Source organism: Vibrio ezurae NBRC 102218, assembly GCF_000467185.1.
GTDB classification, from domain to species: domain Bacteria; phylum Pseudomonadota; class Gammaproteobacteria; order Enterobacterales; family Vibrionaceae; genus Vibrio; species Vibrio ezurae.
The window spans coordinates 1-54,940 of the sequence record NZ_BATM01000023.1 but is presented as its reverse complement, the minus strand read 5'-3'; the positions used below and the strand labels follow the sequence as shown (position 1 = coordinate 54,940).

General features: G+C 43.5%; 48 protein-coding genes. 24 read left to right on the top strand and 24 right to left on the bottom strand.

Features of this window, described 5'->3' with window-relative positions; translation table 11 throughout:
• Positions 1-149 precede the first annotated feature (149 nt).
• The 3 genes from VEZ01S_RS09395 to yciH all read right to left on the bottom strand — a co-directional run bounded on the left by VEZ01S_RS09395 (position 150) and on the right by yciH (position 2,017).
• Positions 150-938, bottom strand: a complete 789-nt coding sequence (locus tag VEZ01S_RS09395) for an HAD-IIA family hydrolase (protein WP_021713803.1) — start codon at positions 936-938, stop codon at positions 150-152.
• Between the two features lie 108 nt (positions 939-1,046).
• A complete protein-coding gene (locus VEZ01S_RS09390) occupies positions 1,047-1,433 on the bottom strand; it encodes a tautomerase family protein (protein WP_021713802.1) in 387 nt (128 codons plus the stop codon).
• A gap of 272 nt (positions 1,434-1,705) precedes the next feature.
• A complete protein-coding gene (gene yciH, locus VEZ01S_RS09385; protein WP_021713801.1) occupies positions 1,706-2,017 on the bottom strand; it encodes a stress response translation initiation inhibitor YciH in 312 nt (103 codons plus the stop codon).
• A 165-nt stretch (positions 2,018-2,182) separates the two neighbouring features.
• Between yciH and VEZ01S_RS09380 the strand changes: the two genes are divergently transcribed.
• Positions 2,183-3,148 carry a tyrosine-type recombinase/integrase gene (locus VEZ01S_RS09380; RefSeq protein ID WP_021713800.1) on the top strand — a complete coding sequence of 322 codons (966 nt, stop codon included), beginning with the start codon at positions 2,183-2,185 and terminating at the stop codon, positions 3,146-3,148.
• Here VEZ01S_RS09380 and VEZ01S_RS09375 read toward each other — a convergent pair.
• A complete protein-coding gene (locus VEZ01S_RS09375) occupies positions 3,145-4,137 on the bottom strand; it encodes a D-alanine--D-alanine ligase (RefSeq protein ID WP_021713799.1) in 993 nt (330 codons plus the stop codon). The two genes, VEZ01S_RS09380 and VEZ01S_RS09375, sit on opposite strands and share 4 nt — an antisense overlap.
• A 30-nt stretch (positions 4,138-4,167) precedes the next feature.
• Positions 4,168-4,773 carry an SPOR domain-containing protein gene (locus tag VEZ01S_RS09370; protein ID WP_235868459.1) on the bottom strand — a complete coding sequence of 202 codons (606 nt, stop codon included), beginning with the start codon at positions 4,771-4,773 and terminating at the stop codon, positions 4,168-4,170.
• A 198-nt stretch (positions 4,774-4,971) separates the two neighbouring features.
• Here VEZ01S_RS09370 and VEZ01S_RS09365 point away from each other — a divergent pair, with 198 nt between their 5' ends.
• Positions 4,972-7,386, top strand: coding sequence for a bifunctional acetate--CoA ligase family protein/GNAT family N-acetyltransferase (locus tag VEZ01S_RS09365; protein ID WP_021713797.1), 2,415 nt, complete (start codon positions 4,972-4,974; stop codon positions 7,384-7,386).
• A 294-nt stretch (positions 7,387-7,680) separates the two neighbouring features.
• Here VEZ01S_RS09365 and galE read toward each other — a convergent pair whose 3' ends face one another.
• Entirely contained in the window at positions 7,681-8,694 is a 1,014-nt protein-coding gene (gene galE / locus VEZ01S_RS09360) for a UDP-glucose 4-epimerase GalE (RefSeq protein ID WP_021713796.1), read from the bottom strand.
• A 235-nt stretch (positions 8,695-8,929) separates the two neighbouring features.
• Here galE and VEZ01S_RS09355 point away from each other — a divergent pair, with 235 nt between their 5' ends.
• From VEZ01S_RS09355 to VEZ01S_RS09345, 3 genes are read left to right on the top strand one after another with little or no spacing between them, the layout of a single operon-like run.
• Positions 8,930-9,661: a 5-oxoprolinase subunit PxpA gene (locus VEZ01S_RS09355; protein ID WP_021713795.1), complete on the top strand. Its 732-nt coding sequence runs from the start codon at positions 8,930-8,932 to the stop codon at positions 9,659-9,661.
• Positions 9,658-10,362 (top strand): 5-oxoprolinase subunit PxpB, encoded by a 705-nt coding sequence (pxpB, locus tag VEZ01S_RS09350; protein ID WP_021713794.1) that lies wholly within the window; start codon positions 9,658-9,660, stop codon positions 10,360-10,362. The genes VEZ01S_RS09355 and pxpB overlap by 4 nt, the downstream gene beginning before the upstream one ends.
• Before the next feature lie 2 nt (positions 10,363-10,364).
• The gene (locus VEZ01S_RS09345; RefSeq protein ID WP_021713793.1) at positions 10,365-11,315 is read left to right on the top strand and encodes a 5-oxoprolinase subunit C family protein; all 951 of its coding nucleotides are present in this window, start codon (positions 10,365-10,367) and stop codon (positions 11,313-11,315) included.
• A gap of 340 nt (positions 11,316-11,655) precedes the next feature.
• Here VEZ01S_RS09345 and VEZ01S_RS09340 read toward each other — a convergent pair whose 3' ends face one another.
• Both VEZ01S_RS09340 and VEZ01S_RS09335 read right to left on the bottom strand, forming a co-directional pair.
• Positions 11,656-14,103 (bottom strand): ABC transporter permease, encoded by a 2,448-nt coding sequence (locus VEZ01S_RS09340; RefSeq protein ID WP_021713792.1) that lies wholly within the window; start codon positions 14,101-14,103, stop codon positions 11,656-11,658.
• Positions 14,104-14,112: 9 nt separating this feature from the next.
• Positions 14,113-14,817 (bottom strand): ABC transporter ATP-binding protein, encoded by a 705-nt coding sequence (locus tag VEZ01S_RS09335; protein ID WP_021713791.1) that lies wholly within the window; start codon positions 14,815-14,817, stop codon positions 14,113-14,115.
• Between VEZ01S_RS09335 and VEZ01S_RS09330 the strand changes: the two genes are divergently transcribed.
• The 4 genes from VEZ01S_RS09330 (at position 14,816) to VEZ01S_RS09315 (ending at position 20,613) form a co-directional block, all read left to right on the top strand.
• Positions 14,816-15,424 carry an arylesterase gene (locus tag VEZ01S_RS09330; RefSeq protein ID WP_021713790.1) on the top strand — a complete coding sequence of 203 codons (609 nt, stop codon included), beginning with the start codon at positions 14,816-14,818 and terminating at the stop codon, positions 15,422-15,424. The two genes, VEZ01S_RS09335 and VEZ01S_RS09330, sit on opposite strands and share 2 nt — an antisense overlap.
• A 98-nt stretch (positions 15,425-15,522) precedes the next feature.
• Positions 15,523-16,716, top strand: a complete 1,194-nt coding sequence (gene fabV, locus VEZ01S_RS09325) for an enoyl-ACP reductase FabV (RefSeq protein WP_021713789.1) — start codon at positions 15,523-15,525, stop codon at positions 16,714-16,716.
• Between the two features lie 260 nt (positions 16,717-16,976).
• A complete protein-coding gene (locus VEZ01S_RS09320) occupies positions 16,977-18,881 on the top strand; it encodes a sensor domain-containing phosphodiesterase (RefSeq protein WP_021713788.1) in 1,905 nt (634 codons plus the stop codon).
• A gap of 73 nt (positions 18,882-18,954) precedes the next feature.
• Entirely contained in the window at positions 18,955-20,613 is a 1,659-nt protein-coding gene (locus VEZ01S_RS09315; RefSeq protein ID WP_021713787.1) for an ABC-ATPase domain-containing protein, read from the top strand.
• Between the two features lie 63 nt (positions 20,614-20,676).
• Here the strand turns inward: VEZ01S_RS09315 and viaA are convergent, their stop codons facing one another.
• A complete protein-coding gene (viaA, locus tag VEZ01S_RS09310) occupies positions 20,677-22,122 on the bottom strand; it encodes an ATPase RavA stimulator ViaA (protein ID WP_021713786.1) in 1,446 nt (481 codons plus the stop codon).
• 8 nt (positions 22,123-22,130) lie between these two features.
• Positions 22,131-23,798, bottom strand: coding sequence for an ATPase RavA domain-containing protein (locus VEZ01S_RS09305; protein ID WP_021713785.1), 1,668 nt, complete (start codon positions 23,796-23,798; stop codon positions 22,131-22,133).
• 258 nt (positions 23,799-24,056) lie between these two features.
• Here VEZ01S_RS09305 and VEZ01S_RS09300 point away from each other — a divergent pair, with 258 nt between their 5' ends.
• The gene (locus VEZ01S_RS09300) at positions 24,057-24,575 is read left to right on the top strand and encodes an NUDIX hydrolase (protein ID WP_021713784.1); all 519 of its coding nucleotides are present in this window, start codon (positions 24,057-24,059) and stop codon (positions 24,573-24,575) included.
• A gap of 11 nt (positions 24,576-24,586) precedes the next feature.
• Positions 24,587-25,594 (top strand): low-specificity L-threonine aldolase, encoded by a 1,008-nt coding sequence (gene ltaE / locus VEZ01S_RS09295; protein ID WP_021713783.1) that lies wholly within the window; start codon positions 24,587-24,589, stop codon positions 25,592-25,594.
• Between the two features lie 152 nt (positions 25,595-25,746).
• On the opposite strand, the gene VEZ01S_RS09290 is transcribed toward ltaE, so the two are convergent.
• The 3 genes from VEZ01S_RS09290 to VEZ01S_RS09280 all read right to left on the bottom strand — a co-directional run bounded on the left by VEZ01S_RS09290 (position 25,747) and on the right by VEZ01S_RS09280 (position 28,301).
• Positions 25,747-27,018: a DEAD/DEAH box helicase gene (locus VEZ01S_RS09290; RefSeq protein ID WP_021713782.1), complete on the bottom strand. Its 1,272-nt coding sequence runs from the start codon at positions 27,016-27,018 to the stop codon at positions 25,747-25,749.
• 52 nt (positions 27,019-27,070) lie between these two features.
• Positions 27,071-27,655, bottom strand: coding sequence for an acyl carrier protein phosphodiesterase (locus tag VEZ01S_RS09285; RefSeq protein ID WP_021713781.1), 585 nt, complete (start codon positions 27,653-27,655; stop codon positions 27,071-27,073).
• A 70-nt stretch (positions 27,656-27,725) separates the two neighbouring features.
• Positions 27,726-28,301, bottom strand: coding sequence for a YceB family lipoprotein (locus VEZ01S_RS09280; RefSeq protein ID WP_021713780.1), 576 nt, complete (start codon positions 28,299-28,301; stop codon positions 27,726-27,728).
• 206 nt (positions 28,302-28,507) lie between these two features.
• Here VEZ01S_RS09280 and VEZ01S_RS09275 point away from each other — a divergent pair, with 206 nt between their 5' ends.
• Both VEZ01S_RS09275 and VEZ01S_RS09270 read left to right on the top strand, forming a co-directional pair.
• The gene (locus tag VEZ01S_RS09275; RefSeq protein ID WP_235868460.1) at positions 28,508-29,362 is read left to right on the top strand and encodes a phosphatase PAP2 family protein; all 855 of its coding nucleotides are present in this window, start codon (positions 28,508-28,510) and stop codon (positions 29,360-29,362) included.
• A gap of 236 nt (positions 29,363-29,598) precedes the next feature.
• The gene (locus VEZ01S_RS09270) at positions 29,599-31,053 is read left to right on the top strand and encodes a DEAD/DEAH box helicase (RefSeq protein WP_021713778.1); all 1,455 of its coding nucleotides are present in this window, start codon (positions 29,599-29,601) and stop codon (positions 31,051-31,053) included.
• A 58-nt stretch (positions 31,054-31,111) separates the two neighbouring features.
• Here VEZ01S_RS09270 and VEZ01S_RS09265 read toward each other — a convergent pair whose 3' ends face one another.
• Positions 31,112-31,504, bottom strand: a complete 393-nt coding sequence (locus VEZ01S_RS09265) for a nitrous oxide-stimulated promoter family protein (RefSeq protein WP_040890603.1) — start codon at positions 31,502-31,504, stop codon at positions 31,112-31,114.
• Positions 31,505-31,810: 306 nt separating this feature from the next.
• On the opposite strand from VEZ01S_RS09265, the gene VEZ01S_RS09260 reads away from it, so the two are divergent.
• From VEZ01S_RS09260 to VEZ01S_RS09250, 3 genes are all read left to right on the top strand, one after another.
• Positions 31,811-33,619 (top strand): extracellular solute-binding protein, encoded by a 1,809-nt coding sequence (locus tag VEZ01S_RS09260; RefSeq protein ID WP_021713777.1) that lies wholly within the window; start codon positions 31,811-31,813, stop codon positions 33,617-33,619.
• Positions 33,620-33,705: 86 nt separating this feature from the next.
• Positions 33,706-34,797 (top strand): microcin C ABC transporter permease YejB, encoded by a 1,092-nt coding sequence (locus VEZ01S_RS09255; RefSeq protein ID WP_021713776.1) that lies wholly within the window; start codon positions 33,706-33,708, stop codon positions 34,795-34,797.
• Positions 34,798-35,811: an ABC transporter permease gene (locus VEZ01S_RS09250; RefSeq protein WP_021713775.1), complete on the top strand. Its 1,014-nt coding sequence runs from the start codon at positions 34,798-34,800 to the stop codon at positions 35,809-35,811.
• A gap of 94 nt (positions 35,812-35,905) precedes the next feature.
• On the opposite strand, the gene VEZ01S_RS09245 is transcribed toward VEZ01S_RS09250, so the two are convergent.
• Entirely contained in the window at positions 35,906-36,148 is a 243-nt protein-coding gene (locus VEZ01S_RS09245) for a hypothetical protein (RefSeq protein WP_021713774.1), read from the bottom strand.
• A gap of 253 nt (positions 36,149-36,401) precedes the next feature.
• Between VEZ01S_RS09245 and VEZ01S_RS09240 the strand changes: the two genes are divergently transcribed.
• On the top strand, positions 36,402-37,994 hold the full coding sequence (locus VEZ01S_RS09240; RefSeq protein WP_021713773.1) for an ABC transporter ATP-binding protein: 1,593 nt from the start codon (positions 36,402-36,404) through the stop codon (positions 37,992-37,994).
• Positions 37,995-38,051: 57 nt separating this feature from the next.
• Positions 38,052-39,545: a protein adenylyltransferase SelO gene (locus VEZ01S_RS09235; protein ID WP_021713772.1), complete on the top strand. Its 1,494-nt coding sequence runs from the start codon at positions 38,052-38,054 to the stop codon at positions 39,543-39,545.
• Between the two features lie 10 nt (positions 39,546-39,555).
• On the opposite strand, the gene VEZ01S_RS09230 is transcribed toward VEZ01S_RS09235, so the two are convergent.
• The 3 genes from VEZ01S_RS09230 to VEZ01S_RS09220 form a co-directional block, all read right to left on the bottom strand.
• Positions 39,556-41,268, bottom strand: coding sequence for an SgrR family transcriptional regulator (locus VEZ01S_RS09230; RefSeq protein WP_021713771.1), 1,713 nt, complete (start codon positions 41,266-41,268; stop codon positions 39,556-39,558).
• A gap of 66 nt (positions 41,269-41,334) precedes the next feature.
• Positions 41,335-41,556, bottom strand: a complete 222-nt coding sequence (locus tag VEZ01S_RS09225; RefSeq protein WP_021713770.1) for a DUF3389 family protein — start codon at positions 41,554-41,556, stop codon at positions 41,335-41,337.
• Positions 41,553-42,029, bottom strand: coding sequence for a hotdog fold thioesterase (locus VEZ01S_RS09220; protein WP_021713769.1), 477 nt, complete (start codon positions 42,027-42,029; stop codon positions 41,553-41,555). The genes VEZ01S_RS09225 and VEZ01S_RS09220 overlap by 4 nt, the downstream gene beginning before the upstream one ends.
• Positions 42,030-42,198: 169 nt before the next feature.
• Between VEZ01S_RS09220 and VEZ01S_RS09215 the strand changes: the two genes are divergently transcribed.
• From VEZ01S_RS09215 to VEZ01S_RS09205, 3 genes are all read left to right on the top strand, one after another.
• Entirely contained in the window at positions 42,199-42,987 is a 789-nt protein-coding gene (locus VEZ01S_RS09215) for a M48 family metallopeptidase (protein ID WP_021713768.1), read from the top strand.
• A 163-nt stretch (positions 42,988-43,150) separates the two neighbouring features.
• The gene (locus VEZ01S_RS09210; RefSeq protein WP_021713767.1) at positions 43,151-43,720 is read left to right on the top strand and encodes a PhnA domain-containing protein; all 570 of its coding nucleotides are present in this window, start codon (positions 43,151-43,153) and stop codon (positions 43,718-43,720) included.
• A 251-nt stretch (positions 43,721-43,971) separates the two neighbouring features.
• On the top strand, positions 43,972-44,991 hold the full coding sequence (locus tag VEZ01S_RS09205) for a manganese-dependent inorganic pyrophosphatase (protein WP_021713766.1): 1,020 nt from the start codon (positions 43,972-43,974) through the stop codon (positions 44,989-44,991).
• A gap of 166 nt (positions 44,992-45,157) precedes the next feature.
• Here VEZ01S_RS09205 and VEZ01S_RS09200 read toward each other — a convergent pair whose 3' ends face one another.
• Together VEZ01S_RS09200 and VEZ01S_RS09195 are read right to left on the bottom strand one after the other, a co-directional pair.
• Positions 45,158-46,279, bottom strand: a complete 1,122-nt coding sequence (locus VEZ01S_RS09200; protein ID WP_040890600.1) for an NADH:flavin oxidoreductase — start codon at positions 46,277-46,279, stop codon at positions 45,158-45,160.
• 222 nt (positions 46,280-46,501) lie between these two features.
• On the bottom strand, positions 46,502-46,756 hold the full coding sequence (locus tag VEZ01S_RS09195) for a DUF3297 family protein (RefSeq protein ID WP_021713764.1): 255 nt from the start codon (positions 46,754-46,756) through the stop codon (positions 46,502-46,504).
• Positions 46,757-47,068: 312 nt separating this feature from the next.
• Between VEZ01S_RS09195 and VEZ01S_RS09190 the strand changes: the two genes are divergently transcribed.
• Both VEZ01S_RS09190 and VEZ01S_RS09185 read left to right on the top strand, forming a co-directional pair.
• On the top strand, positions 47,069-47,710 hold the full coding sequence (locus VEZ01S_RS09190) for a hypothetical protein (RefSeq protein WP_119005662.1): 642 nt from the start codon (positions 47,069-47,071) through the stop codon (positions 47,708-47,710).
• Between the two features lie 537 nt (positions 47,711-48,247).
• Positions 48,248-49,258 carry a porin gene (locus VEZ01S_RS09185; RefSeq protein WP_021713762.1) on the top strand — a complete coding sequence of 337 codons (1,011 nt, stop codon included), beginning with the start codon at positions 48,248-48,250 and terminating at the stop codon, positions 49,256-49,258.
• 368 nt (positions 49,259-49,626) lie between these two features.
• On the opposite strand, the gene VEZ01S_RS09180 is transcribed toward VEZ01S_RS09185, so the two are convergent.
• Positions 49,627-49,818, bottom strand: coding sequence for a hypothetical protein (locus tag VEZ01S_RS09180; RefSeq protein ID WP_021713761.1), 192 nt, complete (start codon positions 49,816-49,818; stop codon positions 49,627-49,629).
• 254 nt (positions 49,819-50,072) lie between these two features.
• Positions 50,073-51,800: a bifunctional metallophosphatase/5'-nucleotidase gene (locus VEZ01S_RS09175; protein ID WP_021713760.1), complete on the bottom strand. Its 1,728-nt coding sequence runs from the start codon at positions 51,798-51,800 to the stop codon at positions 50,073-50,075.
• 214 nt (positions 51,801-52,014) lie between these two features.
• On the opposite strand from VEZ01S_RS09175, the gene VEZ01S_RS09170 reads away from it, so the two are divergent.
• Positions 52,015-53,646: an ATP-dependent endonuclease gene (locus VEZ01S_RS09170; protein WP_021713759.1), complete on the top strand. Its 1,632-nt coding sequence runs from the start codon at positions 52,015-52,017 to the stop codon at positions 53,644-53,646.
• Positions 53,647-53,754: 108 nt separating this feature from the next.
• On the opposite strand, the gene VEZ01S_RS09165 is transcribed toward VEZ01S_RS09170, so the two are convergent.
• Both VEZ01S_RS09165 and VEZ01S_RS09160 read right to left on the bottom strand, forming a co-directional pair.
• Positions 53,755-54,327, bottom strand: a complete 573-nt coding sequence (locus VEZ01S_RS09165; protein WP_021713758.1) for a YceI family protein — start codon at positions 54,325-54,327, stop codon at positions 53,755-53,757.
• Complete coding sequence (locus VEZ01S_RS09160; RefSeq protein WP_021713757.1) at positions 54,324-54,851, bottom strand: cytochrome b; 528 nt, start codon at positions 54,849-54,851, stop codon at positions 54,324-54,326. Before VEZ01S_RS09160 ends, VEZ01S_RS09165 begins: the two co-directional genes overlap by 4 nt.
• Positions 54,852-54,940: the final 89 nt, after the last annotated feature.

The window sequence follows — 54,940 nt, the reverse complement described above, 5'->3', positions numbered from 1 at the left end:
CTGTAGTGCGCATAATCAATGTTATGTTAAATGAGGTTGTTAAGACAACTAATGCCTGACTATTGCTCTCTCTAACTAATCAATAAGATGAACCCCTCTTCTTTGTTCCTAAAAGATACTTGGTTGTATGAGCATTATTATGGCCATGTTTAATACTTAAATTTATTCTTATCTTCATAGGTACACATACTGATGACATCATATAAATTATTAAGCAAACGTTCCTTTTCCAGATCATGTTCGTTTAGTTGCTCAGGTTTAAATTTGCCCGTTGTCACAAGGTAGCTTTGAAGACCAGCTTGTTCAGCGCCCAAAATATCACTAAGTACATCGTCTCCAATCACAATGACTTCGTGTTTTGGTAGCCCCATAGACTGTACTGCATGTTGAAACATTTGCGCTGCCGGCTTACCAGTGACAATAGCTTTTTGATCACCAGCATGTTCTAGCGCAAGCGTAAAAGCTCCGCTATCAAGCCAGGTTTTGCCTTCTTTAAAGAAAAATGGGTTTCGGTGAAATGTGATGAGTTGAGCACCATTTCTCATATAATTGAAAATACGATTTAATACTGTATAGTCAAATTTCTTATCGAGATCTCCCATGACAACAAAAGATGGATTCTTTGTCGTCTGTTTGATCTTTGTAAATTGTTCCTTAATTCTGTCCGGAATCGCAAGATAGCCAGCTTTGCCATAGTTGTTTTCGTTCAGAAAATAGATGCAAGCTGCCACTGAAGTTAAGATTTCACTAGCGTCCACCTGAAAACCCAATTCCCTCAGTATCGTCATTAATTGTTTCGGCGTCCTCCCCGTCGTATTGGTAACAAAGCGTAGTTGTACGCCTAGTTTACGAAGATCATTTATTGTCTCCCGTGCATTAGGAAGTGGCTGATTATTGAGAATAAGAGTGCCATCAATGTCAAAAATAATGCCTTTCATTTGCATCATTCTCCGAGAGTATAGATAAAAGAGTATGTAAACTTACATACTCAAAAATTTTATTTATGATGAAGCTAAAATTATGCTGAATTGAAACATAAAGCTTAACTACATCTTCACCTTATACTGCAAATCCCTAGCTTCATCACCCGTCATGCCACGAAATCCCCAACAATGTGCTGGTTGTTCTTTGATCGTAATTTCGATATCAATTGGAGATATGCCTAATTCGGCTTCGATATCTTTAAATAAGGTTTTGATGAGATTCTTTTTGGTATCAATTTGACGGCCTTCCATCATATTGATTTCTATGACTGTGTAAGCTGCTGTTCTTCCGCCTGGAAAGAAAAAATCATCGTGGTTCATTGGGATAAAACGATGAGCCCGTTTATCGTCTGGCAAACTAAGGGATTTACTCATCGCACATTGAATGACGTCTGAGAGTCGTGCTTTGATTGGGTTTAAATACTCTTTGATGCCGTAAATTACTATCATTGCGTGACCTATTTTTGATGATGTTTATGGAAAGTAAAAACGTGATTTTGTGGCTTAAGCACGCTTATAGGTCTTATCATCATACGCCTTATCTCTTTGTTGAATAGTAAAACATTGTATTTTAAAGAGTTATGATATTTTAATATAACGTAAAGGATGGGTATTCTATTATTGTTTATTGATAGCTAGATTTAGTTATAGTGCGTCAGTTGTTTCTTTAAAAGCCCAACTATGACATTAGGCTCAATTGATATAAGTAATTACAGTTAATATTAACCGCCAGCAAGCTTAACCGTATGTCCTTTCTTCTCAAGGTGTGCTTTGATCTTATCTCTACTATCACCTTGTATTTCGATAACGCCATCTTTAACTGAGCCGCCACAACCGCATACTTTCTTAAGTTCTGCGGCCATCAGTTTCAGACCCACATCATCAAGGTCGAGGCCGGTAACTAAACAGACACCCTTCCCTTTACGACCTTTAGTTTGTCGCTGAATACGAACAATGCCATCACCTTTAGGACGTTCTATTTTTTGTTCTTCAGGCTTAATGCGCCCTACGTCGGTTGAATATACAAGAGACATACGTCTGCCTTATCTTAGAGTTTATACGAGTAATTTTAACACTTAACTCGGTCAAAATTCACTATTGGTTTTGCATAACCTAAAGAATATTTTTCACTAACTCTTTTCAATCAAACGGTTAGCGTCTATTATTCGTTTAATTACATTTAGTTATAGTGCGCTAAAATGAGAAAGAAATGTATCCCAATCACAGATCCAGTGCTAAAAAAGCAAAGCTGTGCTCGTTTCAATAACAAAGTGAGCATCGAAGACTTCGATACGCTGACCCAGCGCCAGTATAGTCGTAATTCATTGTTATCTATGTATAACGACTGGAATCACTTTGTTGAGTTCTGCGGGAGTAAAAAAGTCTCTGCTATTGTGGCATCGACCTTAGCTGTTCGTCTATTTTTAGAAAAACAAACGCAAACTAGAAAGTACGCCACTATCAAGAGAATGGCTATCACTATTGGGTTGGTGCACAAGTTTCATGAGTTCCCCGACCCTTGCAACCATCGTCAAATCAAAATGTTACTCGCTCAACTACGCCTTGATAAAAAAGGCGATGCAAAGCAGGCTGAAGCGTTTAACGCTGAACACCTACATCTCATTCAGCAACAGTTAGACGCCGAAAGTAGCCTCAAGCAATTGCGTGACGCGGCGATATTATCGGTGATGTTCGAGTGTGCGATGAAGCGCAGTGAACTACGAACCTTGCATTTTCATCAACTGACGTTCGATATTATCGACGATAAACCCATTCAGTTGAGCATCAATGACCACCACTATCAACTCTCCGACCAAAGCAGTGAAATCGTCAAACGTTGGCTGCTGATGTTGCCCGAACATTTAGGGCCGGTGTTTCGACGTATAGACAGGCATGGTAATATTGGTGATGAACCTTTAGATTCATCGTCTATTTACCGTGTATTTCGAAGCGCTGAGACGCAATTGGACATTCCACTGAAGCTATCTGGTCAATCGGCTCGAGTGGGCGCAACCAAAGAGTTGGCAAAACAAGGTTATAACGTGCGAGATATTACAGACTTTGGGCGTTGGTTAAGCCCAGCAATGCCCGCGCAATATCTTGGTAAACAAGTATTGGCAGACAGTGAAAGGCTTAAATTTAAATCGATAAAACCTTGGGATTAAAGTGCCGATTTTACCGCTTGAGCAAGGTAGTCAGAGAAAGAGTGACCATTATTGCTGAGCATTTTAGGGAACATTGAAATAGGCGTCATACCAGGGAAGGTATTCACCTCGTTCAAATAGATATCCCCATCTTCCGTTAAGAAGAAGTCGATTCTAGACAGATCTTTCAACCCCATTTGCACAAACACTTTATGTGAGTATTCTGCTATCTTCTGACGTTGAACATCCGTCAGACCTTTCGCTTCGATTTCGGTGGTTGAATGACTATCAGAACTGTACTTTTCTTCATAGGAATAGAACGTCCCCGAAGGTGCAATCACTTCACCTGGAGCGGTAATATACAGCTTGCCTTGATATTGATATGCGGCAACTTCGAGCTCTCTCGGTGTTACTGCTTTCTCAACCAACACTTGTTCTGAGTAGTTAAATGCATCAGTCACTGCACGTTGCAGCTCTGATGATTCTGTTACCTTGTAACAACCAACAGAAGAACCTTGACGTGCCGCTTTGACAAACACTGCTCCCCAAGTATCAAACGCCTGCTGAGTCTGTTCGATACTTTGTGAATTGTTTTCCGTTAGGAACAAATACGGTGTGTTTTCTACGCCAATAGCGTCATACCAAAGTTTAGAGGTGATTTTATTAAAACTATTACTGCTTGCTTCAGGCCCACAACCGAAATAAGGAATGCCAGCAAGTTCAAATAGAGATTGAATATCACCCGTTTCACCTGGATAGCCATGAATACAAGGTACAATATAGTCAATATTGGAGCGGCTATTCCCGACCACAAGCTCTTTAGAATGAATATCTAAATAGCATTCTTGTTTGTCATTATTAAGCCATGAATCATTCACGATTTCGACACGAATAACGTTAAAGTCACTGCTCAGTTCTAATTGTTGCTGAACATAATCAGCGGAAACTAAAGACACCTCATGCTCTGAAGAACCACCACCACACAGCAAAAGAATATTAATGTTCGACATTTTGATAAACCCAATCGATCTTATACGTAGTTATTTTAACAGCAGAAAGTGATCTTTTGCTGCCAATTCTTTGTCAGTAAAGTTTTTAACAAACGGTTTTAGCTTTTGTAAGCGCTCAGGTAGCGCTGCGACGGCTCCTTTGGCTTGATCGTAATCGCCAAAATCACCCATTACGACAGAGTAAACCACTTTGTCATTGATACTTTTAGTTTGTAGCCAAAGTGTGGTGTCTGTTTGCAGCTCTTTGGCAAATGCTTGCGCTTTTTGTTTATCAGACAGCGTCGCCAGTTGGATTGAAAAACCTTTACTTGGCGCATTTAGAGATGCGTTTTTTTCCGCCGGCGTTGTTGTAGAAACACTAGACTCCACACTGTCGCTCTTCGCTTCGTTCATCACATCCGTATTACTAGTCGCGTTATCTGTTGTAACGTCACTTATGTTTGTATCTTGTGCAATTGGCGTCGCCACAGGCGTCAAATCTTGCTCTTCAATTTGAGGGTTTTTCGCATCTACCTCAGCTTGAGTTGTTTGATAATTTTCTTGATAACTTTCCGATTGTATATCTGTTTGGTACTCGCTTGAGCTACATGCTGCTAACAACAAAGCAAGTGAAACTATCGCCGTCTTTTTCATCATAATTCTCATTCACACTCAATTATCAAAATCATGCCCATCATCTTTTACATAATCAAGGAAAAGCCTTTGCCTAAGTGCAATTAGACGTGATCAAAAGCTCACTTTTCAGCCTTGATGCTATAAACAGGTTAAATTTGTCACACTGATGATGTAAACCGCTTTAAAATTAAACAGATACTTCTTTTAGGACACACATCTATGAGCCCAATGGATTCGTTGTTTAACCCAAGTGCTATTGCCATTATTGGCGCGTCAAATAGACCTATGTCTCCAGGAAAAGTGATGGTCGATAATCTGCTACTTTCTGGTTTTGGTGGCACGGTGTTACCTGTTAACCCTAAGCATACCTCCGTATCTGGCGTGTTGTGTTATCCCAATATTGAATCACTACCCCTTGTCCCTGATCTGGCCATTATTTGTGTGGATCACCAAGAATTACCCTCTTTGTTTAGCGACTTAGATGACAAAGGGGTTCGCGCGGCCATCTTAATTGCCAATTCATTGTTTGATGAACAGCAACATCAAGCCCTTAAACAGCAAGCCAAATTGCACAACATCCGTATTGTGGGGCCAAACAGCTTAGGATTGTGTATGCCTTGGGCATCCATCAATGCTTCTTTATCTCCAGTTAAAGTGCTACCGGGTAAAATCGCCTTTATTTCTCAATCGGCGGCAATCGCCACAACTGTGTTGGATTGGGCAAATGACAAACAAATCGGTTTTTCAGCCTTTGTGTCCATTGGCAGTATGGCCGATGTAGGTATAGCCGAAGTCATTGATTATCTGAGTATGCACAGTAAAACAGAGGCTATTTTGCTGTATGTGGAGCATATTCAAGACGCAAGACGTTTTATGTCAGCGGCGCGCGCGGCCTCACGTAATAAACGAGTTTTAGTGTTAAAAGGCGCACGCTCCGAAGTAGGAAAAGATCTTTCCATGCTGCATCACGGCGGTAGCAAATCGCTGAATGTGGTTTATGATTCAGCGTTTGATCGCTGTGGTTTGCTCAGGGTGCATTCTACCCATGAATTGTTTGCAGCAGCCGAAACCCTCACCCATTCTATTCCACTGAAAGGCAAACGTTTAGCCATGATCAGCAACGGCTCAGGGCCTGCGGTTATAGCCAGTGACGTACTTCAACACCTTGGAGGAAAGTTAGCTGAATTTTCGGATGATATTCTCGGGAAGCTAAAAAGCGTCTCTAATGAATGTACTGTTAACCCTATCGATTTATCAGGGGACTGGCAAAGCACGAAATTATTAAAGGCATTTACACTGCTGCTAGACAGCAAAGACATCGATGCCGTCTTAGTGCTCTACAGTCCATCGGCGATTTCAGATCCACTCAGTACTGCTTCGCAGCTTCTAGAAATTTACCGCCGACACCCAAATAGAAAACGAATAAATTTATTGACCAACTGGCTGGGTGAAACCTCAGCAAAACAGGCGCGCAGTTTGTTTTCCAAGCACGGCATTCCTACTTATCGAACGCCAGAAAGTAGCATAATGGCGTTTATGCACTTGGTGCGCTATCGTGCTAGCCAAGTTCAATTGATGGAAACGCCTTTATCGATTGAGCATATCGCGCAAGCCGGAATTAAAGCAAAAAACCTGTTGCTGCAACAAACCAAGCCCGAACTCAGTATCGATAAAATAGCGCAGTTACTGGATTGCTACCAAATCCCTACTCTTAGCCATGACCGTGCGAAAGAGGCAACAGTGAGCTTACACCTTAACTGCGACCCTACCTTTGGGCCGGTAATTTTACTAGGTAATGAGCAACATCAACTGCAACTTAAAGAGCAACGACTCAATACACAACAACTGAACGACCAATACTGTGTGGCTGGCTTCCCGCCCTTAAACGATAAACTCTCTAAGCTGTTGATCAAAAATGCGCTACAACGACGTAACCTATCCCCCATATCAAACACACAATTTGAGTCTTTAACGCAAATACTAGTCCGTTTTTCTCAGCTTATCGTTGATCAAGGGTGTATAGAATCAATGCATCTCAATGTCAGTTTTAATCATCTTGAACATTGCCAGATCACTCCAATCCACACACGTTTAAATAGTGCTATCGAGCGCCCTTTGGCAATACTGCCGTATCCCATTGAACTTGAATCAACCGTCACCTTAAAAGACAACACTCAACTGCTATTGCGCCCAATCCGCCCTGAAGACGAACCCTTGCACGCGCAGTTTATTAATAATGTCAGCAAGGAAGATCTTTATAAGCGATTTTTCAGTGACGTTGGTGAGTTTGATCATCAAGCCCTCGCCAATCTCACTCAAATTGATTACGACCGTGAAATGGCTTTAGTGCTTGTTAAAGATAAGCAAATCTTAGGCGTAGTGCGCGCGATCACCGATATTAGAATCAATAGTGCTGAATTTGCGGTACTGATTCGCTCAGATATGAAAGGCAAAGGACTGGGGCGGATTTTGATGCAATCAATCATCGATTATTGCAAAAATAAAGGCATACAACATATGAACGGAATGACGATGCCATCGAATAAAGGCATGGTCACGCTGGCACAAAAATTAGGGTTTTCAGCCAAAGTAGATTTTGAAGAAGGCGTTGTAGAGATGGCACTTAATTTATAACGGCAAATTCCAATTAAAGGAGTGACCTGTCAAACACTAAAAAGCCAACTCATCTGAGTTGGCCTGCGTATTTTGCAATCAAAAAAACAAACAAAACTGGATTATTGCAAAATAATCGCAGTTATTTGCTTGCTTTGATTTCTTTAATCACCATTACCGCTGAAGCTGCAATAAATGTGACGATTAGCGCTATTTCCATATTTCTTCCACCCGTTATCAATAAGTTACACCAAAGATACAAACCTCAATGTAATTGTAACAACAAGTAAGAGAATGTATAGCATTTATTCGGAATTATTCAGGGTAACCCTTCGGATTTTCCGATTGCCAACGCCAAGTATCTTCGGTCATCTGTTGCAATGTGCGAGTCGCTTTCCAGCCCAGTTCGGCATAAGCTTTAGCCGGATCAGCCCAACACTCAGCAATATCACCCGGTCTACGAGGCGCTATCTTATACGCGATGCTCTTGCCACTGGCTTGTTCAAAGGCTTTCACCATATCCAATACGCTAGAACCGTTGCCCGTCCCCAAATTAAAGATATGCAACCCAGATTGAATACCAACACGTTGCAAAGCGGCAATATGACCATCCGCTAAATCCATAACATGGATATAATCACGCACACCCGTCCCATCTGGCGTCGGGTAATCATCGCCAAATACTGACAAGTATTCACGACGCCCTACAGCCACTTGCGAAACAAACGGCATCAAGTTGTTTGGAATGCCTTGCGGATCTTCGCCTAATTGACCGCTTGGATGAGAGCCAACAGGGTTAAAGTAACGCAGCAAAGTGATGCTCCAATCTGGGTTTGCTAATTGAAAATCCGTTAAACACTCTTCAACCATCAATTTACTGCGACCATAAGGGTTGGTGGCACTGGTTGGGAAGTCTTCTGTAATAGGCACAGTGTGCGGGTCACCATATACAGTAGCCGAAGAGCTAAACACTAGTCGTGTTACACCGGCATCGCGCATCGCATCAACCAATACCAAGGTGCCGTTCACGTTGTTATCGTAATACTCTAGGGGTTTTTCCACCGACTCACCTACCGCTTTTAAGCCCGCAAAGTGAATAACCGCATCAATATTGTGTTGTTCTAACGTCTTGACTAATAGCGCTTTATCGCGAATATCACCTTGAATAAATTCAACAGTTTGTCCCGTCACTAAGCGAATACGCTCATTTACTGTCGCTTTACTGTTGTATAAATTATCAAAAATCACAGGCGTAAAGCCCGCTTCTAGAAGCTGAATGCAGGTATGGCTACCGATATAGCCCATACCGCCGGTTACAAGTACTTTCATGAGTATCGCCAACTGAATTAATTACGCGTCAGATTACCTTATTTTAGTCTTTATTTAAATTTATCCGCTGTAAAATTCGGGTCAATAGTGAGGATGTTCGAATAATAAGTCCTTTTATATCAGGTGGATCTCTAATATTGAGTGGCTAGTATCAAGTTTGTATAAAACGCAACAAACGCATACAGTGATATAGGATCAATAAAACAAAAATGAACTGCGACCAAGGAAGGAATAAATGAAGCTCAACTGCGATGTAGGAGAAAGCTTTGCTGCATGGAGCATGGGCTGTGACGAGCAAATCATGCCCTATTTAGACATGGCAAATATCGCCTGTGGATTTCACGCCTCCGATCCCGACATCATGTCACGTACCGTTGCGTTAGCCAAAGCGCATAGAGTCTCAATTGGTGCCCATCCTGGTTATGCCGATTTACAGGGGTTTGGACGACGCTCCATTGCTCATACCACCGCGCAAATCACCCATTTAGTCCTCTATCAAGTAGGCGCATTACAAGGTATTTGTCATTTACACCAAACCCGTGTCGATTACATAAAACCCCACGGTGCGCTTTATAACGACATGATGAAAGATATCCAGTTATATGACGCGATACTAAAAGCGGCGCACATTTTAAACCTGCCTTTAATGATACTCGCGACCCAGCGCAGCGATTATTTGCAACGAGCACAGCACATGAATGTCGAACTCATTCACGAAGGTTTTGCCGATCGTCGTTACGATGCCTGCGGGCAGCTCACGCCCCGTTCGCATACGGACGCGGTAATTGAAGATATTGAACAGTTCTCCCTTCAAGCCAGTGCTATCATTGGCAAACAACCGTTTAAAAGCATCGATAACAAGAATATTCAGCTGTTTGCGGATTCTTTATGTCTGCACGGTGATAACCCTAGTGTACAACGCTATGCCCAGCGTCTACGCCAATTAATTGATGATCATCAACAATGAAGATATCGCAAGATGCTCTTCCACAAATACAGCGTGTTGGTGAGTGCAGTGTGTTAATTGAGCTTAGCGAGCACATCACCCCTGAGATATCCACACACGTTAACGCTCTAGTACATACCATCACCAAAACTCTGCAACCTGCGCCGATAAATTACACCCCCTCTTATACTTCGGTGCTGCTTGAGTTTTCCGCGCTTCATTTTGATTGGGTGCATATTCAAAAACAGCTCAACAGCTTGTTAGCAAAAAGCCTTCACTCCACAACCGAGACAACACGTCCAATCATTGAAGTACCCGTCTATTACGCTGCGTCTGTCGCTTTGGACGCAAAGCGCTACCAAACACTCACAGGACTGACGTTGTCTGAGATTGCAGCTCTGCACACGAGCGTTACCTATCAAGTGTATGCACTCGGGTTTTCCCCTGGATTTGCTTTTATGGCTGAGGTGCCAACTGCATTACAGCTTCCCAGACTAGATGCGCCAAGAGCACAGGTGCCCAAAGGAAGCGTTGCCATTGCAGGGCCGCAGACGGCGATATACCCACAAACAAGCCCTGGGGGATGGAACGTAATAGGCAGAACGCCAAGCGCTTTATATACGCCAAATTCTCAACCTATGACCCTTCTTAGTGCAGGTGACAGCGTACGCTTTGTTTCTATCACACAAAACGAATTTAAAGCGCTCGGAGGCGACATTTAATCTTGAATAATACACTGACTATTTTAAAAACCGGTCCACTTAGCAGCATTCAAGATGGCGGGCGTTTTGGGTTTACTCACTTAGGAATCACCCAAGGTGGCGTTGCTGATGAATACGCTTATCACTGGGCGAATACACTATTAAACAACCCATTTGGCAGTGCGGTAATAGAAGTAACCTTAGGCGGATTTGAAGCGGTATTCGAGCAAGATACCTACATCGCTATCACAGGGGCCGTCAGTCCGATATTGCTAGACAATGTCGTGACGGCTTCGTGGCAAACGCTTAAAGTAAAAAAAGGCCAGCATCTTATCATTCCAACGCCCCGTGACGGTTTAAGGCACTATATCGCGCTGCCCGGTGGCGTCGCCGCACCTTTACATCTTGCGAGTACCGCAACCGTCACTAAAGAGTGTCTTGGCGGTTTACGGCGCGATGGCAGCATTTTGCAGGCGAGAGACGTCATTCAATCTCGTCTTCATCATCTCACGCTCGACCATAACCTAGCGGTTTCTCCGAGCTATGTTCCAAAATTAAAACATTCATCCATTGTCACTCTTAATGTCATATTAGGCTCTCAATATCAAACATTCAGCAAAGAGGCATTACAGAGGTTATTCTGCAGCACCTTTCAAGTGGATAAGCAGAGCAATAAGATGGGGTATCAGTTAAAGGGACAATGTATTTCGTCCCCTGATCGGCATTTGATTTCGGAGGGGATATCTATTGGTGCTATTCAGATCCCACCCAACGGACAACCTATCATCATGCTTTGCGAAAGGCAGACGATTGGAGGCTACCCAAAAGTGGGCAATATCGCGCGCATGGATATCGGGAAACTGGCTCAACTCAAGCCAGGAGCAAAGGTTAAGTTTGTTAAAAGTAATGTAGATAAATGTACAGAACAATATCAAGCATGGATGCGATTTTTCGAAAACGCTACCTTGCGATAACAGTTAAAATAATCAAAAAAAATCTTGACCTGATTCCAATGAAATTCCATTTCATTGATATTGTGAATAACGATATTTCTCAAGCCCCGAATAGCCATAGCTTAGCACCCGATCACTTAATTTCTGTTATACACTTATCCAAGTAGTTATCCACAATTCGTGTGGATAACCAAATTAGCACAAAAGCGTGTTTCGACAAAAAGAGTACGGTTCTACACGACCAATAGTGGATAAATAGTCCCCACTATTGGTCTGTAAATATGTGATCAATGGCTAACACTCAACGTAAAAAATGTCATAGAAAGCGCGCACCTACACATTTTTTATTGATTTTATCCCTTTAAAGAGAGCGGTTTCTTACCGGTTGTAACAGCTGATTTATCAAACTGTTAACGACTAGACCTAAAATGATAAACGTGAGCATCGGCAACGCAAACCAAAGTTGTGGATGAATGCGGGCCGGCAAATCAAATCCCCAATATAGCAAACCGCTGACACTGACTTCGGCCCCTATGCTCGCCACGACACCGGCAATCAATGCCATCAAACCATATTCACACCACAGCGTAGAAGATATGCGCTTTCTACTAGCGCCCAGCGTACGATACAGTCGTATTTCTAATTGTCTTTGAGAAATACTCAATCGAAGCAAGGTAAATATCAGTAGTAAACCCGCAATAACACCAAGTCCTGCGAGCACTGTAATTGACCACACAATTTGTGCCAATAATGACTGAATTTTGTCGCCCATTTTACGAATATCAAGCAGACTCACTGTCGGATATTGATGTGAGAGCGCCTGTACAGCCGCATCGTTATCCGCTTCAATTCGGTAAGACACCATAAAAGCACCGGGCATTTTATCCGCATATTTAGGCGAAAAGATAAAGTAGAAGTTCGGCTTCATTTGACGCCACTCCACTTTACGAATGCTATTGACCACCGCTGACACCGTTTGTCCGCTGATGGAAAAGCCAAGCTCATCACCTACTTTAAGATCTAAGGCTTGTGCAACCTCTGATTCAACTGAGACTCCATTCTCACTGCCCCATGTCCCCGTTAGCATTTCGTTATACTCAGGCAATTGCTCAGCCCAAGTTAAATTAAGTTCACGACGAACCGCGTCGGTCTCTTGATGCTCCTTAGACACTTGCTTGGCATCTTCACCATTGACCGTCACCAACCTTCCACGAATAATCGGATACGCGTGCGAACGCTCGATATTATGTTGATCAAGTTGTGCTAAGTAATCGTCGATTTCATACGATGCAATATTAATGGCAAACGCATTCGGTGCATTTTCGGGTAAAGTACTTCGCCAGTCACCCAGCAAATCGGTTCTTACCAACCAAACAATCGCAAGTAACATGAGCGACAGAGCCAGCGCGCCAAATTGCAATCCACTGGCGATGGATGAACGATTTAAACGGCTCACCGCTAACGCCATTGCCGGAGCCAGCTTTAGCTTACCTATCGACTTAGAAATCAATACCGCAATTAGCGCCAATACCGCAAATAAAAGCACCATTGACGCCAGTACGATCCACACTAAGGTGTTACTAGCATAAGCAATGAGCATCGGCACAATAGGGACTGCCACCAGCCACCATGATTTACCGCGGGCCTGCACGGCAGGTTGCAAGACACTGCTCGCAGAAGTGTTAACAAGGTTTATCATTGGAATGCCAAGAGCAGGTACACCGATCAAAAAGCACGTCACTATCGACAATAACGCCGGAGTGACACCGTAACTCGGAAGCGGATCAGGCAACAGATCCGCCAATGGCACTCTTAACAATACTTCCAGTAGATAACCAATACCCACCCCACAAACAGCACCTATCACAAACAGCAGCAGAACCTGAATCATGAGCCAGCGTCCTATCCACTTTTTACTGGCACCGATACTTTTAAGCATCGCTACCGTTTGTCTGCGGCCCGCAACGTAATGCTGACAAGTGAGAACCAATGTGGTGGCTGCCATGATCACCACAATCGCCACCGTTAATGAAAGGTACTGCGTGGTACGAGTGAACATATCGTTGCTACGACTCGGACTGTGTTGATCGCGCCATCGGTCTCCCGACGCAAGAGGTATCCCTTCCTTTAGCGCCTGTAGTTCAGTGTTGTCTCCGCTAAAATATTGTAAATATCGAACTCTTGAGCCTATTTGCAACGCACCCGTTTTCTCAATATCACTAGAGTGAATCATCGCGGTAGGCATCTGCTGAAAGGGATTAAAGCTCAGGCCCGGTTGCTGCTCAACCTCGCCGCTGACGACAAAATCTGCATCACCAATAGAGACTGTATCGCCTTGTGTTACGTTCAGCGCGACCATAGCGCGCTTCTCTAACCACAATTGTCCTTGAGCAACATGGGAATGGCCGTCCGACAATTGTAAATGACCTCGTAGCGGATACCCGTCATCAACCGCTTTCACCGTGACCAATAGCATATCTTGGTCACTAAATGCCATTGTCGCAAAACGCACCATGGACGCCGTCTTGATGGTGGCAGGCAGTGCATCCACCTTCAGAGCATCAGGAATCGGTTCCGATGAGCGAAAAACGAGATCGGCGGTCAAAGCGTCTGCACCCTGCTTCACGATCACTTGCTCCATGCGCTCTGCTAACGCCGACAACGCAAACACGCAGGCAATGATCAATGTGAGCGCTACCGAAATCGGCCACAACTGACCGTGACGAATCTCCTTAAAGCTCCAAGCGAGTAAACGACGGTTTAATTTCGGGTTCGTAGGTGATGAGGTTTCAGTGTGTGCTTGAGTCATATCACCCTCTTATTGAGAATCTGCAGAAAGAGTACTCGACTCTTCAACCATCAACTTTCCCGACTGCATGTTCAACACTCGGTCGCACCGAGCCGCAAGGGTATTATCGTGTGTGACCATAATTAATGTCGTGCCGTGTTGCTCATTGAGGCTAAACAGTTGCTTGACAATATTTTGCGCCGTTTCATGATCAAGATTTCCAGTCGGCTCATCGGCAAACAAAATTTGCGGACGTAGCATAAATGCGCGCGCCAATGCCACGCGTTGTTGCTCTCCCCCTGAGAGCTCTGAGGGTAAGTGTGAAACGCGGTTTTTCAACCCGACTAAATCCAATAGCTGCATGGCTCTTTGTTTATCTTCCGCCTCCCCACGCAATAAGCAGGGTAATGTGACGTTTTCTAAAGCGGTTAAACTGGGTATTAAAAGAAAGCTTTGAAAAACAAATCCGATGTGTTGGCTGCGAAGATCAGCGCGCTGTTCATCGCTTAACGATGACAAAGCGTGCCCTAACAATTCCACCTCGCCTTCACTGGGCACGTCCAAGCCAGCCAATAACGTCATCAAGGTCGACTTACCCGCCCCTGAAGCACCCACAATCGCAACACTTTCTCCCGCTGCAATATCCAAATTTACATTTTGTAGGATTGTTAAATGTTCTTGTTTGGTAGAGACTATTTTAGTTAAAGATTGAGCCTTTATTACGGATGTGGTCATGATACGTTTACTTTCCTTACTTTTTGTTTGTTTTTCCATCAATGTCAATGCGGCAACACTGTTAGTGCTTGGCGATAGCTTAAGTGCGGGGTATCAAATGCCCATTGAAAAAGCGTGGCCTACATTATTACCTGATGAACTGGCACAAAACGGCCATCAAATGAGAATCATTAACGGTAGCATATCAGGAGATACTACTGGTAACGGATTAACGAGACTTCCCTCACTATTACAACAACATAAGCCTGACTACGTGCTAATTGAATTGGGTGCTAATGATGGTTTACGAGGTTTTTCGCCCAAACTGGTCAAAAATAACCTCGCCAAGCTGATTGATTTAAGCCAAGACAGTGATGCACAAGTCATTTTGATGCAGATACAAGTTCCGCCTAATTACGGAAAACGCTATACGCAAGCATTTGCACAGGTTTATCCTACCGTAAGTAAGGAGAAAAACGTGCAATTGATTCCGTTTTTTCTACCTGAGATCATCACAAGCGAAGGCTTAATCATGCAAGATGGCTTACACCCAACAGAAAAAGCTCAGCCTTGGATTGCTCAGTTTGTCGCCGAGCAACTTAACCCAATACTGTCAGTGATGCCATAGGCAAACCTGACTGTGGCAATTTGTGTACTGGCATCATTTGTATGCTTGAAATGAAAAGTATACCAACCTATTCATGTTAACTAAGGGACCCGTCAATCATGAAGATCGAACCAATCATCAATGGCGTTGTGGCGCGCACCGCACACCCCGGCGGATGTGAGCAAAGCATCAAGAATCAGGTAGCGTATGTTTCCCATGCGACTCCGATTAAAAACGGGCCAAAAAGAGTCTTAATTTTAGGTGGCTCGTCTGGATTTGGGCTTGCTGCGCGTATCGCGCTAACGTTTGGTGGATGCAAAGCGGATACTATCGCGGTCTCTTTCGAGCGAGGTCCCTCTGAGAAAGGAGTTGGAAGCGCTGGATGGTACAACAATATCTACTTTAAACAGCAAGCAGAAGCAACCGGCGCTACTGCTGTCAACATTATCGGAGATGCATTCTCTGATGCTGTACGCCAGCAAGTATTGGATGCGATCAACACCCAATTTAATGGACAGGTTGATTTGATCATTTACAGTCTTGCGACAGGCGTTCGTCCAAAACCCGACTCTGATGAAATGTGGCGCTCTTCGATAAAACCCATTGGCGAGCCTTTAACCGGAGCCAGTATTCGATTAGAAGATGACAGCTGGCAAGAGACGGTATTGTGCGCAGCCACTGAACAAGAAGTGTCTGATACACAAAAGGTCATGGGCGGTGAAGATTGGCAGAGCTGGGTAGACCTATTGATCAATCACAATGCCATCGCGCCAAGTTGCCAAAGTATTGCGTTTTCTTATATTGGCCCTGAATGCACCCACCCTATTTACCATCAAGGGACACTGGGACGCGCTAAGGTTGATCTGCACCAAACCAGTCACGCGCTCAATTTAAAGTTAGCCCCTTTTAATGGTGGCGCTTACGCCTGTGTGTGTAAGGCATTAGTCACAAAAGCCAGTGTGTTTATTCCCACATTTGCGCCTTATGTACTGGCCTTGTATAAAACCATGAAAGCGCAAGGGCTGCATGAAACCTGTATAGAGCAAATGCAGCGCTTATTTAACAGCAAGTTATACCCAAATCCCATTGTCGATGCAGAGCGCCTGATTCGAGTGGATGACTGGGAATTGCAAGACTCGGTGCAACAACAAGTCGCCCATTTACTGCCACAGTTAAATTCAAGCAACTTTACTAAGCTTGGTGACTACCAAGGATTTAAACGCGAATTTTTACAGTTAAATGGTTTTGCCATTGACGGCGTTGATTATCAGCAGCAGTACTCTTTAGCACAGTTACAAGCCTTGCGTCCTTAACCACACAAATCCCACTTTACGTTTTCCCATTACCTTATCCACGGTTCTCCCAAAAGATAACCGTGGATCTGCTCGGCACGCAGTGCAAACAGCGTCTATCCTTTACTATACGAACGGTGGGATACGATTGATCGTAGATACGATTTCATTTGACCTCACCTAACACCGTACTCAAGGAAGATAATGACAGCATTTGGTGAAAGGATTTTACCAACGTGCGCTTAATGTTCATCAATTAATGGCAAAGTAATGGATTACGCATGGCCAGAGTTAATACCCAACAACTAGAAGTCCCTAATAAAATTTACTGTTCATGGCAGGACATGTTAGAGATTTTAGCGCAGTTTTCGCATGTGCCAATGGCCATGATAAATCGACTAAATCAACATCAATTAGATGTGTTCTGCTGTAACCACAATATTAATAATCCGATTCAGGTCGGTGATACCTTCGCCCTTGGAGAGCAACACTTTTGTGAAACGACCTTAAAAAATGATTCCATTTTGGTCGTACCTGATCGCACGCAAGATCCTAAATGGCAACATCTGCCCAAGCCACTGACTGAGCAAACTCTTTCCTATTTAGGTGTCCCTTTACACTGGCCTAACGGAACCCCCTTTGGCACGTTATCCATTCTCGACAACAAAATTAATCATTTTAAGATTGCCATTCGTGAGCTGCTATCGGTATTTAAAGATTCGGTAGAGGCACAGCTCACGGTGATTTATCAAAACCAGAAATTACAGTTGGTCAACAAAGAGCTGCAATCACGGATTCAAAACCGCACGGTAGAGCTGGCCAATCTAAGCTTTCAATTGGATAAAGAGTCCACCAAACGTAAGCAACTAGAGCGTGAGATCCATTATCAACAGCATCATGATACCGGTAGCGGGCTGTTAAACGCCAAGGCGTGGGAATTAGAAACCAACCGAATCGTCAATCAAGCCGATCTGCATAACCAAGAAGTAGCGGTATTTTACCTTGGCATCAGCAATGGCCAGAGAATTCAAATAGAGATGGGCGCAGAAACCCTAGATCAAATCATAAAACAGATAAAAGACAAGCTGGGTGAACTTGGCCCCAAAACTCAGTTAAGTGCCCGTCCCCGTGCCAATGACATCGCCTTTACGTTATTGTCCAATAACGACAGTCATAACTATGATGCCATTATCCGCCATATAATGGACGTCACATCACAAGATTTTGATGTGCCTTCGGGTAAAGTGCGCTTGCAAGTGTATGTGGGCGCGTCTGTCAGTCACCCGCAACGCAATCCACAAAACCTAGCGCTTACCGTACAAGCCTATCAAGCGATGAAAAACGCTCGAGAGTCAGGCAAGCGCATTCTTTTTTATGCTGAGAATCAAAATGATGGTGGTACCAAACTCAACCGATTAGAGAGTTACTTTATCGAGTCAATACGAGATAACGCCATCAAACTGTTTTACCAGCCGCAATTGTCCCTAAAAAATGGTCAATGTCACAGTGCCAGTACGTCCATTCGTTGGGATCACCCTATTTTAGGTAGCGTATCTGAACTCTCTATTAGCCAATTATGTGATCAGCCAGAGATAGCCGATGCGCTGTGCCACTTTATGGTGAAAAAATCCTTACTTATTGCCAAGCAGTGGCGAAAGGTCAAACCTCAATTTAGAGTGGCAATCAATCTTAATGCGTGTCAGCTCGCCTCCAAAGATTTAGCGACCTATTTGCATTTATGGCTAAAAGAAGAAGGTCTATCTGGCAATGCGTTAGAAATTGAAGTGTCCGAAAAGCAGCTCTTTGCGAACGAGTCGACCTTACAACCGACCTTGGAGCAGATCGCCTCCTTAGGTATCCACTTAACCTTGTGTGATTTTGGGCATGGACACGCCTCTTTTAGTTATCTCAAACACAGCCCTTTCAAGCGCATAAAAATTGATAAGTCTTTTACCGATAACTTGCAACACAGCTCAGAAGACCGCAGCTTTCTGCATTCCTTAATGCAAATCACTGGCCGATTGGGTTTAGACACCGTCTTAACGGGGGTTGAAAGCAAAGAGCAAGAACAATGGCTGATGCAATTTAATACCCCGTATGCAGAAGGGAAAAAGTATCATGGGCCAATGACTCGCAAAGACTTTGAACAGTTTTTATACACCCAAGGTGAGATAAACCTGCATTAGGTTAGGAATTTTATAAACATAGTCGCTCAAGGGTTGTTATAATCCGCAAATGCTTGAAATCTAGGGTTCCCAAATGGATCTGCTCACCGCAAAATTAAAAAAACTCGAAAAACAAAACTACAGCGCTTACCAACAGATCAAGGGAAGCTATGACTTTACCGACTTCACCTTGCACATTGACCATGTACAAGGTGATTCCTACGCATCCCCTTCACGGTTCAGAGCCGTGCGCCCGTGGTCTGTTACCGGTTTAGATTTCATTAAAGAGACCTCTGAAGCCTATCAATTAGCCGCGCGAGATTTTATCGGTCGAACCCTTGCTGAGTTTGCTAAACAAGACAACGCCATTTCCGTTGCAACCACTGCCCAAGTGGTACTTGATAACACCGCCGTATTGTTTACCGAACAAGGGATAGAACTACGCTTTCGAATTAACCTTCCCGCAGATGGTCGTTCTATACTGGCTAAGAAAGCACTCAATATCATTACCTTTTACCTTCCAAAATACATACGTAAGGCCACGTTATGGCGTGAATTAGATCAAACTCGCTTTACGCAACATTGCGAAGTGATTGAAGATCAACACGCGCTGCGTGAACAACTCGCTGAACATAATTTGGTCAGCTTTATTGCCAATAACAGTGTATTGCCTCGCCTTTCCGGCGAAAGCGATCTACCGATGAAGGAAGCGTTGCCAATCAAGGCACCGTCGCAGCTTGCCGTTACCTTACATACACCAAACCGTGGCTACGTTACGGGACTTGGAATCAAAAAAGGCATTACCTTGATTGTCGGCGGTGGCTTCCATGGAAAATCAACACTGCTTACTGCTATTGAAAAATCCATTTATGATCATCTACCTGGTGATGGTCGTGAATATTGTGTTACTGATCCTCTAAGCATGAAGATTCGTGCCGAAGACGGTCGTTGCGTGCACAACCTCAACATCGCCAACTTTATTAACCACCTACCGATGCAAAAATCCACCACCGATTTTTCAACTCAAGACGCGTCTGGCTCTACCTCCCAGGCCGCATGGTTACAAGAATCGATAGAGTCAGGGGCAAAGTGTCTGCTTATCGATGAAGATACCTCAGCGACCAACTTCATGATCAGAGATGAACGCATGCAGGCGCTAGTGGCAAAAGAAGCGGAGCCCATTACCCCGTTAGTGGACAGAATCGCCGAACTGCGCGACCAAGAGCAGATTAGCTCAATTATCGTCATGGGCGGATCTGGTGATTACCTTGATGAAGCCGACAACGTCATACAAATGCATGAATATCAACCTGTCGATGTGACGGAGAAGGCCAAACAAGTGATTGCTCAGCATCCCTCTGAGCGTCACCACGAATGTGACCACCCGCTACAAGAAAGCCAAACGCGTTCATTCAATCGCGCTTGCCTGCAAACCTTACTCGCAGAAGGTAAATTTAGAGTGGGGGCTAAAGGGAAAAGTTCTCTGCGCTTTGGCAAAGAGTTTATTGATATCTCAGCCTTAGAGCAATTACAAACATCTAATGAAATCAATGCAATAGGATGGACGCTGTTTCAACTTGCGCAGCAACCAGGTTGGAGTTCAAATCTGCTGCTAGACAGTGATGCCTTACTCGAAACGCCAGATTGGCATGCAACGATGCCAAACAACGGTGACATTGCAAAACCAAGAGTGCTGGATTTGCTTGCAACCTTAAACCGCTTGCGTAAAGCTCAGTTTAAAGCGGCAAAGTAAACCTTCCCTATCCGTTTGCTCCCTTATCTTAGGGAGCAACGTCATTACTTTCTCAAATGCCCACTATAACTTTTTAATAAAACGTCCCATTAGACCGGGGTGATAACTCCAATGATGGCTAAAGATATCCAGCAATTCAGGGTTGCCATATTTTGACAAGCAAACCGCATGAAATCGATTATGCCCAGCTTGAAGATCGTTCACTTTATCGACCATTTCTTGCGATTGTTTTGGGGCAATAAAGTCGGACAGTACCACCATATCCGCATTCAAGTATTTATCGGAGTGCATTAAATCAATGCATTTTTGCAATACGGGTTCAAAGTCAGTGCCACCATGAAACGTATAAGACAGAAAATCGCACGCTTCGCGCAATCCATCTTTTTTAGTCAATTCGTAGGTGATTTGCTCGGTTGAAAACATCAATACAAAACAATCTCGCTCCTCTGCCAGCGCGATTTGCATTAAGGCATACGCCATCGCTTTAGCGCTCTGCTCTGGGAAACCACTCATAGAGCCAGAGGCATCAACACACACAATAAACGGCCCTTTCTCTAAATCCAATTCACTGGAATTGGGCGTGTGCGCATTCACTTTGCGTAATTTACGAGACTTACCTGCTGTGCGGTAATTCATTAAACGCTTATCGACTAAGTGCTTGTAGAAAATGACTTCCAACTCTGGATAAGCAAGAAACATGGTTTCGTTGGGGAGCAGTTTACTTAAGTCGTCACTTTCATGAATGCCAACGATATCGTCGGTCGCTTCATTGGACTGCTCCTCGACAAACTGTAGCTCTACTGCGGGGTTTTTCCTAAGCGCAGGATCATCCACCTGACTGGCCATACGACCTAATTCATTGGCGATCTCTTTTAAACCGCTGTGCTTACGTAAAAATGTGGCGTATTTTGTCATCGTTGAGACATCACCACGGCTAAGCTTTGCCGCTGCCATATCCCACAAACGGCCAAGTTGCGCGTCGTCGCCTTCATCGCCAATCTGGCGCATGTTTTTCATGTTTTCCATACGATTGTATAGATCATCTAAAAACTTTTGTTTGTCGATTTCCAGCTCATCAAGCTGCAATTGTTTCACCGACTGGAAAAGCGACTGATACCATTGATCACAAAAGAAGTGCGCAAACATCGGGTTAGGTGTGTTTTGCTGTCGTTCAAGCAATCGCTTTGCCGTCCCGTAGAAATCACTTTTTCCTTTAAGCTGCACAATGATGGTTTTAATATCATCAGCAAACTGCACTTCATCCCAATGAATCACCGTTTGATACAGTGCTAATTCTTGACGAATTTGCTCTGAGTCAGATGCCTTACTAATGCGCCTTTTTGCCGTTCTTTTCCACTTTCTCAAGTGATCTTTCACCGATGCTTGCATCCCCGGCTTTTCAGATTCAATTAATACCTGACTGCGACCAATAAGATCGTTAACAGCCGTTTCGACTAATCCAGAATCCGCGACAGAGATCGCGAGGTTTAATGCGTCAACACCCAGCATTATTCCTCCTACTCCGAAAAGAAGCCGGCAAGCATACCGATTCTTTGCGCGACCTTCTTCGAGCGCTGTTGCGACTCATTTAAGGTACTTGAAAGTTGCTGTAAACTCGACTCCATCGCAATAGGTAACTCAGGTTCAATGAAATTATGTGGCAACGCCCCATGAAAATCAGAACGCACTTTAGTCAGTAACAACTCGGCTTGCATTAGTCGATTTACCGCTTCTTCTGCTCTGCTCTGCCATTGCTGATGCTGTTCTTCATCTATCCCTGACTGAGTCACTAAACCCACCAGCACAGAACGGTTGGCAATGTCTTTTATAACTAAGTGGTTATCGCCATCGAGCGCAAATTTCAACGACATTAGGTTCGGGTTATGATTCACATAACCGTAGACATCGCCGCCGCCGTGGTTGATGGCGTTAACTAACTCCGTTTCAGGAACAAAGACGTAACGAGTGTCGCCTTTGTCATGTTCTGACACCGATTGATTGCTCTGTAGCAATACCAACTTGAGCAGATTACGTGCATTACCCACGCTGTGTGCTCGCCAATCATCAAGGTCAACTTTGTAACCCTCTTTCCCTTTACGCAATAGACCGGAGCTTTGTTCAGGCTCTACTAGCACAACGTTGTCATCTTCAATTTCACACTGGATCTCTTCGAGTGCGTCATTGCTCTCTTCAATGATGTGTAATATTTCTTGTTGATTAAACGCATGCTTTAACGCAAATTCATGCATCACTTCTCGAACTATCAAGCGCGACGCCGGACTGTTCCACAAACAGTCTTGAATCAACAGTAGATCCAGAGGGTTAATTTTTTGTCTACCGTTGAAAAATGCACTTGCCTTTAACAGTTTAACGGCTTTCTTCCAGCGTCTATCAGAGACATACAGTTCATCGCTATTTAACTGCTCTTCGTTCTCTTTATGACGAGATTCAAGCATGGTTTTAAGCTGATACAATTTATCAAATAGTTCGTCAGACAAAGGCAGACTGTCGAGCTCTTTTAACCACTGGTTGTATTCGTCATTCGAGATTGCCAACTCTTGTGGCACTTTTGCTTCTTGATGGGTGCCGACAGTCAACATACTGTGGAAGTTTTTCTTATCTTGAATACGATTAACAAATACACGAACTAACATTCGATCGTAAAGCGCTTCAAGACCGCTGTCTTGGTCAGGCAATTCGTTGGAAGCCGAAATCAACAAGCGCATCGGTACTTTTTCAATTTCGTTGCCATTTTTGAAGGTTTTCTCATTCACCACGGTCAATAGTGTGTTCAAAATGGCTGGGCCGGCTTTCCAGATTTCATCCAAAAATACCACGTTTGCGGTGGGCAAATACCCTTCGGTTAAACGAACATAACGTCCATGATCCTTAAGATCTTGAATACTAAGAGGACCAAACACCTCTTCAGGCGTCGAAAAACGGGTCATTAAATACTCAAAGTAACTGCTACTTTCAAACGCCGAAATTAAACGTTTAGCAATCAAGCTCTTCGCGATCCCGGGAGGCCCGAGTAGAAAAACACTCTCTCCTGATAAGGCTGCCAACAAACAGAGTTTGATAGTGTGTTCACGTTCATAAACCCCTTCTGAAAGTACCTTAACCAATTTATTGATACGTTCAGAACGCAGTGCACGTTGTGCATGAGACACACGAGTGTTTTCCATTCTTAAATTGCTCCATTAAGCGGATGTATTGATGAAATTGAATCTAGTGAAATTATATGCCACAGACGGGCTATTTTCCCTAACAGACCTAATAACTTAACGAGATCTTGCTCACACTGCAAACTTAGTTTGTAAATGTGTTGTTTAACCATTCCATTCATTACGTTAGTTTGAGTAGAACGGCTTTCATAGCTGTGCAGATCCGCCTAAATATGCACAGTTAAAGACCTAAAAACCATCATAATTGAGTAACAAATAATGCACAGAACACTTCATCGTTGGAAGAATCTTTCTTTAATTGAAGAATCTCAGACACTGCCTAATGGCGTAGAGGTTCAACATACCTCCGTATCTCATCCCGGTGCTGTGGTCATTTTGGCGAAAACGCCGAACAATACGCTATTATTACTCAATCAGTATCGACCTTCTTTAAAAGAATGGCTTCTAGAAATTCCCGCAGGCACTCTTGAAGAAAACGAAGCCCCTCTTAGCGGAGCAAAACGTGAACTTGAAGAAGAAACAGGGTATAGCGCCAAAAAATGGCAAAGTTTGGGTCAACTCACGCCGATGGCTGGATTTTGTAATGAAATACAATATCTGTATCTGGCTGAAGAACTCTCATTAACACAGCGATTAAGCCAAGATAGCGACGAAGTGATCGAAGTGCTTGATGTCTCTGTCGACCAACTACTCTCTTGGATACAGCAAGACAAAATCACGGACGCTAAAACTATCGCTACATTATCTAAAGCTCTGCTCACCGGAGCACTCAATTAAAAGGAACGCACATGGATTTTCGCTCTGATACGGTAACCAAACCCACTCAAGCAATGCGTGATGCCATTGCCAACGCCTTGGTAGGTGATGATGTGTATGGAGACGATCCTACCGTCAACGATCTAGAGGCTTGGGCGGCAAAGACGCACGGTTTTGAAGCCGCATTATTTACCTCCTCGGGTACGCAAGCAAACTTACTGGGGTTAATGTCACACTGTGGGCGTGGCGACGAATACTTGTGTGGCCAGCAAGCTCATAACTTTCGCTATGAGGCGGGAGGCGCTGCGGTATTGGGATCGATTCAACCTCAACCTGTTCAGAATGAGCCTGACGGTACCTTGTGTTTTAAAAAGCTTGCCGCAGCGATAAAACCCGATGATTTCCACTTTGCTCAAACAAAATTACTCAGTTTAGAAAACACCATTAACGGTAAAGTTCTGCCATTAGAGTATTTAGCGCAGGCACGTCAATTTGTAGACAAGCACGGTTTAAAATTACACCTTGATGGTGCCCGTGTTTATAACGCCGCCGTGGCATTGCAAGTGGATATAAAAGAAATTGCTCAGCATTTTGATACCATGACCGTTTGTTTATCAAAGGGCCTTTGTGCGCCTATTGGTTCCCTACTACTCGGTGACAGTGTCACCATTAAGCGAGCTCGTCGTATCCGTAAAATGCTCGGCGGTGGTATGCGTCAAGTGGGCTTGTTGGCGGCCGCTGGCAAACTAGCACTCACTGAGCAAGTCGCTCAATTGTCAGTGGACCATAAAAACGCTCACATTTTGGCGCAAGGCTTAGCGCAACTTAAAGGCGTTAACGTGAACCCAGATCTTGTGCAAACCAATATCGTATTTGCCAAACTGGATGACAGCATTGATATTGACGCTATTTGCGCTGAGCTGGAAAAAGAAGGCATTCTCGTTTCGCCAAGTAACCCTGTTCGCTTTGTCACTCATAAAGACGTTACAGAAAGCGACATTCATCGACTCCTTGAACGCTTAGCCAGTCATGTAAACTAAGGCAATAACATAAAAAACCTTCTTTTTCTTCATTGAAAAAGAAGGTTTTTTTGTGTCTACAATAAAAGGGAGGGTTATCGAATACCGTTCACACTAGGTAAGCAAGCAGAAATAGCGCAGGTATCCACTTAATAACTTAGTAACTTAGTAACTTAGCGGCGACGATTCTTACCGCGATTTTTATGCACACCTAATTTGGCTTTCAGCTTGCGTTTTTCCGAGCTGCGACTGCGACGAGGCGCACTGTTCTCGGCAAACACTTCTGAATCTGGGCTAGGCTCGAAGCCTGCCAGCCATTCTTGAGGCAATTTTTGATCTAATAGGCGCTCTATCGCCTCTAAAAGATATTGCTCACTATGACTCATCAAAGAAACGGCATGCCCAATATTGCCTGCGCGACCACTTCGACCAATGCGATGCACATAATCTTCGGCTTTATAAGGCATATCAAAGTTAATGACATGTTCTAACTCTTTCACATCAATACCACGAGCAGCAACGTCAGTTGCCACCAGCGCACGCACTTTTCCCGCTTTAAAATCATTTAAGGCGCGCTGTCTTGCACCTTGGCTTTTATCACCATGAATTGAAGCAGCTTGAATACCATCTAGCTTAAGCTCTTTTGCCAGCGCCTCCGCACCTTCTTTGGTTCGAGTAAACACCAATACCTGTTGCCAGTTACGCGAACCAATCAAATAAGAGAGCAATTCACGCTTACGATGTTTATCCACCGGATAGACAATTTGTTCAACACTGTCAGCGGTGGAATTGGCTGGAGTAACCTCCACCTCCGCAGGATTGTTTAGGATCTTATATGCTAGGTTTTTAACCGCTTTTTTAAAGGTGGCTGAAAAGAATAAGGTTTGGCGTTCGCTATTAAGCTTTTGCAATATGCGTTTTATATCAGGCATGAAGCCCATATCTAACATTCTATCGGCTTCATCAAGTACTAGGTATTGTGTGTATTGCAACGTCAGATTTTTATTGAATAGGTGATCAAGCAATCTTCCTGGGGTCGCAATCAAAATATCACAACCTTTATTGAGGTTAGTCACTTGCACATTAAAACTGGTACCGCCGTACACCACCACCGTTTTAAGCTCAGTAGGTTTAGCATATTCGGTAATGGCATCAAACACTTGCTGCGCCAGTTCGCGGGTTGGCACCAATACCAATGCTTTGACTTTACATTGCGATTGCGGATTATGAACACTGACCTCTGCCATCAATTTTTGTATCATTGGCAAACCAAACGCAGCCGTTTTCCCTGTGCCTGTTTGTGCGGCGGCTAACACATCACGTCCTGCAAGCACCAAAGGAATGCCTTCGGCTTGTACCGGAGTGGGTGTCACGATATTCAGTGTCTCTAGATGTTCGACTAAAGCGGTCTCAAGACCAAGGTCGGCAAATTGTGATGAAGGCATTAGGTCGTTCCCTTGGGGATTATTTCAAGATAGAGAGTGCAAGGCAGGGATTCTACTTTAATTTGACGTGAGTTACAGCCTCTATCACATCGGGATAAAAATCGAGAAATACCTGATTAAGCGTCTGATAGTGTGTTTCAAGAGTTGCAAAGCATTCCGCTAGAGGGGCCATGCGTTCACTGCGCTTCGACATTCGTTTAAGGACAAATTCGATATTCTCAAGCTCCTGATAAGAAAAAATCCAACCGCCATCCCACATAGCACTAATGACGTATTGATAACGCTCGGGTAATGATGTATGCACCCATTTAGGGTGAGTCTGGCTCTGTGCATTATGGCAAAACTGCGCTAACGAATGCGGATGAAAATGACGCCAATGCTGGGTAAGGCAATGATCCCAAAACACATCTAATGCGATAGGAGAAAATCGGCGTCGTTCACCAAATAACGGCTTGATAGCGACAATCGCGGGGTGGCTATCGGTAAAACTGTCGATAAAACGATGCATACGAATGCCATGGGTGATAGCCGGCTCAAAGCGCCCTTCCGGGTTACCTCGCACAAAATCTCCAAGAAGATTTCCCAGCAAGCTACTTTGGCTTTTATGAGCAAGGTGCAGATGCCCTAAAAAATTCATTTTCGCCTGCCTTGTATCACTTTAACATGCCCATAGTTAGCAAATGCCCTCATCACATTCCACATATTAATTAATCAAACAATTCGATGACCAATTTATTGTCTCTAATCACAAGGTTAGGTTGCGCTGATTTAATCAAAGCTTCTTGCAATACATTGCTATCGAGTTGGTAAACTGGGTTTTGGGATAGGCCGTAACCAATCATAGCAACGGCAGGTTTAATCAATCGTTTAATATCCGCCGCGAGCGGTGTGCCGTTTTCGGTCAATTCCTCTAAGCGAATCGACTGTAAATACACCTCTCCTGTTTTAGCGTCATAACGCGGTATCGCGCTAAACTCTATGTCTAAATCAAGCTGCTGCTTTTGTGCATTAAATAACTGTATTTTTGCTAACGTGTTGGCGTGTACTGCGACACGATCCGCATCAGTTCGACCTATTTTGACAGCAAGATCGGTGACTGAGACTTGCGCATACATGACGTTTTCAATGCCCACTGACTGATTAAAACTGACATTGTCATGCAGATAATCCGTCATTTCTTGTTCGGTGACGCTATAGCTGGTGCATCCGCTTAGCCCTAAGGCAAGCAAAAGACCCAAAAGGGTATATAACCATTTCACGTTTGGCAGGGTCATTCTCTTCATTTTTATGGTCCACCTTGTTTACAGCTAAGTGGGAAACCTTGTCACTGTCAAGGTGCTATTATGTAATGCCTAAAGTAAAGGCTCGATGATTTACTGATTTAACAGCCGAAAATTACTGACGCGTAAATATCCGCCGGTTGGCTAGACTTATGGAAAAATTCGCCTCGTTTTGACAATCGACAGCAAAGATTTCAAGTATTGTGCGCATGCCGAGTAAAGTAGCATGCGAAAGCGCAGATACTCGCCCATATAATCAGCATCTGAACGAAATATTAGTTTCAGTTTTACGAGCAATGCGTTCTACACGTTACACTGTTCAAATCAACATATTAAGAGCTAAAGGCAAGATGAATTTACAATACTGGAAAAATAATATTAGTGGTCTTTTGGTTGTCGGGGGGTTTCTTATTGCCGTAACCCTTTTCACCTCTGTTATCCCATCCGTAGACTTACTAAGTTCAGATTCAAGTATTTTTGGAGTGATATTTACTTATTTAACCTACTCAGCAGGTAAGCAAGGTTTTTTGATCACCTTAGCGGCTTTAGTTGTCGCCATCGCAATCAAAACCCCCAACAGAAAACGCTTGTTGATGTTAATGGTTCAGCTTGGGGTGCTGTTGGTACTGTCTTTTGGCGCTAAATCACTATTGAAAAAAGTCACTCAAAGCCCTCGTCCATATACAGAAGCACTAACACAATTGCATTTAGTGGATTCTCCGCAAGACTTTTATCATCTCGATACGCCAGATCAAAATGCGGTGATTGCTCAAGCATCACAAAGCGTCTCACATTGGCGCACCATTCATTGGCAAGGAGAAACAGACTATTCGTTCCCATCGGGGCACACGGTTTTTGTGGCGTTGTGCTTGTTTTTCTTTGGCGGTTTATTTGTGCAGCGCAAACAATATTTGGCCCTATCGGTACTATTTGTTTGGGCGCTAGGGGTGGCCTACAGTCGTCTTTGGCTGGGTATGCATAGACCTGAAGATCTCATGGGCTCAGCGCTGGTGGTTGGAATCATTGCGATGTTCATTCCCGCACCCTCTTCACGTTTGCCTTAGTTTGGCAAACTGGCCGTATTTTGGGGAAGAGGTCTGTGCATTTCTTCCCTTTTTCTTGGATAAATACCTGAGTTATTGGCTAGGCCGTAGATTCTTATTGATGTCTTAGCTGAAAGAACGCAAAATAGCGCTCCTTCCCAAGAAGGTGAGCGTTTTCTACTTTATTCAACTACGCTCCTACTAGTTTCTTAGTTTGCAGGCAAATCCGCCTCCACCCTTTCACATCGAGAACATCTATGAGTTTTGACTCCCTTGGTCTATCTGCCCCTATTCTTCGCGCTATTGACGATCTAGGTTATACAAAGGCTTCCCCTATCCAAGAGAAAGCTATCCCTGCCATTATTGCAGGTAAAGACGTCATGGCAGCTGCGCAAACCGGTACCGGTAAAACCGGCGGTTTCAGTTTGCCATTGTTAGAAAGATTAAGCTCAGGCCCAAGACCTAAGGGAAATCATGTCCGCGCGTTAATCTTAACGCCCACTCGCGAATTAGCGGCTCAAGTTCATGATAGTGTTGTTCAATACAGCGCACACCTTGAAACCACTTCCACAGTGGTATTTGGCGGCGTAAAAATTAACCCACAAATGCTCAACCTTCGCAAAGGTTGTGATGTTTTGGTGGCAACGCCAGGTCGCTTATTAGATCTGCATAGCCAAAACGCGGTGAAATTTTCGCAACTAGAAGTGCTGGTGCTGGACGAAGCGGATCGCATGCTGGATATGGGGTTCTTTCGCGACATAAAGCGAATTCTTGATTTACTGCCAAAACAGCGTCAAAACCTACTGTTTTCCGCCACTTTCTCTCCAGAAATTCGTGATTTAGCACGTGGCTTGGTTAATAACCCTGTCGAAGTGTCGGTAAACCCACCTAACTCAACCACTCAGCTTGTTGAGCAAAGTATTTACGTTTCTGATAAAAAGCAAAAATCAGCCATCTTGGCGAATTTGATTAAGCAAGGTGAATGGCAACAGGTGTTAGTGTTTAGTAAAACTAAGCACGGTGCAAACCGCTTAGCGCGCTTCTTAGAAGCCGAAAATATTTCAGCATTACCTATTCACGGAAACAAAAGCCAAGGCGCCCGCACCAAAGCATTAGAAGAATTTAAAACGGGCAAAATCCGCGTATTAGTCGCCACTGATATTGCTGCGCGCGGTTTAGATATCCCTCAATTGCCACAAGTGGTGAACTTTGATTTGCCGCACGTATCAGAAGACTATGTGCACCGCATTGGTCGAACCGGTCGCGCGGGTGAAACAGGCAAAGCCTATTCATTAGTATGCGCTGACGAAGCTAAAGAGTTATTTGCTATTGAACGTTTAATCGGTAAGGTTCTTGAGCGTCACGTAATGCCTGGATTCCAACCGGTTAATCCACTGCCAGAATCTAGACTGGATACGCGCCCTATTCGCCCGAAGAAACCTAAGAAAGCGAAAACAGGACACCAAGACGGACAACGCTCAGCGGACAATGCAAACGGGCACAAACCGGCAAATAAAAACCGCCGCCATTCGTCCAAAGGTAAACCACAAGGCGCTGCGCAAAAAGGCGGACAGTCTGGTCAAAGCAACAATAAAGGAAATACCTCAGCAAATGAGGGAGCGAATAAGCCAGCAAGAGGTCGTCGTCCGCAACGCAGTTTTGGCACGCCTCAAAACGGTTCTGGTAAAGCTAACTCAAACCATAATCAATAAACAACACCACATCACATATAGCGGTGTACATCGCACCGCTCTGTTTATTGATTATTGATTATTGTTTAGCCTGCTTTCTTAAGTGACGATTCGACACATTGTGTTTGGGCAGTTCTGGGGCAGGCTTTCTCTCATGCATTAAATGCCTTATCGCCAATAATGGATGTGTTAATAGCATTCTCGGACCTGAAAAGCGCATCACAGCTCTCATTTGTTGCTTAAACTCCGGTCGATAACAATGCACGGGGCATTGATTACAAGTCGGCTTACCTTGCCCAAAAACACATCGATCTAACTTGGTTTTAGCGTAGTTACTTAAACTTGTGCATTGCGCGCATAATCCCTGTTGGCCATGGTGATGTTTGGCGCAATAAATCGTGATCATCGCGTGCACAGTGTTGTGCTCTTTAAGTAGTTCTCCACTTAAAATCTCATCTTGCGGTTCGCGCATTAGTTACTCTTATCTTTGTACATACATTTAGTATATACCTTTAAACTAATCAATAACTCTATCCATATGGCATTTTTGCGTTATTTCGTTACCTCCAAACGGTAGCGGTCATATTTCCAGCGACAGATGCTCAATAAGCCTCCTTTACTGTATTTTGTCTGACGCTATTTAAAGTTCTGCGCACAGCAACACAATATTTATCACTATTATTGAAGTACTGACCTGTGTTTTAGCTAAGATAATAAGTACAATCAGTTGCGTATAAGACTCAAGCGTAATACGTCAATTTAGGGAATGGAGCACAACATGTTAGTAAGGACGCTATTGATAGCCGCTGTTTTTAGTTCACCATGGCTTCACGCGCAGGTGATTGAATCTACACATCTATCCGGTTTTGGCGAGGCAAAATACCCTGCTAATTTCCCCCACCTAGAATACGTAAATCCACACGCTCCGAAAGGAGGCCATGTGACTTACGCCGCCATGGGCACCTACGACAGTTTTAACCGCTACGCGTCTCGAGGTAAATCCGGACAAATGACCGGCGAACTCTATGACACTTTGATGTTCTCACCCACTGATGAAATTAATACCTCTTATCCCTTAATTGCTGAAAAGCTACGTTACAGTGACGACTATTTGTGGATGGAAGTGGATATCAACCCTAAAGCAAAGTTTCACGATGGCATGCCCATTACCGCAAAAGATGTGGAATTTACCTTCCAAAAGTTTCTTAAACAAGGCGTGCCTCAATACAAGACATATTATAAAAACATAAAGTCGGTGAAAGCGCTCAATGACAAAACCGTACGCATCGATATGCTTAAATCCGATAGAGATGTGTTGTTTTCTTTTGTACAACGTAGTGCTGTATTACCGGCACACTTCTGGAAAGATAAAGACTTAAGCCAGCCCCTCTCTGAGCCACCCATTGGCAGTGGCCCGTATAAAGTGGACTCGTTTAAGCCAGGCCAAAGCATCACATATGCTCGAGTTAAAGATTATTGGGCGCAAGATCTTCCGGTCAACGTAGGCCGAAACAACTTTGACCAAATTCAATACGATTACTATCGCGATGACACCGTAATGCTAGAAGCCTTTAAAGCGGGTGAATACGATTTACGACAAGAAGGCACCGCCAAATTTTGGGCCACCGCTTATACAGGCAGTAATTTTGATAAAGGCTATATCGTTAAAGAAGAAATCAGCAATACCATGCCTCGTGGCATGCAAGGGTTTATTTACAATACTGAAAGCGACATTTTTAAACAGCCCAAAGTCCGTGAAGCGCTGACCTATGCTCTCGATTTTGAATGGATGAACAAAAACATGTTCTACGGGCAGTACGCTCGCACCAACAGCTATTTCCAAAATACGCCTTATCAAGCAAAAGGCCTGCCTAGCTCCTCCGAACTTGAGGTGTTGTCTCCCCTAAAAGGGCAAATTCCTAACCGAGTCTTTGGCCAAGCTTATGTACCACCACGCAGTGATGGTTCTGGGCGTATTCGCAGCCAAATGCGCAGTGCATTAACGCTATTAAAAGAGGCTGGATGGGAAATACAAAAAGGGGTACTCACCCATACTAAAACCGGAAAACCGTTTGAATTTGAGTTAATGGTGTATAGCCCAACAACCGAAAGAATCGCCGATCCGCTGAAGAAAAACCTCAGTAATTTAGGCATTAACATGAAAATTCGAACCGTTGATACCACTCAATACCTTAAGCGCTGGCACGAACGAGATTACGATATGATCTTCTCATCATACTCCGCGAATCCTTATCCAAATAACGGATTAAAAATCGCTTGGAACAGTCACTACATTGACAGTACCTATAATCAAGCGGGTGTGAACAATAAGGCGATTGATTACTTAACCGAACAAATTGATCTTCATCAGCAAGACCCTGAAAAATTAAAAGCGCTGGGCCCTGCCCTCGATCGCGTGCTTACTTGGAACTTTTATGTTATTCCGGCGTGGCACACCAGTCGTTTTCGCGTTGCCAGTTGGGATAAGTTCTCCCGACCGGATATTCGCCCTGAGTACGATCTGGGATTAGATACTTGGTGGGTCGATACGACAAAAGCACAAAAGTTGCCAGCGAAACGACGCTAAAGCATGCGTCTAAGCCTTGGTCGATATCAATCGATACGTAGGGGGAGACTATCCCCCTTGTCTTCAAATTTACACATAGAGTAGCAATGTCAGCTTATATCATCCGACGACTTTTGCTTGTCATCCCTACCTTGTGGGCCATCATCACTATTAACTTTTTTGTCATTCAGATTGCGCCTGGAGGACCTGTTGAACAAGCCATTGCTCAGATGGAAGGTTTAGATTCAGGGGTTATGGAACGCTTTAGCGGCGGCGGTCAAGAAGTTGAACTCAGCGCCGCAGGTAACGATGCACAAACCACAGGCTATCGCGGTTCTAGAGGGATGGACCCTGAAGTCATCGACGCCATTAAAAAACAGTTTGGTTTTGATAAACCATTGCATGTTCGTTACTTTGAGATGCTTAAAAACTACATTTGCTTTAACTTTGGTGAAAGTCTATTTAAAGGCGGCGATGTCATTGACTTGATTGTCGAAAGGTTACCTGTGTCTATTTCCCTTGGGCTTTGGAGCACCTTAATTATTTACTTAGTGTCGATACCTTTAGGCATTATCAAAGCGATTCATCACGGTTCTCGCTTTGATATATGGAGCAGCGCACTGGTAATTGTAGGCTACGCTATTCCCGGCTTTTTATTTGCGATTGTACTCATCATCTTGTTTGCCAGCGGAAATTATTTGGATTGGTTTCCCTTGCGCGGCTTAGTGTCTTCCAACTTTGATTCATTAAATTGGTATCAGAAAGTCATCGATTATTTCTGGCACTTAGCCCTACCGACGCTAGCCATGGTGATTGGCGGTTTTGCCACACTAACAATGTTGACCAAAAACTCATTTCTTGACGAAATAAACAAACAGTACGTGGTGACGGCTAGAGCAAAAGGCTTGGATGAAAACAACATTCTGTATAAGCATGTATTTCGCAATGCAATGCTCATCATTATTGCTGGATTCCCTAGTGCCTTTATCAGCATCTTTTTCACAGGCTCTATGCTCATTGAAGTGATGTTTTCATTAGAAGGTATTGGCTTACTTGGCTTTGAGTCCACCATTCAGAGAGACTACCCAGTAGTATTTTCTTCTTTATATATCATGACGTTACTAGGGCTTGTGCTCAGTATTATTTCCGATCTCACCTATTCTTGGGTCGATCCTCGTATCGATTTTGAGGCGCGATAAATGAATCCACTACTTAAATTACGTATTGAACGTTTCAAGAGCAATCGTCGCGGGTATTGGTCACTGTGGATCTTTATGGTTTTGTTTACTATCAGTTTATTTGCAGAGCTGGTCGCAAACGATAAGCCGCTCTTCATTAGCTTTGACAATGGCTGGTATTTCCCAATTGCTAAGCATTATTCTGAAACCGACTTCGGCGGAGAGTTTGTCGCTGAAGCCGACTATACCGACCCGTATGTACAAGACCTTATCAACGAACAAGGTTATATCGTTTGGCCACTCATTCGCTTTAGCTACAACACCATCAATTATGATTTACCCACCCCAGCGCCGTCTGCGCCAGACAAAACCAATTGGCTTGGCACTGATGATCGTGGTCGTGATGTACTGGCCCGAATTATTTATGGCTTTCGCATCTCGGTATTATTTGGCGTGGTACTCACCATCATCAGTAGCCTTATAGGGGTCATTGTCGGTGCTAGCCAAGGTTATTACGGAGGTAAGCTTGACTTAATAGGACAGCGTTTTATCGAGGTTTGGTCTAGCATGCCAACATTGTTTTTGCTGATTATTTTATCCAGCTTTGTTGAGCCAAACTTTTGGTGGCTACTTGGCATCATGGTGTTATTTAGTTGGATGAGTTTAGTGGGTGTCGTTCGCGCCGAATTCTTGCGCTGTCGCAACTTTGACTACATTAAAGCGGCGCATGCGCTTGGGGTCAGTGACCGACGTATTATCAGTCGGCACATGTTGCCCAATGCCATGGTCGCGACCCTAACAATGATTCCGTTTATTTTATCAGGCTCAGTCACTACATTGACCTCGCTGGATTTCTTAGGCTTTGGTTTACCCAGTGGCTCACCATCATTAGGTGAGCTGTTGGCGCAAGGAAAAGCCAATTTACAAGCACCTTGGCTTGGATTCTCCGCCTTTGTCGTGCTATCCATCATGCTGAGCTTGCTGGTATTCATTGGTGAAGCGGTGCGCGATGCTTTTGACCCACACTCACACTAAGTATGCAGAAATAGCGCAGGAAAAATGCTCGAGAACAAGCTTAAAACGAAAAAAGGCGCTATAAGCGCCTTTTAAAAGATAAACGAACAGATAATTAACTCATTTGCTCAGAAAGCTTTGCTTTAGCAATCGCGCCTCGTAATTCATTCGCAAGCTCAGCGGTTGCAGAAAGGCTAGTAGCACTTTGAGCAGAAATATTTTCAATCAGTGATGTTGCTTGAGGCAAGGCATCGTTGATAGTGACATCTAAAGAGCGTAAGCATTTTTGCAGCAATTGAAGGTGCAATTCCGCTTCTTTTGCGAGGCTGTAAGCTGATTGGTAAGTTTCTTTTGGCATTTTAGCCTCCTGAGTCAGTTTAGGGGGGTCACCAGACAAAGTGTTAAAACCATCTGTTGTATTTAAATACTACAATTAACTTTATATCAGTTTTTTTGATAGAGCTATACATTATTTGAAAAATTGAGAGCTAATGCGCAATTATTGTTTAGTAAACGTACATTGCCTGTGTCCCGTTTGACACAATTTTTATTGACCAAAAACTCAACATTTTAATTTGTGACTTACAAAGTACAATGAATAGGACATTCACATGACAGAGCCGCTACTCAACATAAACAACCTATCGGTGGCATTTGGCGGGAAAAACAACCCAAAAACAGTAACTTACAATATAAGCTTATCAGTACATAAAGGTGAAACCTTAGCCTTAGTGGGAGAAAGCGGCTCCGGAAAGTCGGTCACAGCCAACGCAATTCTTCGTTTGCTACCCAAAGCGAGTACCGTTTATCAATCAGGCTGCATCCATTTTGATGGTCAAGAACTGCTGTCTTTATCTGAGCGCAAGATGCGTGGTGTTCGCGGCGCACGCATTGGTATGATTTTTCAAGAACCTATGGTGTCGTTAAATCCCCTGCACAAAATCGGCAAACAATTAGTTGAAACCGTCGAGATTCATCGTGGTTTACGAGCCAACAAAGCCCACTCTTTGGCCTTAGCTTGGTTAAAAAAAGTGGGCATTCGCCATCCAGAACGGAAAATCAATGCCTATCCGCATGAGTTAAGCGGTGGTGAACGTCAGCGGGTAATGATCGCTTTAGCGCTCATTAACGAACCCGAATTATTGATTGCGGACGAGCCCACAACGGCGCTAGACGTGTCAGTACAAGCGCAAATCCTTGATTTACTCAAAGAGCTACAACAAGAGCTGGGAATGGCAATGTTATTTATCACCCATGATCTCAGCATTGTAAAGCGCATCGCTAACCGTGTGTGCGTCATGAAAGAAGGCAAGTTAGTAGAAACCGCAGATTGCCACTCATTATTCCACCAGCCCAAGCACCCTTACACAAAAATGCTCATTGATGCCGACCCAAGTGGTCAACCCGTTGCTACTGATGCACACAGCCCAACTTTAATTGAAACCTGCGATCTCAAAGTGTGGTTCCCTATTATGGGCGGCGTCTTTAAACGCGTGATCGATCATACCAAAGCCGTTACCGGGGTGAGTTTTACGCTTAAGAAAGGACATACTTTAGGTTTAGTAGGGGAAAGTGGTTCTGGAAAATCAACCATAGGTATGGCGATCTTACGATTAATTGAAAGCCAAGGTGAGATTATTTTTGATAAGCATCCGCTATCGCAGCTGGATCGCAAACAGATGCTGCCACTAAGAAGCCGCATGCAAGTGGTGTTTCAAGACCCCTTCTCTGCCCTCAACCCTAGAATGTCTGTGGCACAAATTATTGGTGAGGGATTGCGAGTCCATCATGACCTTAACGCACAGCAAATTGATGAGCAGATTTGTCGTGTGATGGAAGAGGTGGATCTTGATATTCACACTCGGCATCGCTACCCGAATGAATTTTCAGGAGGACAGCGTCAGCGCATTGCTATCGCGCGTGCCCTCATTCTAAAGCCTGAGTTTATTTTATTAGATGAACCCACCTCTTCGCTCGATAGAACCGTTCAAGCGCAAGTGCTCGAATTGCTTAAAGCATTACAAATAAAATATAAGCTGACCTATCTTTTTATTAGCCATGATCTGAATGTCGTCCGTTCATTGTGTCACGATACTATGGTGCTAAAAGAAGGAAAAGTGATTGAATATGGAGCAACAGAGCAAGTATTTAACGCCCCAAAACATCAATACACCCAACAACTAGTGACACTGTCACGCATGTGACTCATTAATACTTAATCAGTAATAACTTAACCCGTAATATATCAATAAGGGATGCGGATGAAAGGCTTAACAGAACTCAACTATTTAAACGATCATCCATTTAGTTACGCAAACCTTGGCCCTGCACTTTCAACGCCTGTTTTACCAGAGCCACTCACGCACCCCTACCTGATTCACATAAATCAATCTCTAGCAAAGCGTCTGGGCATAGACATTCAAAATGAAGCAGCGTTGCTTTCAATGATTTCTGGTAGCCAAATGTTACCTAAGTGGAAGCCACTGGCAATGAAGTACGCCGGACACCAGTTTGGCCAATACAACCCTGATTTAGGCGATGGCCGAGGGGTATTACTCGCCGAGTTTATAGCACCAAATAGTGCAAAACTTGAGGATAAAAAGTGGGATTTTCACTTAAAAGGCAGCGGGCAAACCCCCTATTCACGTCAGGGTGACGGACGCGCGGTCCTACGCTCTACCGTGCGAGAATACTTAATTAGTGCTGCGATGAAGGGCTTAAACATTCCAACGACTGAAGCATTAGTCATGGTGGGTTCCCGCACTCAGGTTCAAAGGGAAGATATTGAGTTCGCCGCCACACTATTAAGAGTCGCCCCAAGTCATATCCGTTTTGGTCACTTCGAGTACTTATTTTATACCGGTCAACACCCAGCTTTGGCAGCGTTAGCTGATCACGTGATGTATTGGCATATGCCTGAAATCAACCCCCAATCTACAGATAAATACGCGCAGTTTTTTCAACAAGTGGTCACTAGCACCGCCAACACCCTTGCACAATGGCACGCGTATGGCTTTTGTCATGGCGTCATGAATACCGACAATATGTCGATATTAGGGCTAAGTTTTGATTATGGCCCTTTTGCTTTCTTAGACAATTATCAGCCAAGCTTTATCTGTAATCACAGTGATTACAGTGGGCGCTATGCCTTCGATCAACAGCCAGGAATTGGACAATGGAACCTTTCTGCATTAGGTTACTCGCTCTCTAATCTCATAGATAAGCAAGCTATTGAGACAATACTCCAGAGCTACTCTTCACAGCTGCACAGTCAATATAAACGCTTAATGCGAGTACGTTTTGGCCTAATAAGTGAGCAGGATAACGATCGTGAACTGCTCAATGATGGGTTATCTCTCATGGAAAAACACGACCTAGACTACCACTACACCATCAGGCGTTTATCTGAGGTCGACAGCGGGCAATGGCAACACATGTTCAAGCACGAAGTCACGCTCAAGCTTAATCATCTTGACTTTAAACATTGGCTGTCACGCTATCAAGACCGCCTTTCTCTTGACTACACCTCTGATAAGGTGCGCCAACACGCAATGCAACAAGTTAATCCGAAGTATCTATTGAGAACGCATCTTGCCCAAGAAGCGATTACATTAGTGGAACGTGGGCAATTTTCTGTCATTGAGCAATGGTTAACGGTACTCGAAGACCCTTTTCGCAGTCATGATTGTCCAGCGCATTGGGCAATGCCCCCTTCAGCAAAGCAAAAAGGCCATAGCCTGAGCTGCTCATCGTAACAAGCTGTTCTTATTCATGCGATTGATGCGAAATACGCTTCGGGTGTTCAGGCATCACCCACACTTTGGAGAAATCAAACCACCCAAGCGCATTGCACTTGGCGTTTTGCAGAGCGCCACAATGATCTTTACTCACCCCAAGCCAGCAGTGGAACATGGGAATGATCAACTGCTCTTCCACTAGATATCGTCCTATTTCACGTGCAGGAAAGGCAAGATTTGCAGACTGCTGCCAACGCTCAATACTGCGTTGAATATGCGCAAAATGATCCGGCGTACTAAGTAGCTGAATATCGCTATAACCCAGTAACCATCCTCGTAACGTGTCATCGCGATGCGTACCTAGCCCCATTGGCTTAATCCACAAATCAATGTCATTGACCTCATCAGGGATATGTTCATAGCGAATGAACTTAACCGCAAGACCGTCTTGTTTAAGTAACGAGGCGATGGCTTTCGCTAGCGTAGGGAAAACAGGATGCTCACTGTGATACGCAATGCTGACGGTTTCACTGCTTGGAGGGGCAAGTGCGGCTTGAGGGTGGCTATGATACCAACCCGGCTTTAGTCCATGTGCTGGCAATAAGCCTAACTCAACGATGGATTCCTCTGAGAGCTGAGAAAATAGGTTAAAAGTATTTAGCTTAGCCGCAAAGTAACGTTTCCACTGCCCATCAGCACCTAAGCCTGTATTTTGATTGACCGCAATATAGGTACAGCCGGGATCAAGCGCTACGTCATCGTCACTTCTTTGCGTGGAAATGATCGGCTGAGACAAGCTTGGGTACACCATACTGGAATGAATCTCATCAATAACCCAAACTTCGACTCTGTCCACCAATGGACGAAAGCCAAAATAACCATCAAAGGCTTCCAGAGTCAGCCTTTTATCATCATTAACGGCAACACGATAAGGACCAGTACCTGAAGGCAATCTATCAAAATCTTCAATATCCGTGCTGTTGTATGGCAGTACCTTCGCCGCGGTTTCGGCCAAAAGTACATCAAAATAGAAATCGGCACGGGTTAATTCAATATCGATAACCAAGGGTGAGGGTGTAGAGGCGTGTTTAATGTGGGCAAACATGGGTAATGTGGATAATGCATTTAAATGGCTTACCACATGTTCGGTTTCTAAAAGCTGACCATTGTGAAATCGCACTTTAGCACGCAAATAAAAGCGCCAATGTAGACCATCAATATGCTCCCAAGTATGCGCAAGGTCTTGAGTTAATTCATCATTTTCGTCTAGTTGCGTCAGTCCACTAAACACTTGTTGGATGATGTTTTGTTCAGAGCGGCGATGGGGTTTGCTTGGGTTGAGCATCGCAAGTGGTCGATAATACGGCAGGCTGACTACCTGCTGTCCTTGTCGATGCTGAACCCCTAAGTAATCTTGAATGACTTGAGTTAGTCGATTGGCATCTTGGTTAAGCACTTGTAAAGCTTGACCTATGCGCCCCTCCTCAAGGTAACGCTTTGCTAGTCCTTCACCGACATCTTGTCGGTTTTGCTTAAAAACAAGCCGTGACTGCTTACCTCGGCCTGCCGATGGATGCCACTCTATCCAGCCTTCTTCACTGAGTTTGTTCAGTACGATTCGTGCGTTGCGCCGAGTACAAAACAGGATTTCAGTAATATCTTCAATCCGAGTATCACTATCTTGACCTTTAAAGTGCTCAAACAAGGTTTCAAACTGAGTTCTAAGACGAGGGCTACTCATAAAGAGGAAATTCCGATTAATAAAATAAGCAATGATTTCCTCATTTTAGCACGAAATATTGGCCAGTTACGTGATAGGGATACCTGTAATCTGTGAAATTTCTGTAATAACCGCTTCTGAAAGTTTTAGTGAAAAGCGACTTTGTGCATCAGTCACAACCAAAACCTGTCCTAATAATGAAATGGCATCGGTTTGGGCGTGCAAGGTCAAACGCTGCTCTCCATCAATTCGAATCATCAGCTCATGTGCATTGACAATGATCTTGCCCAGTTCAAAATCTAAGGTCATTGTTTTTCCTCACCTTTAACTGTTTTTCTCTGTTTTAGCATCTGTTTCGGCTTATTCATTTTTCTCACCATTACGGTATGCCGGGAAATACACACTAGTTCCCCTGCTTCATCACGGATCTCGATAGACCATATTTGAGTGGTGCCTCCAAGGTGGATCGGCGTAGCAACCCCGGTAACCACGCCGCTACGTACCGCTTTTAAATGATTGGCATTGATCTCCAAACCAACACAAAAGCTATCTGGCGCACAGCAAAAGTTAGCCGCGACAGAGCCCAATGATTCGGCAAGTACCACCGACGCACCACCATGTAATAGACCAAACGGTTGATGCGTATTAGCGCTGACAGGCATAGTGCCCGTAATCGCATTGTCTGAAATATTGGTATACACGATACCTAAATGCTGCATAAGCGTGTTGCTCGAAGTGGCATTAAGCGTATCTAAGTCAATATCGCGCTTCCATATACTCATTAATGAATTTCCTACTGCCATGTTAAAGAGAACCCGTGTGTTTAATGATCTGTAACCAGACCCACTACACTATTTTATGTTCATGCTATGCAATTTTTACGCTATCTACCACACTTATACGCAGGCAAATAATTCCAATCACACAAAGAGTAATAAGGAACCCCTTTCTATGCGGTTGAAAAGCATCCTGCTTTGTCTAGTCACCATCATAATACTGTCCGCCTGCTCAAGCTCTCCCACAGGGCGCAATCAAGTTGTGCTATTTTCTGAGGGACAAATGTCGAGTTTAGGTGAACAATCATTTACTGAAATGAAGCATGAGCTGCCCATCAGTAAAGAGGCGAAAATTAATGCCTATGTACAGTGCGTCACCAATGCTATTTTGCACTATGTGCCTATTCAAGCCAGCTTTAGCCAATGGGAAGTCGTCGTGTTTGATAGCCCACAAGTGAATGCGTTTGCCCTGCCCGGCGGAAAAATCGGGGTATACACAGGTTTACTCAATGTGGCGGTCAACCAAGACCAATTGGCTACAGTGATCGGCCATGAAATTGCGCATGTACTCGCCGATCATAGTAACGAACGAATGTCACACGCCCACATCGCCAATGCTGGATTACAAATCAGTAATATTGCCCTTGCCAGTCAGGACTATCGTAACGAAATCATGGCATTAATGGGGGTTGGCGTTCAATACGGAGTGTTACTTCCCTATGGTAGAACCCAAGAAACCGAAGCTGATATCGTAGGATTAGAATTAATGGCTAAAGCCGGCTTTGACCCTTACCAAAGTATTGAATTATGGAAGAATATGGCAAAAGCTTCAGGGGGGAATCACACTCCGGAACTGCTCTCTACGCACCCATCTCATGATAGCCGAATTCAAGAATTGACAGAAAAAGCACAGCGCTTACCTGTTTTTACCGGCACTAAGCCTAACTGTGTAAAAGCGAGCTAAACATTCCCCACATGCTTAATGGAAATCCATTATTAGGTGCATATCGGGAAGATAAGCTAAACTGGAAACTTATCTTAAATCAAGATTCATCGGGTTCTACTTTCATTAAGGTAGTGAAATATGGATAATGTCGCCAATTACAAGAGATAAACAAGGTTAATACATGTCTATTGAATCAACATTGCGCCAACGTAGCGGCGACAAATGCGAGCTTTGCGGCGCAACTCACGATCTACAACCTTTTGCTGTTGCACCTCATACTCAAGCCACCGTTGACCACGGTGCACTGCTGTGTGAAACCTGCCGCACTCAAGTTGAAGACGCAGACCAAATGGATGTGAACCACTGGCGTTGCCTAAACGACAGCATGTGGAGCCAAGAGCCACCAGTACAAGTACTAGCATGGCGTCAATTGACTCGCCTAGCTCGCAGCGAAGGTTGGGCACAAGACCTACTTGATATGATGTACATGGAAGAAGAAACTAAGCTTTGGGCTGAGACTGGCATGGAAAACGACGGTAAAAAACACGTTGATTGCCACGGCGCACCACTGGCTAAAGGTGACACGGTCACTATCATCAAAGACCTACCTGTTAAGGGGTCCTCAATGGTCGTTAAGATAGGCACAATGGTAAGAAACATCAGCCTTGCGCAAGATGACCCTGAATTGTTCTCAGGTAAAGTTGAAGGTCAATCTATGTGGTTACGTTGCGAATTTTGTCGTAAAAAATAGATTAGAATCGCTATTTGAAAAAGGCTCGTTAATGAGCCTTTTTTAATGCCTGTCATTTGTGTATCAGCAACAAAAACGTTCTATTTCTTTTATTTAAAATAGTCTAATTACAATCAAAAAAACATTAACCTTTTGATTTAAATCGTTTAATACTGAGCAACTCAGTCATCTATACGCAATATTTCTGACTTATTGCCGTCATAAAAGTGGATTAATCTCATCCTAAATTTATTCACTAAGACACATAAAAAATGAAACAAACAATTTTAAAGTTAGCCGTTCTAACAGCAATGACAGGTGCAACGTCAGCACACGCCGCTCTTGACCTTTTCCAACCTGAAAATAATAAAACAGACGATTTAGTTTGGGTTGGTCACATGAGCCCTGATACAGATTCTGTTGTAGGTGCAATCATGGCATCTCACCTTTACGGCGGTACACCAACAGCGGCTGAAGCAATTAACCCAGAAACAACTTTTGTACTTAACTACTGTAATGTTGAGAGCCCAAAAGTAACTTCAGACTATTCTAAGTTCCAAGTCGGTCTTGTTGACTTTAACCAAAAGACTCAACTAGCACCAACAGTTAAGCCTGAGTCAGTAGTGGCTATTATTGACCATCACGCTATCGGTGGCGCACCAATCAATGCACCACAAGTCATTTCGATGGACATTCGTGAGTGGGGTTCTACGGCGACTATCTTGGCGGCAAACGCAGAATCACTGAACGTTACACTGCCTAAGTCTATTGCTTGTGTAGGTCTTGGCGCTATTTTGTCTGATACTGTTGTATTTGATTCTTCTACAACAACTGACTACGACCACCACTACGCTGAGAAACTGGCTAAACTGGCAGGCATTACCGACATCAACGATTTTGGCCAACAAATGTTGATCGCAAAATCTGATCTGAGCCACCTTTCAGCGGATGCAATCCTAACCATGGATTACAAAAACTTTGAATTTGGCGGAAAGAAAGTAGGTATCGGTGTAGCTGAGACGCTAACGGCAGATCAACTTATCGAGCGTAAAGCTGATTTCCATAAAGCAATGAAAGCGTACAAAGAAGCGGAAGGTCTTGATTACTTGTTCTTCTCTATCACAGATACTAAGCACAAACGTGCTAACCTGCTATGGGTTGACAGTGCAGAGAAACAAATTCTAAAGACAGCGTTTAACACTGACATTAACAGCGATATGCTAACGCTAGATGGTGTAACATCACGTAAACGCCAAATCAGCCCTTCAATCCAAAACGCGATTGAAAAGTAAATAGAGAAGTAAATAGAAGAGTAGATAGCTAACGCGAAATACCCATTCTAATCGAAACTCAAATGAGGTCAGGTCTTAAATATTGCACTATGCAAATCTAAGCCCTGACCTACTTTTTGGTCACACTCACCCCTCAGTGTTGGCACAGCGTAATCGCGATGTCTAATCACCTAGCTTTTGTCGCCTTACCTTTACGAACGCCGTTTTTAAACACCACACAAAAATTTCCACGTCGAGTACGACACTTCGAGCAACGCTCACATTCCACAGGAGTATGACAGCCCTCTTTCCAGCGCTGAATGAGTTTAGGTTCGGCCAATAATGGCCTAGAAAGCGCAAAATACTGAATACCCGTATTTTCAGCAATAGATTCAATCGCATGAAGATCACTTAAACCGCCGACGGTAATGATAGGTATATCCAGCTCTTGACTGATGACATCGCCGTATTCATGAAAATACCCTTCACTTTGCAGCGTGTACCCATCAAAAGATTGCCCGACCATATCACTGGCTTTGCCATGAATATTGCCCGACACGACGATAGCGTCGACGCCAATCTGTGCCAGCTTTTTACAGATCAAACGAGTTTCAGCGAAGCTTTGTCCACTTTCAAAAAATTCAGTCGCAGTTAGTTTGACTAAAATAGGAAAATCTTCACCGACCAACAGTCGTGTTTGTTGGTAAATTTCCACCAAAAAGCGCATGCGATTGTCTAAACTGCCACCGTATTGATCGTCTCGTTGGTTATAGTACGGACTTAAAAACTGGTTGATCAAATAGGTGTGTGCGGCGTGAATTTCTACGCCATCAAAACCCGATTTTTTAGCACGTAAGCTCGCTTTGGCAAACGCTTGAACAATGAACTCTATTTCATCTAAAGTCATGGCTTTGCCCTGCGTTTTGGTACCACGTTCAGGGATATCACTGGGTGCGAATATAGTACGCTCACCTAGGTTATAGGTTGTCTTTGTTCCGCCATAAGCAATTTGCTTGACAATTTTAGCGCCGTATTGATGAACTAAATCCGTTAGCTTTTGATAACCTTCGATAAAGGAGTCATTATAGATCCCCATCATACCGGCATTAGGTTTTTCATCTTCTACGATGTTGGCGTAGCCAGTCACAATCATCCCGACTTCACCTTGAGCAAGCTCTTCATAGATGTCATACAACTTATCGGTCATATAACCCTCTTCTGTCGCCATGTTTTCCCACGTAGCACTGCGTACAAAACGGTTTTTAAGGGTCATATTGCCAATCTTCGATGGCGAAAATAAAATACTCAAGGACAATCCTCTAGATTGAGCTGCTTCACCCTTCAATGAATACCGACTCTGATAAACACATCTTCTTGCTCTTCAAATGACTTAATGCATATAAAGAGTACATATCAGAAAAATTGCTTATCAAAACAGATAGTGCGCGGCCAAGGTTTAGCAAAAAATAAAACAAAACGCACAAGTTCAAAGGAACTTGTGCGTTAAAAATAAAGTTAAATGACGTTCAGTTTAAATGTAGAACGCTTCAACTGTGCCTTTTAGTGTAATCAAAATCGGTTGACCACGACGGTCTAGCGCTTTTGGAGAAGGAATTTTCACCCAACCTTCACTAATACAGTATTCTTCAACATCAGTACGCTCTTTACCATTCAGTCGAATACCAATTCGATGGTTAAAGCACTCTTCCACAAAGTGTGGACTACGAGGGTTCCCTGAAAGGTGATCGGGAAGAGTTGGCTTTTCGTTCGTGTCGCTCATGTTCATGACCTGAATTTATCAATATAAAGAGCGCCATTGTAGACAATGCTGGCGGTACGCTCAAGAAAACTCCTTACCGATATTTGCAAGCTCAATTATCACAGCAACTCCTGCCGAGACCCCCTGTAAGAAACAACCAATAAAATACCAATATGGGTCGGTCGTGATTGTGCTTTTCATCTACGCGATAAAGAAGCTTACCGTTAGCTGACAAGAAGCCAACATAAAAATCAATCAACGCCAACACTTCTCTAACCTTATGAATAGGCTTTGTCGATACTCTAGTGTGAATCCCCCATAATGCTTTTGGAAAACACTATGACCATAACCAAAACCCTCTTGATGTTCTCCCCGCTACTATTGTTGATTCAAGGTTGCAGCAATAGCGCTCACTCCACAAAAGATCCGTCCAATGCTCAACAAGTATCGATTTCAACAAACCAAGCGCCATTACAAAACATAACGGCTGAAAGCATTGAAGCTGACTCACTGGCGAATCAAAATAACTTCTCTGATGAGAAACAAGCCTGGTTTAACAGTGAAAACTGGGACTATTACGGAAATGGTATGGCCAATAATGTGGGTTGGAATGATACAACAAACCAAGGCGATCTCAATTTAGTTGCTCGCTACAGTAATGATCCAACAAATTGCCACGATGAATTTACCATCACTGGGCCTTTTTACAGCAACAGAATTAGCGGTATTTTTACCGTAAATGGACAAGACGTTCACTTTAAATATATGCATAAATTGAACGAACACAGCCAAATGTATCGTCCTACAAACCCAAAAGGGCTAGAGTTCTTGCTCGGTGAATTTACAAAACAACAACCAGTGACGATTCAATCCGATATCGGCACCGTAGCGACCTTTCCAAGTAAAGGTTTCAACGATGCAAAACAAGCAATACATACAGAATGTCTCGCAAAACTGCAACGCGAACGAAATGCATTATAATATGACAAATAGTCGCTAAAACTCAGTATTTAGTACGTTAAAACCTTGAAATAAGCCTTAAATTGCAAAAACTGGTTCAAATACAGATTTTCGTTCAAAAAGATCAGGGCTGTCTCACACTGTTGATATTTTGTGTCAACGTAAAAAAAATCATCACTTAAATCGGCTTATTTTTCTTTTTGTTCAGCCATTTTTGGGGAACTTTAAGCCGATTTGAGGGCCCAACAAAACACGATAAACGCCGAATATCTATTCGACGTCTTGATTTATTTTATAGATTAAAGTTAAGACTAAGTGACTCCTATATATAGCAATTACGGCTAACCCCCAAACAAACTTCACCTGTTAATCAATAGGTTATATTTTAATCTTTCATGGGCATGCAATTAATTTGTATGCACACTCCTGCCTAATATAAATTCAAAATTAGATTCTATTTATGCATCTTATATCTGGAAAGCAAAATATATAGTCTTATGGCCTGTACTCAATCATATTTTTTGTACTTTGTACCAAACAATCAAGGATGTAACAAAAATGAATAAACTGACCCTAACAGCCCTCGCTATTACTTCCGCATTCGCAGTTAATGCAAACGCAGCCGATGTTTATAAAGGAGACAACGTATCTCTTGCACTAGGTGGCCGCGTTGAGGCTCGTACTCAACTTTCTGATCAAGGTAAAAATAAGTCTGTTGAAAAACAAGCTGACGCTTCACGCGCTCGTTTAAATTTTGAAGCAAAAACAAACATCACTGATGATGTTGTTGCTCGTGGCTTTGTTGAAAAAGAATTTACTCAAGACTCTGCTGACGAAACTCGTTACTTGTACGTTGCAGTAGGTAATGAAAACAATGAATTGCAATTTGGTAAAACAGATGGCGCTCTAGTTCAAATTACTAACTACACTGATATTCTAAATACATTCGGTTCTGAAGCTTCAAATAAATCAGCAACCGCTGATCGTGCAGACAACCAACTACTTTACATTGGTAGCTACGGTGGTTTAACTGTTAACGCTGCACTTAATGGTGGTGGTGAAACACTACAGAAAAAATACTTCAATTTAACTACTGGCGCAGAAGAAAAATCAAAACAAATAAACACTAAAATCGATAAAGGCTACGGTGCTTCAGCTAGCTACGACTTTGGCGTATTGAAAGCTGGTGTTGGTTATGCGAAAGAGACGCATGAAAACGACACTATTACACATAAAGATGTTAAAGATAGTGATAACCTATTATTCAGCCTTGGTTCAGACATTACTGATGAGCTTTATGTTGGTGCCCTTTACGTTGATGGTTCTCAATACGGTGATGACTTCAAAGGTTACGAGCTAGCAACGTCTTACGACTTCACTGAAAAACTGACTCTATCTGGTACTTACACAAGTTCTAAATTTGATTCAGAAAGTGATGACCGTAACGCAGCAGCACTTGATCTTGGCTACAACTTCACAGATTACTTCCTAACTTACGTTGGTGTAAGCAAGCAGTTCACTCAAAACGAAGAACTTAAGAGCTTGCTAGGTGCTAAAGTTACTTTCTAATCAAGCATTACGCTTTGTTTAGTTAGACAAAATTTAGGGTTCTCATTGAGAACCCTTTTTTGTGTAATAACAGTGAACAAAAATACAGCATTAACGAAAAAACACCCTCAATATCGATAATTTAAACTTGATATAAATTGCTTCCCTACTCTAGGGGAAATATTCCATACATTTCCCTTGGTGACACTAAAACACTCAATAACTGCGCTATTTCTAATCACTTACTTAGCGTGATGGGCATTAATTAATGTTTAAAAACAATTACCTATGAGTGCAGATGAAAAATAGTAAAGTGTATGCGCAAGAAACAAAAAGCCCCGCACAATAGTACGGGGCTTTCGCATAATCTAAAGTAGTGCAATTATACGCTATCGCATCATGCCCAAATCTTTTTGCATATGATCGGATAACTCAGACGTATAGTATGTTTTACTTGGTTGTCCTTTGCCGAATAAAATATCGACAAAATGCATAATCAATCCTTTGAAATCAATAGAATAGCTCTTACGTTCCTGAGAGCTTGGTACTGCTATGGTGTTAATTTGCATTACTTGTGCCATACGTGCCTCTTTAAATTCTGTAAGTTTCAATAAGTTATGGCGCAAATATAAGCAAACTTTCGACAAGAATAAAACGAGTAAAATTACCACTTCGCATTAGTTTTTCTAATCTTACAATTAGACAACATTTATGAACATTAACACATAATATAAGCGCATAAATTAGCACAATGAATAAGACAATCGCATAATCATTCACCAACAAATTCATCGCCACTTTTGATTACAATTCATTAACAATGAAGATGATTCAATTATGTGATTAAACCCAGTTTTGCTTGTGTTTCGATTCGCAGTTTATCACGAGAAACAAACTCTAAGAAACAATCTGCCATCGACATTTCTGTCACTACCCAGTCATCACCACAGTTTAAGATTGCGCTATACCCTTCTTTGCCTTTCATAGAGTACGCCGACGACGTCCCCCAATAAATCTGCTGTGGATTAATCGGCATCCACCCTCGTATATCGTCGTAAATTCGAAGGTTCTTAACCCTGTCTCCTTTTGGTGCTTCAAGCACAACTTGATAATCCAATTGATAACAATATGGATAGCTACCAGAACCTGTTCCATTAACATCAATAGCGTTGTCTATCGCCCCTTCCAAAATATCTTTGATATAACGGCCTTGAATGGAGTAGACACCAATGGGCACAGCAAACGGTAACAAGCGACCTGCGATATCTGCTTTGCTCACAGGACCTGCATTTAAAGAACAACGCACGCCTCCCGCATTATGGATTGCAAAATCAATCGAATGTCCACGATAACGCATCGCATGATAAAAAGACTCTGCTACCAAAGAGCAAATTTCACTGCCTCCTTTCTCGTCAGGCACTCGCACATGCCTTAACGGTGATGATAAATGCCCGACAATGCTGCGTTGCAAAGCATACACCTCAGGTTTGTAGGTATTGCTAATCAGTTGATTGACGGCAGTGTCTTTTTTACAACGCACAACATTGGGCTGCTGAGTTAAATAATCATAAACGTTTTGATGCTCACCTTCACCGTCGCACTGACTCATCGTGGCATCAAAGCACACTCTGCGGCCTATAAGCAGTTCATTACGACCCTTAAAGCTAATTACGTTACCTTGCTCATCAAAATCAATATCACAATGGCCTAGAGACTGAGCGTGCATGCCCGCTTGCACGATATAGGTATCGTTAACACGGCGACCATAGTGATCTTTGCACGCTAGCCCAAGCTCGGTGAAGTCGCCTTGCAGAACATGAGAGTGTCCACCCACAATTAAACTAATCCCCTCTACCGCTTCGGCTAACGCTAAATCTGCGTCATAGCCCAGATGACTTAATAAAATGACTTTATTAATGCCTGATTCGTGGATTTGGTTCAGGGTATTTTTCGCTGTTTGCAACGCATTCACAAACGGCGTGTCCATATCGGGGTTGGCGATATCAACCATTTTATCGATAGATAGGCCAAAAATAGCAATGCGCTCTTCACCCACTTGCTGAACCATCCATCGCGCACTTTGTTGGGAAGGCTGATAAGAGTAGACATGGGGGGAATCACTGATCTTTGTCGCTTTGCTGGTTAACTCTTGCGACAAGTTCCAATTACCACAGAGCAACGGGAAGTTGATTTGATTGACAAAACTGGCGACGGGCGCATTTCCCATATCCAGTTCATGATTACCGAGTGTCATTGCCGTTAAACCTAATTGATTTAACAGATTTGAGTTCGCTTCTCCTTTAAATAGTGAGAAATACAGCGTTCCCTGAAAGCAATCTCCCGCGTGTAAGAACAGAAACTCTCGGCCCATTTGCATGGCCTGCTGTCTGAGTTGCTGCGCGCGTGTTTGTATGCGGGCAAAACCACCGACACTCACATAGGGGGTGACTAATTGATCATCAATATTGAGAGACAATTGAACCGTAGTCGGCTCAAAGTAAGAGTGTGTATCATTGATATGGGCGACCCGTATCCTGGTCACCTTTTGCATTCTATTTGTCATATTATCTTCTCTAAGTTCACCGCCATTGTAGTCGCCTAGATATGACAAACCAATGAAAGATTTTTTCAACCTATGAATTAATATTTACGGCGGTATAAATAAGGCTTCTGATGAACGCTCTAAACTGAAATGCCCATACAATGTTATAAAATATGTCGACCTTCTCAGTGCAAAGGGATGCTATTTTCTATAATGAAAAGAAAAGGGAGTGTGTATGCAATTAGAGCGGATCGAAATCTCAGGTTTTCGCGGCATTAAGCGCCTCTCACTGCCGTTTGAACAACTCACGACATTAATCGGGGAAAATACATGGGGGAAATCCTCTCTGCTGGATGCATTGTCTGTTGCCCTCCCCACTAGCGCAGAACCTTATCAATTTGAAATGCGTGATTTTCATGTGGATTACGCCATCTCTCACCCACAAACCCAGCACTTGCAAATTGTCCTTAAACTTCGTGCTAGTACCCGTAAAGAAGCGCTATCGGGGCGTTACCGCAACATTAAACCCATATGGAACGAATGTAGCAATAATCACTCAGAAATCATTTATCGCCTCAGTGCCACTCTAGAAGGCACTAAGGTCACTACCCACTATGCTTTTCTTAACGCACAAGGCCAACCTAAACAGTTACATCATAGTGAAAAACTCGCTCAACAACTGATGCTGTTACATCCGGTTATTCGCCTTCGAGATTCAAGACGATTTCAACGCGTTGAAGATAGCGCTCCCCGTGCAAACTCTAAAATTGAACAGCGAATAAAAAACACCTGTCGCCGCCTCATTTCTCATCCGGGCCTGGTCAGCAAAGATGAAATGAAAAGCAGCGTAAAAACCATGCATGATTTAGTCGATCACTATTTTTCTTATAAGCCCCAAGTAAGACACGATCCCAGAGCCACTAGAGATGGGTTATTCACCTCTGGTTTAGCGCAAAAAATGTCGCTAAAACAATTTGTGGATCAAACACAAGACAAACAAACACGCTTGTTATTAATGGGTCTACTGAACAACTACCTACAAGCGAAAGGCAACACCGAACTAAGACGTTGCGCACGTCCATTATTGATTGTAGAAGATCCAGAGGGGCGTCTTCATCCCACACATCTTTCGCGAGCGTGGGCGCTACTGCAAATGATGCCGATGCAAAAGATCTTAACCACTAACTCCGCAGTACTACTGGGCGCAGTGCCTCTAAGAAGCATCAAACGCTTGGTAAGAAAGTCAGACAGAACCGAAGCAAAATACATCCGTCCAGAAATGTTATCCAGTGATGAGCTGAGAAAGGTCAGTTTTCACATTCGCTTTCATCGCTCCAGTGCCCTTTTTGCACGCTGTTGGTTGTTGGTTGAGGGCGAGACCGAGGTGTGGCTCTTTAACGAGTTAGCCAAATTATGTGGCTATGACTTAGCCTCCGAAGGCGTACAGATCGTCGAATTTGCACAATCTGGCTTAAAATCATTACTCAAAGTAGCCAGAGCTTTAGACATCGATTGGCATGTGGTCACCGATGGCGATGCCGCAGGAAAAAAATACGCCGCATCAGCGCGCGCAATGTTACATGGAGAGCAAGAAAGACATCGCTTAACCGAACTTCCAGATAAAGACATCGAACACTATCTCTATAACAATGGTTTTGAAAAGTTCTTCCGTGATATGGCTAAGATCCCGTACGATCACCCTATTCCAGCTAAAAAAGTCATTATGCGCGCCCTTAAAAAACACGCAAAACCTGACGTAGCGATCGCCATTGTTGAATATTGTGAAATTCACGGTGACGCAGTAATTCCGCTGCTGATCCGTTGGACATTAAAACGTGTGATCAGTATGGCAAACGGCAATACCTAGCCGGAGCCCCTGACTGAAATGATGAATAAAAAAAGATCAGATTTTCGCGAGAAATAGCGATAAATCCGACCCTTTGAACGAAATATACGGCACATTTGCAGTGATAGGCTATTTCTTCATTTTACCTTCGATATGTAGCTCCATGTCTACATAACTCGATGCTCCCATGACAGGGATATTAAAATCAGCTAACTCTAAACGTGTCGTGCCCATAAAGCCGGCTCTTTGTCCGCCCCACGGGTCTTTACCTTCGCCGATAAAGTCAGCGGCAATAGTGATAGGCTTGGTTTGTCCATGTAAAGTTAAGTTCCCCATAATGTCGAACTTGCCTTCCCCTTTATCCATCACTTTTGTGCTGGTAAATACCGCTTCTTTGTATTTTCCGGCATCAATAAAATCATCACTACGGATATGTTTATCGCGCTCTGCATGGTTGGAATCTAGGCTTGTTGTATCGACAGTCACCTCCACTGTAGATGCACTCACATTTTTAGGATCGTAACTAAACTCACCTTCAAATCGATTAAAGCGACCTTTAATGAAGCTATAACCTAAATGACTGACCTTAAAATTGATTGAAGCGTGGGCGCCTTTTGTATCAATCACATAGTCTGCGGCAGTCGCGTAGAGCGGCGCAGCCATTAGCGCCACTAACCCCAGTGTTGTTGTCCATTTCTTCATTTTAAGCCTCCTGTCATTTTACGTAGCGTATTGTCTTTGTCGATAAAGTGATGCTTTAGTGCCGCCAATGCATGAATAAACACAAGCCCAATTAATGCATAAGCGACATAATAATGAACCTCTCCTGCCAAATCAGCTTGTCCTTCAAACAACTTGCCCATAGCCGGAACGTTGACGAAATCAAATACGGAAATGGCTCTGCCATCTTCGGTAGAAATTAAATATCCAGAGATAAATAACGTAAGTAATAATAAGTACATTAAATGGTGTGCAGATTTAGCAGCCTTAACTTCTAAGGCACTCCCCTCAAGCTTTGGGGTACCTTTTAGTTTCTTCCAGATAATGCGAAACAGTGTTACCAATGCCAAAATGACACCGATGGATTTATGAATATGAGGCGCTGTTTGATACCACTGGTGGTAATAACCCAAGTCGACCATCCACCAGCCCAGCGCAAACAGGCCCAAAATGGTAATGGCAGAAAGCCAATGAATAATACGAGAGACTCGATTGTAACTATGCAAAGAAATTGCCCTCCCTCTAAATAATACCCATCGAACTCAATAACGGGTCATTCTAGCTTGTTAAAATACTCGATAACGGCGTTAGGATT

Coding starts and splice junctions, on each gene's coding strand:
- VEZ01S_RS09210 (WP_021713767.1), top strand. CDS start 43,151: ATGTCTATTGAATCAACATTGCGCCAACGTAGCGGCGACAAATGCGAG.
- fabV (WP_021713789.1), top strand. CDS start 15,523: ATGAAGATCGAACCAATCATCAATGGCGTTGTGGCGCGCACCGCACAC.
- VEZ01S_RS09175 (WP_021713760.1), bottom strand. CDS start 51,800: ATGACAAATAGAATGCAAAAGGTGACCAGGATACGGGTCGCCCATATC.
- VEZ01S_RS09185 (WP_021713762.1), top strand. CDS start 48,248: ATGAATAAACTGACCCTAACAGCCCTCGCTATTACTTCCGCATTCGCA.
- VEZ01S_RS09315 (WP_021713787.1), top strand. CDS start 18,955: ATGGATCTGCTCACCGCAAAATTAAAAAAACTCGAAAAACAAAACTAC.
- VEZ01S_RS09285 (WP_021713781.1), bottom strand. CDS start 27,655: ATGAATTTTTTAGGGCATCTGCACCTTGCTCATAAAAGCCAAAGTAGC.
- VEZ01S_RS09215 (WP_021713768.1), top strand. CDS start 42,199: ATGCGGTTGAAAAGCATCCTGCTTTGTCTAGTCACCATCATAATACTG.
- VEZ01S_RS09395 (WP_021713803.1), bottom strand. CDS start 938: ATGAAAGGCATTATTTTTGACATTGATGGCACTCTTATTCTCAATAAT.
- VEZ01S_RS09280 (WP_021713780.1), bottom strand. CDS start 28,301: ATGAAGAGAATGACCCTGCCAAACGTGAAATGGTTATATACCCTTTTG.
- VEZ01S_RS09300 (WP_021713784.1), top strand. CDS start 24,057: ATGCACAGAACACTTCATCGTTGGAAGAATCTTTCTTTAATTGAAGAA.
- VEZ01S_RS09340 (WP_021713792.1), bottom strand. CDS start 14,103: ATGACTCAAGCACACACTGAAACCTCATCACCTACGAACCCGAAATTA.
- VEZ01S_RS09230 (WP_021713771.1), bottom strand. CDS start 41,268: ATGAGTAGCCCTCGTCTTAGAACTCAGTTTGAAACCTTGTTTGAGCAC.
- VEZ01S_RS09320 (WP_021713788.1), top strand. CDS start 16,977: ATGGCCAGAGTTAATACCCAACAACTAGAAGTCCCTAATAAAATTTAC.
- VEZ01S_RS09205 (WP_021713766.1), top strand. CDS start 43,972: ATGAAACAAACAATTTTAAAGTTAGCCGTTCTAACAGCAATGACAGGT.
- yciH (WP_021713801.1), bottom strand. CDS start 2,017: ATGTCTCTTGTATATTCAACCGACGTAGGGCGCATTAAGCCTGAAGAA.
- VEZ01S_RS09195 (WP_021713764.1), bottom strand. CDS start 46,756: ATGAACATGAGCGACACGAACGAAAAGCCAACTCTTCCCGATCACCTT.
- viaA (WP_021713786.1), bottom strand. CDS start 22,122: ATGCTGGGTGTTGACGCATTAAACCTCGCGATCTCTGTCGCGGATTCT.
- VEZ01S_RS09270 (WP_021713778.1), top strand. CDS start 29,599: ATGAGTTTTGACTCCCTTGGTCTATCTGCCCCTATTCTTCGCGCTATT.
- VEZ01S_RS09220 (WP_021713769.1), bottom strand. CDS start 42,029: ATGAGTATATGGAAGCGCGATATTGACTTAGATACGCTTAATGCCACT.
- galE (WP_021713796.1), bottom strand. CDS start 8,694: ATGAAAGTACTTGTAACCGGCGGTATGGGCTATATCGGTAGCCATACC.
- VEZ01S_RS09330 (WP_021713790.1), top strand. CDS start 14,816: ATGATACGTTTACTTTCCTTACTTTTTGTTTGTTTTTCCATCAATGTC.
- ltaE (WP_021713783.1), top strand. CDS start 24,587: ATGGATTTTCGCTCTGATACGGTAACCAAACCCACTCAAGCAATGCGT.
- VEZ01S_RS09250 (WP_021713775.1), top strand. CDS start 34,798: ATGAATCCACTACTTAAATTACGTATTGAACGTTTCAAGAGCAATCGT.
- VEZ01S_RS09170 (WP_021713759.1), top strand. CDS start 52,015: ATGCAATTAGAGCGGATCGAAATCTCAGGTTTTCGCGGCATTAAGCGC.
- VEZ01S_RS09165 (WP_021713758.1), bottom strand. CDS start 54,327: ATGAAGAAATGGACAACAACACTGGGGTTAGTGGCGCTAATGGCTGCG.
- VEZ01S_RS09260 (WP_021713777.1), top strand. CDS start 31,811: ATGTTAGTAAGGACGCTATTGATAGCCGCTGTTTTTAGTTCACCATGG.
- VEZ01S_RS09265 (WP_040890603.1), bottom strand. CDS start 31,504: ATGCGCGAACCGCAAGATGAGATTTTAAGTGGAGAACTACTTAAAGAG.
- VEZ01S_RS09290 (WP_021713782.1), bottom strand. CDS start 27,018: ATGCCTTCATCACAATTTGCCGACCTTGGTCTTGAGACCGCTTTAGTC.
- VEZ01S_RS09225 (WP_021713770.1), bottom strand. CDS start 41,556: ATGACCTTAGATTTTGAACTGGGCAAGATCATTGTCAATGCACATGAG.
- VEZ01S_RS09190 (WP_119005662.1), top strand. CDS start 47,069: ATGACCATAACCAAAACCCTCTTGATGTTCTCCCCGCTACTATTGTTG.
- VEZ01S_RS09380 (WP_021713800.1), top strand. CDS start 2,183: ATGAGAAAGAAATGTATCCCAATCACAGATCCAGTGCTAAAAAAGCAA.
- VEZ01S_RS09335 (WP_021713791.1), bottom strand. CDS start 14,817: ATGACCACATCCGTAATAAAGGCTCAATCTTTAACTAAAATAGTCTCT.
- VEZ01S_RS09375 (WP_021713799.1), bottom strand. CDS start 4,137: ATGTCGAACATTAATATTCTTTTGCTGTGTGGTGGTGGTTCTTCAGAG.
- pxpB (WP_021713794.1), top strand. CDS start 9,658: ATGAAGATATCGCAAGATGCTCTTCCACAAATACAGCGTGTTGGTGAG.
- VEZ01S_RS09355 (WP_021713795.1), top strand. CDS start 8,930: ATGAAGCTCAACTGCGATGTAGGAGAAAGCTTTGCTGCATGGAGCATG.
- VEZ01S_RS09390 (WP_021713802.1), bottom strand. CDS start 1,433: ATGATAGTAATTTACGGCATCAAAGAGTATTTAAACCCAATCAAAGCA.
- VEZ01S_RS09235 (WP_021713772.1), top strand. CDS start 38,052: ATGAAAGGCTTAACAGAACTCAACTATTTAAACGATCATCCATTTAGT.
- VEZ01S_RS09240 (WP_021713773.1), top strand. CDS start 36,402: ATGACAGAGCCGCTACTCAACATAAACAACCTATCGGTGGCATTTGGC.
- VEZ01S_RS09255 (WP_021713776.1), top strand. CDS start 33,706: ATGTCAGCTTATATCATCCGACGACTTTTGCTTGTCATCCCTACCTTG.
- VEZ01S_RS09305 (WP_021713785.1), bottom strand. CDS start 23,798: ATGGAAAACACTCGTGTGTCTCATGCACAACGTGCACTGCGTTCTGAA.
- VEZ01S_RS09180 (WP_021713761.1), bottom strand. CDS start 49,818: ATGGCACAAGTAATGCAAATTAACACCATAGCAGTACCAAGCTCTCAG.
- VEZ01S_RS09245 (WP_021713774.1), bottom strand. CDS start 36,148: ATGCCAAAAGAAACTTACCAATCAGCTTACAGCCTCGCAAAAGAAGCG.
- VEZ01S_RS09370 (WP_235868459.1), bottom strand. CDS start 4,773: ATGATGAAAAAGACGGCGATAGTTTCACTTGCTTTGTTGTTAGCAGCA.
- VEZ01S_RS09365 (WP_021713797.1), top strand. CDS start 4,972: ATGAGCCCAATGGATTCGTTGTTTAACCCAAGTGCTATTGCCATTATT.
- VEZ01S_RS09275 (WP_235868460.1), top strand. CDS start 28,508: ATGCCGAGTAAAGTAGCATGCGAAAGCGCAGATACTCGCCCATATAAT.